At 67.7% G+C, this 42,134-nt stretch carries 33 protein-coding genes and 6 tRNA genes (1 of these 39 running past the window's edge); 29 read left to right on the forward strand and 10 right to left on the reverse strand.

The genetic code is table 11. The annotated features are described in order from the left end of the window. On the forward strand, nt 1-9 hold the end of the coding sequence (locus JR064_RS23010; protein WP_241092844.1) for a hypothetical protein. Its footprint begins 390 nt before the window's first position; only the last 9 of its 399 coding nucleotides appear in the window; the start codon falls outside the window, past its left edge; its stop codon occupies nt 7-9. On the opposite strand, the gene JR064_RS04430 is transcribed toward JR064_RS23010, so the two are convergent. The 3 genes from JR064_RS04430 to JR064_RS04440 form a co-directional block, all read right to left on the reverse strand. Then, nucleotides 10-3,075 (reverse strand): efflux RND transporter permease subunit, encoded by a 3,066-nt coding sequence (locus JR064_RS04430; RefSeq protein ID WP_206228920.1) that lies wholly within the window; start codon nt 3,073-3,075, stop codon nt 10-12. Beyond that, nucleotides 3,072-4,178: an efflux RND transporter periplasmic adaptor subunit gene (locus JR064_RS04435; RefSeq protein ID WP_206228921.1), complete on the reverse strand. Its 1,107-nt coding sequence runs from the start codon at nt 4,176-4,178 to the stop codon at nt 3,072-3,074. The genes JR064_RS04430 and JR064_RS04435 overlap by 4 nt, the downstream gene beginning before the upstream one ends. 75 nt (nt 4,179-4,253) lie before the next feature. Further along, nucleotides 4,254-4,871, reverse strand: a complete 618-nt coding sequence (locus JR064_RS04440) for a TetR/AcrR family transcriptional regulator (protein WP_206228922.1) — start codon at nt 4,869-4,871, stop codon at nt 4,254-4,256. An 86-nt stretch (nt 4,872-4,957) separates the two neighbouring features. Here JR064_RS04440 and JR064_RS04445 point away from each other — a divergent pair, with 86 nt between their 5' ends. The 7 genes from JR064_RS04445 (at nt 4,958) to JR064_RS04475 (ending at nt 16,345) form a co-directional block, all read left to right on the forward strand. Next, nucleotides 4,958-6,424 (forward strand): efflux transporter outer membrane subunit, encoded by a 1,467-nt coding sequence (locus tag JR064_RS04445; protein ID WP_206228923.1) that lies wholly within the window; start codon nt 4,958-4,960, stop codon nt 6,422-6,424. Nucleotides 6,425-6,633: 209 nt separating this feature from the next. Beyond that, nucleotides 6,634-9,561 carry a glycoside hydrolase family 31 protein gene (locus tag JR064_RS04450; RefSeq protein ID WP_338123861.1) on the forward strand — a complete coding sequence of 976 codons (2,928 nt, stop codon included), beginning with the start codon at nt 6,634-6,636 and terminating at the stop codon, nt 9,559-9,561. Between the two features lie 35 nt (nt 9,562-9,596). Beyond that, nucleotides 9,597-10,982: a glycoside hydrolase family 43 protein gene (locus JR064_RS04455; RefSeq protein WP_206228925.1), complete on the forward strand. Its 1,386-nt coding sequence runs from the start codon at nt 9,597-9,599 to the stop codon at nt 10,980-10,982. 270 nt (nt 10,983-11,252) lie between these two features. Next, on the forward strand, nt 11,253-12,374 hold the full coding sequence (locus JR064_RS04460) for a PAS domain-containing sensor histidine kinase (protein ID WP_191824149.1): 1,122 nt from the start codon (nt 11,253-11,255) through the stop codon (nt 12,372-12,374). Beyond that, complete coding sequence (locus tag JR064_RS04465) at nt 12,371-12,730, forward strand: response regulator (RefSeq protein ID WP_206228926.1); 360 nt, start codon at nt 12,371-12,373, stop codon at nt 12,728-12,730. Before JR064_RS04460 ends, JR064_RS04465 begins: the two co-directional genes overlap by 4 nt. A gap of 386 nt (nt 12,731-13,116) precedes the next feature. After that, the gene (locus JR064_RS04470; protein WP_206228927.1) at nt 13,117-14,643 is read left to right on the forward strand and encodes an ATPase domain-containing protein; all 1,527 of its coding nucleotides are present in this window, start codon (nt 13,117-13,119) and stop codon (nt 14,641-14,643) included. Next, the gene (locus JR064_RS04475; RefSeq protein ID WP_179564892.1) at nt 14,630-16,345 is read left to right on the forward strand and encodes an ATP-binding protein; all 1,716 of its coding nucleotides are present in this window, start codon (nt 14,630-14,632) and stop codon (nt 16,343-16,345) included. Before JR064_RS04470 ends, JR064_RS04475 begins: the two co-directional genes overlap by 14 nt. Nucleotides 16,346-16,432: 87 nt before the next feature. Here the strand turns inward: JR064_RS04475 and JR064_RS04480 are convergent, their stop codons facing one another. Next, nucleotides 16,433-17,785, reverse strand: coding sequence for an Nramp family divalent metal transporter (locus tag JR064_RS04480; RefSeq protein WP_241092846.1), 1,353 nt, complete (start codon nt 17,783-17,785; stop codon nt 16,433-16,435). A gap of 148 nt (nt 17,786-17,933) precedes the next feature. Here JR064_RS04480 and mntR point away from each other — a divergent pair, with 148 nt between their 5' ends. The 3 genes from mntR (at nt 17,934) to orn (ending at nt 19,586) form a co-directional block, all read left to right on the forward strand. Continuing rightward, complete coding sequence (gene mntR, locus JR064_RS04485) at nt 17,934-18,398, forward strand: manganese-binding transcriptional regulator MntR (RefSeq protein WP_179564890.1); 465 nt, start codon at nt 17,934-17,936, stop codon at nt 18,396-18,398. Next, nucleotides 18,395-18,892, forward strand: coding sequence for a tRNA adenosine(34) deaminase TadA (gene tadA, locus JR064_RS04490; protein ID WP_179564888.1), 498 nt, complete (start codon nt 18,395-18,397; stop codon nt 18,890-18,892). Before mntR ends, tadA begins: the two co-directional genes overlap by 4 nt. 115 nt (nt 18,893-19,007) lie before the next feature. After that, nucleotides 19,008-19,586, forward strand: coding sequence for an oligoribonuclease (gene orn, locus JR064_RS04495; RefSeq protein ID WP_179564886.1), 579 nt, complete (start codon nt 19,008-19,010; stop codon nt 19,584-19,586). 60 nt (nt 19,587-19,646) lie between these two features. Here orn and JR064_RS04500 read toward each other — a convergent pair whose 3' ends face one another. Both JR064_RS04500 and ppsA read right to left on the reverse strand, forming a co-directional pair. Further along, a complete protein-coding gene (locus JR064_RS04500; protein WP_179564884.1) occupies nt 19,647-20,606 on the reverse strand; it encodes a mechanosensitive ion channel family protein in 960 nt (319 codons plus the stop codon). Beyond that, entirely contained in the window at nt 20,606-22,981 is a 2,376-nt protein-coding gene (ppsA, locus tag JR064_RS04505; protein ID WP_179564882.1) for a phosphoenolpyruvate synthase, read from the reverse strand. Before ppsA ends, JR064_RS04500 begins: the two co-directional genes overlap by 1 nt. Before the next feature lie 146 nt (nt 22,982-23,127). Between ppsA and ppsR the strand changes: the two genes are divergently transcribed. The 3 genes from ppsR (at nt 23,128) to JR064_RS04520 (ending at nt 25,149) form a co-directional block, all read left to right on the forward strand. Beyond that, complete coding sequence (gene ppsR, locus JR064_RS04510) at nt 23,128-23,949, forward strand: posphoenolpyruvate synthetase regulatory kinase/phosphorylase PpsR (RefSeq protein ID WP_206228928.1); 822 nt, start codon at nt 23,128-23,130, stop codon at nt 23,947-23,949. A 147-nt stretch (nt 23,950-24,096) separates the two neighbouring features. Beyond that, nucleotides 24,097-24,603 (forward strand): DUF1249 domain-containing protein, encoded by a 507-nt coding sequence (locus JR064_RS04515; RefSeq protein WP_191824154.1) that lies wholly within the window; start codon nt 24,097-24,099, stop codon nt 24,601-24,603. Nucleotides 24,604-24,660: 57 nt separating this feature from the next. Beyond that, nucleotides 24,661-25,149, forward strand: coding sequence for an NUDIX hydrolase (locus JR064_RS04520; RefSeq protein WP_206228929.1), 489 nt, complete (start codon nt 24,661-24,663; stop codon nt 25,147-25,149). Nucleotides 25,150-25,439: 290 nt separating this feature from the next. On the opposite strand, the gene JR064_RS04525 is transcribed toward JR064_RS04520, so the two are convergent. Further along, the gene (locus JR064_RS04525; protein ID WP_206228930.1) at nt 25,440-26,198 is read right to left on the reverse strand and encodes a 3-hydroxybutyrate dehydrogenase; all 759 of its coding nucleotides are present in this window, start codon (nt 26,196-26,198) and stop codon (nt 25,440-25,442) included. A gap of 144 nt (nt 26,199-26,342) precedes the next feature. Between JR064_RS04525 and JR064_RS04530 the strand changes: the two genes are divergently transcribed. The 6 genes from JR064_RS04530 to JR064_RS04555 are packed head-to-tail and all read left to right on the forward strand — an operon-like array spanning nt 26,343 to nt 30,375. Beyond that, entirely contained in the window at nt 26,343-26,957 is a 615-nt protein-coding gene (locus tag JR064_RS04530) for a CDP-alcohol phosphatidyltransferase family protein (RefSeq protein ID WP_191824156.1), read from the forward strand. Nucleotides 26,958-27,003: 46 nt separating this feature from the next. After that, a complete protein-coding gene (phaE, locus tag JR064_RS04535) occupies nt 27,004-28,194 on the forward strand; it encodes a class III poly(R)-hydroxyalkanoic acid synthase subunit PhaE (protein WP_206228931.1) in 1,191 nt (396 codons plus the stop codon). After that, complete coding sequence (locus JR064_RS04540) at nt 28,191-29,267, forward strand: class III poly(R)-hydroxyalkanoic acid synthase subunit PhaC (RefSeq protein ID WP_206228932.1); 1,077 nt, start codon at nt 28,191-28,193, stop codon at nt 29,265-29,267. Before phaE ends, JR064_RS04540 begins: the two co-directional genes overlap by 4 nt. Before the next feature lie 7 nt (nt 29,268-29,274). Further along, nucleotides 29,275-29,691, forward strand: coding sequence for a DUF5329 family protein (locus JR064_RS04545; protein ID WP_206228954.1), 417 nt, complete (start codon nt 29,275-29,277; stop codon nt 29,689-29,691). A 28-nt stretch (nt 29,692-29,719) separates the two neighbouring features. Then, a complete protein-coding gene (locus JR064_RS04550) occupies nt 29,720-29,923 on the forward strand; it encodes a PspC domain-containing protein (protein WP_179564868.1) in 204 nt (67 codons plus the stop codon). Beyond that, complete coding sequence (locus JR064_RS04555) at nt 29,920-30,375, forward strand: hypothetical protein (protein WP_206228933.1); 456 nt, start codon at nt 29,920-29,922, stop codon at nt 30,373-30,375. The genes JR064_RS04550 and JR064_RS04555 overlap by 4 nt, the downstream gene beginning before the upstream one ends. Nucleotides 30,376-30,378: 3 nt before the next feature. Here the strand turns inward: JR064_RS04555 and JR064_RS04560 are convergent, their stop codons facing one another. Next, nucleotides 30,379-31,590 carry an NAD(P)/FAD-dependent oxidoreductase gene (locus JR064_RS04560; RefSeq protein WP_206228934.1) on the reverse strand — a complete coding sequence of 404 codons (1,212 nt, stop codon included), beginning with the start codon at nt 31,588-31,590 and terminating at the stop codon, nt 30,379-30,381. Between the two features lie 176 nt (nt 31,591-31,766). Here JR064_RS04560 and JR064_RS04565 point away from each other — a divergent pair, with 176 nt between their 5' ends. The 3 genes from JR064_RS04565 (at nt 31,767) to JR064_RS04575 (ending at nt 36,188) form a co-directional block, all read left to right on the forward strand. Then, nucleotides 31,767-31,982: a hypothetical protein gene (locus tag JR064_RS04565; RefSeq protein ID WP_185823128.1), complete on the forward strand. Its 216-nt coding sequence runs from the start codon at nt 31,767-31,769 to the stop codon at nt 31,980-31,982. A gap of 75 nt (nt 31,983-32,057) precedes the next feature. Continuing rightward, on the forward strand, nt 32,058-33,683 hold the full coding sequence (locus JR064_RS04570) for a hybrid sensor histidine kinase/response regulator (protein ID WP_206228935.1): 1,626 nt from the start codon (nt 32,058-32,060) through the stop codon (nt 33,681-33,683). A gap of 126 nt (nt 33,684-33,809) precedes the next feature. Next, a complete protein-coding gene (locus JR064_RS04575) occupies nt 33,810-36,188 on the forward strand; it encodes a Tex family protein (RefSeq protein WP_206228936.1) in 2,379 nt (792 codons plus the stop codon). A gap of 57 nt (nt 36,189-36,245) precedes the next feature. On the opposite strand, the gene JR064_RS04580 is transcribed toward JR064_RS04575, so the two are convergent. Further along, entirely contained in the window at nt 36,246-40,091 is a 3,846-nt protein-coding gene (locus JR064_RS04580; RefSeq protein WP_206228937.1) for a PAS domain-containing protein, read from the reverse strand. Nucleotides 40,092-40,206: 115 nt separating this feature from the next. Continuing rightward, nucleotides 40,207-40,587, reverse strand: a complete 381-nt coding sequence (locus JR064_RS04585; RefSeq protein WP_179564854.1) for a response regulator — start codon at nt 40,585-40,587, stop codon at nt 40,207-40,209. Between the two features lie 134 nt (nt 40,588-40,721). On the opposite strand from JR064_RS04585, the gene JR064_RS04590 reads away from it, so the two are divergent. The 6 genes from JR064_RS04590 to JR064_RS04615 all read left to right on the forward strand — a co-directional run bounded on the left by JR064_RS04590 (nt 40,722) and on the right by JR064_RS04615 (nt 42,028). Next, a tRNA-Leu gene (locus tag JR064_RS04590) sits at nt 40,722-40,808 on the forward strand. A gap of 532 nt (nt 40,809-41,340) precedes the next feature. After that, nucleotides 41,341-41,416, forward strand: a tRNA-Ala gene (locus JR064_RS04595). A 48-nt stretch (nt 41,417-41,464) separates the two neighbouring features. Continuing rightward, a tRNA-Glu gene (locus JR064_RS04600) sits at nt 41,465-41,540 on the forward strand. 106 nt (nt 41,541-41,646) lie between these two features. Next, nucleotides 41,647-41,722: transfer RNA gene (locus JR064_RS04605), tRNA-Ala, on the forward strand. 48 nt (nt 41,723-41,770) lie between these two features. Then, nucleotides 41,771-41,846, forward strand: a tRNA-Glu gene (locus tag JR064_RS04610). Between the two features lie 106 nt (nt 41,847-41,952). After that, a tRNA-Ala gene (locus JR064_RS04615) sits at nt 41,953-42,028 on the forward strand. The last annotated feature ends 106 nt before the right edge of the window (nt 42,029-42,134 follow it).

Below are 42,134 nucleotides of genomic sequence, written 5' to 3' on the forward strand. Positions count from 1 at the left end.
AAGCCTTGATCAGCGCGAAGGTCCCGGCCTGATCCGGAACCAGATGGAATACATCGCCGGCAGGAACACCAGGGTCAGGATCGTCCCGGCGAAGGTGCCGCCGATCAGCGTGTAGGCGAGGGTGCCCCAGAACACCGAGTGGGTCAGCGGGATGAACGCCAGGATCGCGGCCAGGGCGGTCAGGATCACCGGCCGCGCCCGCTGCACGGTGGCTTCGACGACCGCGTCGAACGGGCTTAGCCCTTCGCGTTCGTTGTGGTGGATCTGCCCGATCAGGATCAGCGTGTTGCGCATCAGGATGCCCGACAGCGCGATCAGGCCGACCAGGGCATTGATGCCGAAGGGCTGCTGGAACACGAGCAGCGTCGGCGCGACGCCGATCAGGCCGAGCGGACTGGTGGCGAACACCATGACCATGGCCGCGATCGAGCGCACCTGCAGGATGATGATGAGCAGGGTGAGCGCGACCATGATCGGGAACAGCGGCAGCATCGCCTTGGTGGCCTTGCCGGCCTCCTCGATCGAGCCCGCCTGTTCGATCCGGTAGCCGGGCGGAAGCGCGCCGATGATCGGCTGCAGCTGGGCCAGGATGGCGGTGGAAACGTCCGGGGGCTGCAGGCCTTCGGCGATGTCGCCGCGGACCGTGATGGTCGGCGTGCGATCGCGGCGGCGCAGGATGGGATCCTCCATGCGCACATCGACGGTGCCGGCCTGGGACAGCGGAATGCGCTGTCCCGCCGCTCCGACCAGCGTGAAGCCGGCGATCTTCGCAGGATCGAAACGGATCTCGCCGGCTGCGCGTCCCAGCACCTGCACCGAACGGATGTCCTCGCGCACCTCGGTCAGGGGCACGCCGCTCAACAGGAACTGCAGCTGCGAGGCCACGGCGCTGGAGGTCAGCCCGACGGCCTGGAGCCGGTCCTGGTCGAGGGTGAAGCGCAGCGTGGGGACGCGCGGTCCCCAATCCGTGTTGACCGTGCGCATCATCGGACTGGCATGCATGACATCGGCGACGTCGCCTGCGATCTTGCGCAGCACGTCCGGGTCGGGACCCATGACGCGATACGCCACCGGAAACGGCGAAGGCGGGCCGAACACGATCTGGGTGGCGCGCACCTGCGCCTCCGGCGCCAAGCCGTCGGCCACCGCCCGGCGCAGCCTGAACTTGAGCGCTTCGCGTTCCTTGTCGTCGCCGGCGAGCACCACGATCTTGGCGAACGACGGATCGGGCAGTTCGGGCGACATCGCCAGGAAGAACCGTGGCGCGCCCTGGCCGATGTAGGACGTCACGATCCGCGCTTCCTTCTGTTTCGCCAGCCAGGCTTCGACCTTCGCCGTCGCCGCACTGGTCTGCTCGATCGAGGTGCCGTAGGGCATCTGCACCTCGACCAGCACCTCGGGCCGGTCGGAGGTCGGGAAGAACTGCTTGTTGACCACGCCCATGCCGACGATGGACAGCGCGAACAGCCCGGCCACCGTGCCGGCGACCAGCCATTTGCGCGCGATGACGCGCCCGAGCACTTGCCGGAAGCGGTTGTAGTGGCGGGTGTCGTAGATGGCTGCGTGGCCGCCTTCGATCTTCTTGATGTCCGGCAGCAGCTTCACGCCCAGGTAGGGAGTGAACACCACCGCGACGACCCAGGACGCGATCAGGGCGATGCCGACGATCCAGAACATGTTGCTGGTGTATTCGCCGGCCGTGGAGCGCGCGAATCCGTTGGGCATGAAGCCCACGGCCGTGACCAGCGTGCCGGACAGCATGGGCGCCGCCGTATGGCTCCACGCATAGGCCGAGGCGGCGACGCGGCTGTAGCCTTCCTCCATTTTCACCACCATCATTTCGATGGCGATGATGGCGTCGTCCACCAGCAGGCCCAGCGCCAGGATCAGCGAGCCGAGCGTGATGCGGTCGAAGTTCTTGCCGCTCGCGGCCATGACCACGAACACCGCCGCCAGCGTCAGCGGCACCGCCGCCGCGACCACGAGGCCGACACGCCAGCCCATGCTGACGAAGCACACCACCATCACCACCAGCAGGGCGACGAAGAACTTGACCATGAACTCGTCGACCGCCGAACCGATGTTGACGGCCTGGTCGGTCACCTTGCTCAGCGTCATGCCCAGCGGCAGCCCGGCGTTGACCTTGGTCACTTCCGCCTCCAGCGCCTTGCCCAGATCCAGGCCGTTCCAGTCGTCGCGCATCACCACGCCCAGCAGCAGCGCCGGTTCGCCGTTGTTGCGGACCAGGAAGGTGGCGGGATCCTCGTAGCCACGTTCCACGGTCGCCACATCCGACAGCTTCAGCGTCCGTCCCTGCGCGACGATCGGGGTCTGCCGGATCTTCTCCAGGCTGTCGAATGCACCATCGACGCGCAGGAACACCTGCGGTCCCTTGGTCTCGATGGAGCCGGCGGGGGTCAGCACATTCTGGCTGTTGAGCGCGGCGAAGATGTCCTGCGGCGCGACGCCCAGCGTGGCCAGGCGGTCGTGGGAGAAGGAGACGAAGATGCGCTCGGGCTGCTCGCCGATGATGTTGACCTTCTTCACGCCTGGAACGTGCAGCAATTGCTGGCGCAGCGTCTCGGCGTCGCGCACCAGCAGCCGTTGCGGTTCGCCCTTGGCCTTGAGCGCGAACAGCGCGAAGGTCACGTCCGCGTACTCGTCGTTGAGCATCGGGCCGATGACGCCGGCCGGCAGTTTCCTGGCCTCGTCGCCGAGTTTCTTGCGGGCCTGATAGAACTCCTCCTGCACCTGCGCAGGCGGGGTGCTGTCGAGCAGCGAAATCATGGTGAAGGCCAGGCCGGGGCGCGTATAGGTTTCCGCGCGGTCGTACCAGCGCAGTTCCTGCAGGCGTTTTTCCAGCGGTTCGGCGACCTGATCCTGCATCTCCTGCGCGGTCGCGCCCGGCCAGGCGGTGACCACCGTCATCTGCTTGATCGTGAACGGCGGATCTTCCGCGCGTCCGAGCTGGAAGAACGCGAGAACACCGGCGACGGAGATCAGGAAGATCAGGAACAGCGTGATCGAACGCTCGCGCACCGCCAGCGCCGACAGATTGAAACGTCCCTCGCTCATGGACGCGCTCCGCCGGCCAGCGCCTGGCCCTGGCCGATCGGCCTGACCAGCTGGCCTTCGCGAAGCAGATGTGCGCCCAGCGACACCACCTGGTCGCCAGCCTCGAGATTGCCCTTCACCTGCGCTACCTCGTCGGTCAAGCCAAGCACCTGGACCGAGCGCCAGACAGCCTTGGCAGGCTTGCCCTCGACGGCCCACACGCCCGGGCCCTTGCCCGGATCGAACACGGCGCCGATCGGGACTTGCAGCGAAGCGGCGGCGTCCGTGCCGGTCGGGATCTCGACGGTGACGGTGGCGCCCAGCGGGGCGCGGGCCAACGCGCCGTCGAGCACGTACCTGGCTTCGTAGGTGCGGGTCAGCCGGTCAGCCGCATCGGACAGCTGCCGCAAGGTCGCCGGCATCGCGGTCTGGCGATCGCCGTACAGCCTGGCATGCGCCAGCGAACCCGCAGCCGGCCGCAGCGTCTCGGGCAGTTGCACGATGGCTTCGCGCTGGCCCGCATGCGCCAGGCGCATGACCGGCTGCCCGGCGCCGACCACTTGCCCCGGCTCGGCCAGCGTGTCCACGATCACGCCATCGGCGTCGGCGAGCAGGACGGCGTAGCCCGACGCGTTCCTGGCAACGCCGGCTTGCGCATCGGCCGCCTTGAGTTGCGCCCGCGCCGTGTCGGCGGCGGCCTTGACCTGATCGTAGGCGGACGCCGAGACGGCCCCTTCGGCAACCAGGTCGCGATAGCGCGCCGCCTCGTCGGCGGTCTGTGTGGCGCGCGCCCGGGTTGCGGCGACCGTTTCCTGCTGCGCCTGTGCCTGCAGGCCCAGGTCGATCGGGTCCATGCGCATGAGCGCCTGGCCGCGTTTGACAGTCTGCCCGGTATCGACCAGGCGCTCGAGCACCTTGCCCGGCACGCGAAACGCCAGATCGCTTTGGATTCGAGCCGCGACGACTCCGGTGAACGACCGCGGTGCGTCGGCGCCGCCCTGCACGGCCCCGACTCTGACCAGCGGCGCTTCCGTGCGCGGATCGGCGGCATGTTTGTCGCCGCATGCCGCTAGGACAAGAGGTAATAGGCAAATGGCATACGGGACACACTGGCGCCGAAACATGGGAACCCTTCCTGACGGGATAGGGCATCCATTCTATACTTGTGACTAAAATGGTCAATAGTCACAATGAAGGACTCAGGGCGACAGGCTGCGCAGGATCAGGCTGGACAGCTGGCCCGTCGCCTCGGCGGCGTTGTCCAGGTTGTGCTGCAGCAACAGCGGATTGATGAACGGGCGCATGACCAGATAGATGGCATTGGCTGTCTCGTCCAGCGGGGTCTTGCGCTCGAATTCGCCCGCTTCGCGACCGTCGCGCACGATCTGCAGGACCAGGGCCTTGATGTGCTCTTCGTAGGCGCGGGCGGAGGGCCAGGATTCGGCGGCCGAGGTCCTGGCGATGTCGTAGAGCTTGCGATCGTCGAAGAACAGTTCGCTACTGGACTCCACCAGGGCCTTGAAAACGCGTCTTAAGCGCTCGGGGGCGGAAGGCGCGCCGGCAACGGCCTCGCCAACCGCCGCCATGATCGCGCTGAGGCGATTGGAGCAGATGACCTCGCCGATCGCCTGCTTGGAATCGAAGAACTTGTAGATGTAGGCCTTGGAAAAGCCGATCGCTTTCGCCAAGTCGGAAACGGTCGTCTTGTCGTAGCCGTACAGGCTGAAATATTCGGTCGCCGCCTCGACGATCTGGTCTCGGACATCGTGGTCCGAAGGTCCCCTGGGTTGGGGCGCGGGAGAAGGGGTCTTGGTCATTGTCACAGGGTACCGCGCCGCCCGTGGATTTGACAAAAAGTGACCATTTCGTAATATGGTCACATCAGCCGGCTTTCAGGATCGCCATGCAGTTCCGTCGCTCTCTCGTCATTTTGCTCTGCGCTGGCGTGACGGCCGGCTGCGCGGTCGGCTCCGACTACCGCCGACCCGAGGCGCCGTTGTCCAGCCACTACATCGGGCAGACGCAGGCTGGGCAGGCCAGCGGCCCGTCTGCGGTCGACCTGGCGGCATGGTGGCAAGACTTCGACGATCCGCTGCTGACGCGTCTGGTGGCGTCGGCGCTCGAGCAGAATCTGGACCTGGCGCAGGCGGCCGCGCGCGTCGCCCAGGCACGCGCCGGGCTCGGCGCGGCCAACGCGGCCCTGCTGCCGTCGGCAGCCGTCAGCGGGTCGGCGGCGCGCGCGCGCCAGTCGCTGGAAACCCCGTTGGGGCAGGTGCTCGATGCCGCGCCTGGATACGACAGATTGGGAAGCGCCTACGAGTTGGACCTGGAGGCAGGCTGGGAGGCGGACGTGTTCGGCGGTCTGCGGCGTGGCCGTGAGGCAGCATTGGCCGACTATCAAGCCTCGCAGGCCGGTGCCGGAGCAGTACGGCTGGCGGTAGCTGCGCAGACCGCCGACATCTACATCACCATCCGCGGCCTGCAGACGCGCCTCGCCATCGCCCGGCGCCAGGTCAGGACCCAGCAGGACCTGCTGGCGAAAGTGGGCCTGCTGTACAAAAGGGGATTGGCTGCCGAGTACGAAGTGCGACAGACGGAAGGCACGCTGTCGCAGGTGCAGGCGACGGTTCCCGGCCTGCAGACGGGCCTGGATGCGGCGATGAACGCCTTGGATGTGATGCTGGGTGTCCCGCCCGGAACGCATCGGGACGAACTCGAAGCCGCCGCACCGATTCCGGCGACGCCGGGAATCGCCGGGATGGGTTCCCCCGCCGACCTGCTGCAACGTCGCCCCGACCTCGTCGTCGCAGAACGCCGGCTCGCGGCGGCCAATGCCCGCATCGGCGAGGCGGTCGCGGAGTACTACCCGAAGTTCTCGTTGAGTGGCTTGCTGGGAAGCGCCACCGCGGTATCCAGCGGCAACCTGTTCACCAGCGGCGCGAGCCAGGCGGCAGGCGTGTTGGGACTGCGCTGGCGGCTTTTCGATTTCGGCCGTATCAATGCGCAGATCGATCTGGCCAAGGGTCAGGATGCCGAGGCCTTGGCCGCCTATCGCCAGGCGGTGCTGCGCGCGACCGAGGATGTCGAGAACGCCTTTTCGGCATTGGTCAACCGTCGGGACCAGGCCACGCTGTTGAAGCAGGGCGAGGCATCGCTGACTCGTGCCAGGGGATTGGCGTTTACCGCGTACCAGCGCGGGACCGCAAGCCTGATCGACGTGCTGCATGCCGACGAATCGCTCTTGAAAGCGTCCGACGCGAGAGCGCAGGCGCAGACCGAATCGGCGCGAGCCGCCGTCGCCGCGTTCCGGGCGCTCGGTGGCGGCTGGCAGCCGCTGTCTTCCGACGCGCTGGCGGCTCGTGGATCGTGAGGCACGAATGACTGCTTGACGGTCATGCCGTCGGGGTAGATCGCAGGCATGGCGCCGCCGCAGACCATATGCCGGGCCCGCATGGATGCAGTTGCAACCTTCGGTTGATCGCGCGAGCGCAAGGCGTACACTTTTTTCGGAAAGCGAACGCCATGCGCCCGCGTCGGGCGACGAGGGAGCGGCACATGCGGATGGGGCGACAGAGGGTTGTGGCGGCGGCGTTCCTGGCCTTCGGGCTTTCGGCATCCATTCCGGCATCGTTCGCCGCCGGTACGAAGCAGGCCGCAAGCGCGGCGGAGACCGGCCTGGATGCGCGCGGACACCTGCGTGCTGTCGCGACCGGACGCGGCGAGTCGTTCGCGTACACGCGGCTGCAGCAGGGCGTCCAGGTCCGCATCGGCCAGATCGCCAAGAACGTGATCTTCTACGGGCCGCAGACCGTTCGCGTGAATGCGAACCTGGGAGAGAACTACTGGACCGCCCCCAGCCTGGCGGTGATCGGCACGCCGCAACCCATCGCCTTCGCCACCGGCGAGACCGAGGACACGCTGACGCTCAAAAGCGCCGCACTGCGCGTTGAAATCAGCAAGAGGACCGGCGCGGTGCGTTTCCTCGACGCTGCGGGCAAGCTCTATACGGAAGAGAACAGCGACGCACCGCAGACATTGAAGAAGGTCGTCGTGTCGGGCGCGCCGACGTTCGAGGCGGCCAACAGGTTGACCTTGCGCCCGGACGAAGCGATCTACGGCCTGGGTTTCCTCGGCGAGCAGAGCAGCAATCGGCGCGGCAAGGAACTGCTGCTGGTGCAGACCAACGTGGGCATCGTCATCCCCGTGCTGATGTCCTCGCGCCGCTACGGGATCCTGTGGGACACGTACTCGCAGATGCGGTTCAAGGACGATGCGGACGGCGCATCGATGTGGGCCGAAAGCGCGCCCGGCGGCGTCGATTACTACTTCATGGGCGGCGATACACCGGATGCGGTGGTCGCGGCCTACCGGGCGCTGACCGGGCAGGCGCCGATGTATCCCAAGCAGGCGTTCGGCCTGTTCATGAGCAAGGAACGCTATAAGACCCAGGAGCAGCTGCTCGACGTCGCCCGCAGCTTCCGCAACGACGGATTTCCGCTCGACTACATCGTGCAGGACTGGCAGTACTGGGGATCGGACAAGGACGGCAGCTGGAGCGGCATGACCTGGGATCCGGTCCGCTATCCCGACCCTGCCGGCATGGCGCGCCAGGTGCACGACCTGCACATGAAGCTGATGGTGTCGATCTGGCCCTCGGTCGGCGACGATACCGCGCTGGCCCACGAACTGGACCAGCACCGGTTGCGTTTCGCGCCGCTGCACTGGATCTCCAAGCATGCGCGCGTGTACGACGCCTACAGTCCGCTGGGGCGGCAGATCTACTTCAAGCACATCAAGTCGGGCCTGCTCGACAAGGGCGTGGATGCGCTGTGGATGGACGGCACCGAGATCGAAGTCAGCAGCGCCATGTGGAACGCGCAGGACAATATCCGCGACACCAAGGCGCTGGGCTCCAACGCGCTGGGCGACTTCACGCGGTATCTCAATCCTTACTCGCTGCTCACCACGCAGGGCACGTACGACGGCCAGCGCGCCACCAGCGACAAGCGCGTTTTCACGCTGACCCGCTCGGCGTGGGCGGGCGCGCAGCGCACTGCGGCGGCGTCCTGGAGCGGCGACATCTACGCCAGTTGGAAGACGCTGAAACAGCAGGTCGCCGAAGGCGTCAATGTGACGGTGACCGGCAATCCCTACTGGACCCAGGACACGGGCGGCTTCTTCGTCGCCGATTTCCCCGGCGGCGAAAACAATCCGGCCTGGCGCGAACTCTATGCGCGCTGGCTGCAGTTCTCGGCGTTCAATCCGCTCATGCGGATCCACGGCACCAACGTCGAGCGCGAGCCGTACCGGTTCAAGTCGATGGACCCGGCGGTCTATGCCTCGCTGCTCAAGAGCACGCAGCTGCGCTATCGCATGCTGCCCTACATCTACAGCCTCAGCTGGAAGGTGACCGCGGACGGCTACACGCTGATGCGGCCGCTGATGATGGATTTCCCCGACGATCGCGCCACCGACGCCATCGACGATACCTTCATGTTCGGCAACGCGTTCCTCGTCCATCCGGTGACGCGTGCGATGTACCACGTCGAACCGCCGCCGGCGACCACCATCCCGGGCGAGGTGCTGCGCACGCCGGACGGGAAGCCGGGCCTGGCCGGCCAGTATTTCGAAGGCGAGCATTTCCAGACGCCCAGGAGCCGCTTCGTCGATCCGAAGGTGGACCACACCTGGCCCGATCCGCCGCTGGCCGAGGTGCCGGCCGGCCTTTCCGGCCTGATGCACTTCTCCGCACGTTGGCAGGGCACGCTGACCGCGCCTGAAGAAGGGGAATACGAGATCGGGGTCGAGGGCGACGACGGCTTCCGGCTGATGCTCGACGGCAAGACCGTCGTGCAGGACTGGGACGCCGGCGCTGCGCGGTACAAGGCGACGACGGTCGCGCTGCGCAAGGGCCAGGTCGTCAAGCTCGGACTCGAGTACTACCAGGGCGATGCCGAGCGCATGCTGCGCCTGGCGTGGAGAACGCCGAGCGAGCGGCAGGCGCTCAGCGCGCCGCGCGCCGCCCTCGACGACAACGTCGACACCTATCTGCCCAAGGGCGCGGACTGGTACGACTTCTGGACCAACCAGCGCTTCGATGGCGGCCGCCACGTCGTCCGGCCCGCGCCGCTGGATCTGCTGCCGCTCTACGTGCGGGCCGGATCGATCGTGCCGATGGGGCCGCAGGTGCAATACGCCACGCAGGCGCCGCAGGCGCCCTACGAAGTCCGCGTCTATCCGGGCGCGAACGCGCGCTTCACCCTGTACGAGGACGACAACGAGACCTATGCCTATGAAAAGGGCGCCTATGCCACCTACGATCTGGTCTGGAACGATGCGGCCAGAACGCTGCGCATCGGCCCGCGGCGAGGCGGCTTTCCCGGCATGACCGCGCAGCGCGAGCTCGACGTCGTACTCGTGGATGGCGCCGCCGGCGGCGGCATGGAGCCGGCGCCGATCACCAAGCGTATTTCCTATACCGGAAAAACGGTCACGGTCCGGTTCTGAAATCCCGCGTCGTCGTTGTCCGCAGGAGTACAGCCTTGTCGAAGCCTGCCATTTTCGCCGCGCTGGTCCTCGCCGTCGGCCTGCCGCTCGCTGCAGCGCGCGCCGACAATCCCATCGTGCAGACGCGGTTTACCGCGGATCCGGCGCCGCTGGTCCACGACGGCGTGGTGTATCTCTACACCAGCCACGACGAGGACGATGCCGAAGGCTTCAAGATGCTCGATTGGCGGCTGTACCGGTCCACCGATCTGGTCAACTGGACCGACCGCGGCGTGGTCGCCTCGCTCAAGACCTTTCCCTGGGCGGTGCAGAGCAACGATGCCTGGGCGCCGCAGGTGGTTGCGCGCGGCGGCAGGTTCTATCTCTATGTACCGATCAGCGTGGCCGGTTCGCCCAAGAACGTCATCGCGGTCGCCGTGGCCGACACGCCCGACGGGCCATTCCGCGATGCGCTGGGCAAGCCGCTGATCGCGCCAGCCGAGGGCTTCTTCGACCCGACGGTGTGGATCGACGACGACGGCCAGGCCTACCTGTACTGGGGCAACCCGGACCTGTGGTACGTCAGGCTCAACCCGGACATGGTGTCCTATTCCGGGCCGATCACCAAAGTGCAGAGCAAGCCGGCGGACTACCAGGAGGGGCCGTGGTTCTACAAGCGCGGTGGCCACTACTACATGGCCTACGCATCGACCTGTTGCCCGGAGGGGATCGGCTATGCGATGAGCGACGGCCCGACCGGCCCTTGGGTGCACAAGGGCAAGATCATGGATCCGAACCAGGGCTCCACCGGCAACCATCCCGGTATCGTCGACTACAAGGGCGGCTCCTATCTGTTCGGCTTCAACTACTGGCTCAACTTCGAAACGACGCCGATCCATCACGAACGCCGCTCGGTCACCGTCACCAGGTTCCGGTACCGGCCAGACGGCACCATTCCCAAGCAGCCGTGGTGGGACCGCAAAGGGGTGGTGCAGCTCGGCACCGTCGATCCGTACACGCGGGTGGAGGCCGAGACGATCGCGTGGACGTCACGGCTCAAGCGCGACCGCGACCGGCCGTACGACTGGGCGCCGGGTGTCAGCACCGCCGGCGAGGCGCGCAGCGGCGTATATGTCACCCGCATCGCCGACCGCAGCTACATCAAGGTCGCCGGCGTCGACTTCGGCACGCCGGGCGCCAAGCGCTTTGTCGCCAGCGTGGCCAACGCGGTTGCGCCAGCGTCGATCGAACTGCGGCTCGACGGCGTGGACGGTCCGCTGATCGGCACGCTGCAGGTTGGCGCGAACGATGCCGTGGGTCGGTGGCAGGAACGCACGGCGTCCGTGTCCGGCGCTGTCGGCACGCACGATCTGTACATGCTGTTCAAAGGCGGAGCGGAGCCGTCGCTGTTCGATTTCGACGATTGGCGTTTCGCGCGTTGAAGCCCGCCCAGGGCGGCACCGGCGTTGGACGGTCCGCGGCATTCACTATCCGACTGGACGCGCGCGCAGCAGTCGCAGTCGCCAGCGGCCGCCTGGTGCGGACGTCCGGACCGTGCGTCACCGGAGCCTGGCCGTGTGGGTCGCGCAACGACTGAACCGCGGGCTGCAGTGAGGTGCGCGGCGCCACGCAGCGAGAGGGCCGCGCAATCCACAAAAAACTAACAAATGGCTGGCTATTTTTGGCCGACTTCACCGCCTCACCTGGCTTGAATGCGCACTCCGCTCGCAACCGAAGCAGACCGTCTGCTCCTGCAGAGCGTGACTGACTACGCGATCTACATGCTCGACCCGGAAGGCTTCATCCTCAGCTGGAACACCGGCGGCCGCCACATCAAGGGCTACGAAGAGGCCGAGATCGTCGGCCAGCACTTTTCCAGGTTCTACACGCCGCAGGACGCCGCCGCCGGCTTGCCGCGCAAGGGGCTGGACGCGGCCAGGCGCGAAGGCCGCTACGAGGCCGAAGGCTGGCGGGTGCGGAAGGACGGTTCGCAGTTCCGTGCCAGCGTGGTCATCGATCCGGTCTGGAAGGATGGCGCGCTGGTCGGCTATGCCAAGGTCACCCGCGATGTCACCGAGCAGTTCAATGCCGCGGAAGACCTGCGCAAGGCCGAACGCGCCCTGGCGCAGGCGCAGAAGGTGCAGGCCATCGGCCGCCTGACGCTGGGCATCGCCCACGATTTCAACAATTTGCTGGCGGTCATCGTCGGCAGCTTGGACCTGCTGGCCAAGACCCAACACGACGCGCGCAGCAAACTGCTGATCGGGGCGGCGACCGATGCGGCCGAGCGGGGCAGCAGGTTGTCGCAGCAGATGCTGGCCTTCGCCCGCGGGCAGGACCTGGTCCCCGAACCCAACGACGTCAATGCGCTGATCGTCGGGGCCGCCGAGCTGTACCGGCGCGTGGCCGGCGATGCCATGACCTGCGAGTTCGCGTTCGCCGATGCGCTGCCGCCGGTCGTGGTCGACGCCAGCCAGTTCGAAGCGGCGCTGATGAATCTGGTCGCGAACGCGCGCGATGCGGTACGGCAGGGCCGGATCGTGATCTCCACGCGGCTGTGCCGCTCCGACCTGTCCCTGCACGCGGAAGCCAGGCCCGATCACGACTACGTGTGCGTGGCGGTGCAGGACGACGGCCCGGGCATGTCCGAGGAGGTGCGGCTGCGCGCCATGGAGCCGTTCTTCACCACCAAGGATGTCGGCAATGGCAGCGGCCTGGGATTGAGCCAGGTGTTCGGCTTCGCCGGCCAGTCCGGCGGGTTCGCGACCATCGACAGCGGGCAAGGGCAGGGAACCCTGGTCACCATGTACATTCCGGTTGCGATGACGCCATGACCACGAGAAGGATCCTCTATGTCGAGGACGATGCGCTGCTGCGGATGGTGACGGTCCTCGCCCTGAAGGATGCCGGGTTCGACGCCCTCGAAGCGGTCAACGGCATCCAGGCGCAGGCGGAACTGGCCAGTGGGCGGTTCGACTGTGTGATCAGCGACATCAGCATGCCTGGCGGCGTCAGCGGCATCGAGGTCGTGCGCACCGCGCAGGCGATGAATCCGGCCTGCGTGGCGATCCTGCTGTCCGGCTATGCGCTGTCGCAGTTGCCGCCCTTGCCGCCCACGGCGCGTTTCCTGTCCAAGCCGTATCGCATGCACGAACTGCTGGGGACGCTGGATCCAGAAGGCCACGCATGAGCGCCGCCAGCGCGGGGCCGCGCACGCCGGGCTTTCCGGGTCTTGGCGAACCGCCAACCGGCTCGGGCGGGGCGGTTTCGCGACCCGGCGAGGCGTTCGTGGTATTGGGCCTGGCCGTCGCTCGACGATGTTCGCGACACATTTCTCCGCCCTGCAGGACGCAGGCTGTGCCTACACAACAACATCACTTTGCCGAACGTAGTGTGTTTTGGCGTCACTGAACCGTGAGCGTTGCGGCACGCCCAGGCGAGCGGGCGCCAGTCGCGGCATCCATGCAAGGCGTGCTGGCGAAAGGGAGACTGCTGATGCGAGTTGCTGCGCGCGGTCCTTAGCAAGACAGCTGCAACACATTACGTTCGATCCACACGCAACCTTCAAGGACCCCTATGACCCCCCACCGGCAACCCGATCACGCGCACGGCGACGACCTGCCGCGCATCTCGACCGGCAGTGCGGGCCTGGACAATATCCTCGGCGGTGGCGTCGACCCCAACCGCCTCTATCTCTACGAAGGCCGCCCAGGCACCGGCAAGACCACGATCGCCTTGCAGTTCCTGCTGGAAGGCGCCCGGCATGGCGAGCGGGTGCTGTACATCACCTTGTCCGAGACCCAGCGCGAACTGCATCTGGTGGCTGCCCGCCACGGCTGGAGCATGAACCAGGTCGACGTGTTCGAACTGGTGCCGCCGGAGATCGTGCTGGATCCGGAACGCGAACTCACCGTGTTCCATCCTGCGGAAATGGAGCTGACCGAGACCACCAAGCTGATCTTCGACAAGGTCGAACAGCTCAATCCCACGCGGGTGGTCCTGGACAGTCTCTCCGAACTGCGCCTGCTCGCGCAGAGCCCGCTGCGCTATCGCCGCCAGGTATTGGCGCTGAAGCATTTCTTCGCCAGCCGGCAGTGCACGGTGATCCTGCTCGACGACCTGTCCTCGCAGGAAAACGATCTGCAGTTGCACTCCATCACCCATGGCGTGGTGTTGCTGGAACAGCTGGCCATCGACTACGGCGCCGAACGCCGGCGCCTGCGCGTGGTCAAGATGCGCGGCATCCAGTTCCGCGGCGGCTATCACGACTTCACCATCGAGAGGGGCGGGCTGGAAATCTACCCGCGCCTGATCGCGGGGGAGTACAAGCACCACCATATCGAGGAGGTCGCTCCCAGCGGCAACGCCGAACTGGACCGGTTGCTCGGCGGCGGACTGGAGCGCGGCACCAACGCCTTGCTGTTGGGGGCAGCCGGCGTGGGCAAGTCCTCGCTGGCGTTGACCTATGCCATCGCCGCGGCCGAGCGTGGCGAACACAGCGTGTTCTTCGCCTTCGACGAGGGGCGCAGCACCGTCGAGGCGCGCGCTCGCACGCTGGGCTTGCCGCTCGACGAAAAGCTCGACAACGGCCTGATCCGTTTCCAGCAGATCGATCCGGCGGAGATGTCGCCGGGCCAGTTCGCGGCCAACGTGCGCCGCAGCGTGGAAGTGGACGGCGCACGGGTGATCGTCATCGACAGCCTCAACGGCTATCTCAACGCGATGCCGGACGAACGCTTCCTGATCCTGCAGATGCACGAACTGCTCAGCTATCTGGGCCAGCAGGGCGTGCTGACCATCCTGGTCCTGGCGCAGCACGGACTGGTCGGGCCGATGGAAACCCCGCTGGACCTCAGCTATCTGAGCGATTCGGTGCTGATGCTGCGCTATTTCGAAGTGGACGGCACGGTGCGCCGCGCGCTGTCGGTGGTGAAGAAACGCAGCGGCAGCCACGAGACCACCATCCGCGAGTTCCGGCTCAGCGGCAACGGCCTGGATATCGGCTCGCCGATCAAGCAGTTCAGCGCGATCTTCAGTGGCACGCCGCGCTACGGCGGAAACGATCTGCCGTTCATGGATTCCGCTGCGCATGAGCAGCAGTGACGCCATCGAAAGCCGGGTCCTGGTTTACGCTCCGATCGGGCGCGATGGCAATGCGTCGGTAGAACTGCTGCGGCGTGGCGGCGTGGTGGCATGCAACTGCGCCGACCTGGACAGCGTGGTGCGCGAACTGAACATCGGTGCCGCTGCGGTGTTCATCGCCGAAGAAGGCCTGTTCGGCAAGGATGCGAGCGCGCTGTTCGCCTGGGCCGACGCGCAGCCGCCATGGTCCGATCTGCCGTTCGTGGTGCTGACCAGCCATCAGGAACAACCCTCCGTGGTGACCTGGCGGCGCAAGCTTGTGGCCTCGCTGCGCAACGTCGCCCTGCTCGAGCGGCCGGTGCAGGCGATCACCTTGACCAGCACCATCAAGGCCGCGCTGCGCGCTCGTACCCGTCAATACGAAGTGCGCTCGCTGTTGCGGGAACAGGCGTCGGCGGCGCAGAAGCTGGAGGCGCAGGTGGTGGCGCGCACGCGCGAGCTGGAGCAGGCCAATCGCCTGCTGCGCACGCAGATGGACGAGCGCGCGCGGGTCGAGGAAACCCTGCGCCACGCGCAGAAGATCGAGGCCATCGGGCAATTGACCGGTGGCGTCGCGCACGATTTCAACAATTTGCTGATGGTGATCTCCGGCGGCCTGGCGATGCTCGACACCCAGGCCGATCCGGCCGTGCGCAAGCGGCTGATGGATGGCATGCAGAAGGCCGCGCAGCGCGGCGCCGGGCTGACCCGGCAGTTGCTGGCGTTCTCGCGGCGGCAGGAGCTCAAGCCGGAGCCGGTCGACCTGACCCGGCAGATCGGCGGCATGCGCGAACTGCTGGACCGCAGCCTGCGCGGCGACGTGCACGTGGATTTCGATTTCGCCGACGGCCTGTGGCCGATCGAAGTGGATCCGGGCGAGCTGGAACTGGTGGTGCTCAATCTGGCGGTCAACGCGCGCGATGCGATGCCCAATGGCGGCACGATCGTGGTGCGGGCGCAGAACGTGCCGGGCGCGGGCAAGACCGATCCGGACTTCATCCGCCTGTCGATCGTCGATACCGGCGTCGGCATGGCGCCGGAAGTGAAGGCGCGGGTGTTCGAACCGTTCTACACCACCAAGGACATCGGCAAGGGCTCGGGCCTGGGCCTGGCGCAGGTGCACGGCTTCGTGCAGCAATCCGGCGGCTCGATCCACATCGACAGCGAACCCGGGCAGGGCACCGCGATCCATCTGCTGTTGCCGCGCTCGTTCCGCGCGCCGGCGCCGGACGAACGGCATCTGGTGGACCTGCAACAAGTGGCGCGCCGCGCCCCGGGCGACGCCGGCTACGTGCTGCTGGTCGAGGACGACGACGAAGTCGCCGCCCTGGTCGGCGAAATGCTGCGCCAGCTCGGCTACCAGGTCACCCGCGTGGCCAGCGCCGCTGCCGCGCTGGGTGCGTTGGCCAACGAACGCGTGGTGGACATCGTGTTCTCCGACATCATGATGCCCGGCGGCATGAACGGCCTGGAGCTGGTCCACGAGATCCGCCTGCGGCGCCAGGAATTGCCGATTCTGCTCACCAGCGGCTACGCGGAAGCGGCGAAATCCGCGGCCGAGGCGCAGGGCGTGCAGATCCTGTCCAAGCCCTACCGGCTGGACGAGCTGGCCACCGCGTTGCAGCAGGTGCGGGCCAATCCCGGCGCCCAGGACAAACCGGAAGCGGCGCCCCTGTATTCGTAAGCGCAGGCATCGTTGACCCGGCCAGCGCGCCTGCGCCGAGTCGCCCCGGCCGCCGCGTCAGCGCGGTGCCTGGGTTCTTGCGCCGGCTCAGTGCAGCAGGGTATCGCCGAGCAGCTTCACGTTCAGCGCCACGATCAGCGCGGCGATGATCCACGACAGCCAGATCAGCCAGCGCGGCGCGACCAGCGCGCCCATCTTGCGTTTGTCGGCGACGAAGCGCACCAGCGGGATCACCGCGAACGGCAGCTGCATCGACAGCAGCACCTGGCTCAGCACCAGCAGCTTGGCGGTGCCCTGCTCGCCGTACAGCCAGGTCACCACCACCACCGGCACGATCGCCAGGCCGCGGGTCAGCAGGCGCCGCGCCCAGGCCGGGATGCGCAGGTGCAGGAAGCCTTCCATGACGATCTGCCCGGCCAGCGTCGCGGTCACCGTGGAGTTGATGCCCGAGGCCAGCAGCGCCACCGCGAACAGGGTCGAGGCCACGCCGACGCCGAGCATCGGCGCCAGCAGCTCGTAGGCCTGTTCGATCTCCTCCACGTCGGTACGGCCGTGCGCATGGAACACCGCGGCGGCCAGCACCAGGATCGCGGCGTTGACGAACAGCGCCAGGCTCAACGCGATGGTGCTGTCGGCCAGCGCCCAGCGCAGCGCCGAGCGGCGGCCGTTGTCGCTGCGCTCGTAGGCGCGGGTCTGCACGATCGACGAATGCAGGTACAGGTTGTGCGGCATCACCGTCGCGCCGATGATGCCGATCGCCAGGTACAGCGCGGCCGGGTTGGTCACCACCTCGGCGCGCGGGATGAAGCCGGCCAGCACCTCGTGCAGCGGCGGCGCGGCCATCGCGATCTGCACCACGAAGCAGGCGAAGATCACCAGCAGCAGCGCGATCACGAATGCCTCCAGGGTGCGGAAGCCGCGCCGCATCAGGTACAGCACCAGCAGCGCATCGATCGCGGTGATGATCGCGCCCAGGGTCAGCGGGATGCCGAACAGCAGCTTCAGCGCGATCGCGGTGCCGATCACCTCGGCCAGGTCGCAGGCCACGATCGCCGCCTCGCAGGCCAGCCACAGCAGGAAGTTGACCGGCCGGGAATAGTGCTCGCGGCAGGCCTGCGCCAGGTCGCGGCCGGTGGCGATGCCCAGCCGCGCCGCCAGGCCCTGCAGCACGATCGCCATCAGGTTCGACAGCAGGATCACCGACAGCAACAGGTAGCCGAAGTGCGAGCCGCCGGCGATGTCGGTGGCCCAGTTGCCCGGATCCATGTAGCCCACCGAGACCATGTAACCCGGCCCCAGGAAGGCCAGGAAGCGGCGCCAGCCGAGCCCGCCGCTGGGCACGGCGACGCTGCCGTTCATGCGCCCGAGGCTGCGCCGCGGCGGCTCGCTGGCCTGCGGCCAGGCGGCATTGGAATCGGGCAGGGGCAGGGGATCGGCCATGGCGGAAACGTGCGTGGGAGGAGCGCGATCCAGTATATAGCACTTGCTATTCTGTTTAGCATTGGCGAATCGGATCGCTGCGATAGGTGCGATTTCGGCCAGAATAGGCAGCGGCCGGCGTTCGCCGGCACCGGACAAGGGCGTTGCGATGCAGAAAAGCGGGAAGTTGACGGCACCGGGGGCGGTGCTGCTCGACGCCGAAGTGCAGGTCGAGAGCTTCCGCCAGGTGCGCGAGGCGCACCGCCTGGAGCTGATCGAGGACTATGTGGAGCTGATTTCCGACCTGCTGGCCGACGGCGGCGAGGCGCGGCAGGTGGACATCGCCGCGCGCCTGGGCGTGGCCCAGCCGACCGTGGCGAAGATGCTCAAGCGGCTGGTCAAGGGCGGCTGGGTGATCCAGCGGCCGTATCGCGGCGTGTTCCTGACCCCGGACGGCGAAGCGCTGGCGGCGGCCAGCCGGCAGCGGCACCAGACCGTGGAGCAGTTCCTGCTGGCGCTGGGCATCGACGAGGACATCGCGCGGCGCGATGCCGAGGGCATCGAGCACCATGTCAGCGAAGCCACGCTGGCGGTGTTCGCCGAGTTCGTGCGCAAGCACGCCGCGGCACGATGAACGGCGACAGCGACACCGCCGCGCGCGACGAGCGCTGGATGCTGCACGCGCTGGCCCTGGCCGACCGCGCCGAGCGCGAGTTCGACGAGATTCCGGTCGGCGCGGTGCTGGTCTCGGCGCAGGACGAGGTGCTGGGCGAGGGCTGGAACCTCAACATCGCCGAGCACGATCCCAGCGCGCACGCCGAGATCGTGGCGCTGCGCCAGGCCGGGCGCCGGCTCGGCAACCACCGCCTGGTCGGCAGCACCCTGTACGTGACCCTGGAACCGTGCGCGATGTGCGCGATGGCGGTGGTGCATGCGCGCGTGGCGCAGCTGGTGTTCGCGGCCGCCGATCCGAAGACCGGCGCCTGCGGCAGCGTGTTCGATCTGCTCGCCGATCCGCGCCACAACCACCGCGTGCAGGTGCGCGGCGGCGTGCTGGCAGCGCCGGCCGGGCTGCGCCTGACCAACTATTTCCGCGCCAAACGCGGCAAGCCGCTGCTCGGCGGTTGAGCGCCGCGGTGCGGCGCTGGCGGGACGTGAACCCGCCGGGTCACGCGCGGTATCATGCACGACCGATACGAAACCCCCGCGCCGGCAGCGCCGCCGCGAACGACTGGATGGTGATATGGCGGAACCGCACGTGGACAACGATCGTCTGATCTGGATCGACCTGGAAATGACCGGATTGGACACGGACAAGGATTCGATCATCGAGATCGCCACGGTGGTCACCGACAGCCAGCTCAACGTGCTGGCCGAGGGCCCGGAATTCGCCATCGCGCATCCGCTGCAGACGCTGCAGGCGATGGACGAGTGGAACCGCAACCAGCACCGGCATTCCGGACTGTGGCAGCGCGTGCTCGACAGCCAGGTCACCCTGGGCCAGGCCGAGGCGCAGACCGTTTCGTTCCTGGCGCAGTGGTGCAAGCCGGGCGCGTCGCCGATGTGCGGCAACTCGATCTGCCAGGACCGGCGCTTCCTGCACCGGCAGATGCCGCGGTTGGAGCGCTTCTTCCACTACCGCAACCTGGACGTGTCCACGCTGAAGGAACTGGCGCGGCGCTGGGCGCCGTCGGTCGCGTCGGGATTGAACAAGACCTCCTCGCACACCGCGCTCAGCGACGTGCACGATTCGATCGACGAACTGCGCTACTACCGCCCGTTCATGGGCGCGCTGGGCGGGCAGGGCAACGGCGCGCGCTGAGTCGCGCTGCGCGACACGCAGGCCGCGCCTGCACGGCGCGGCCTTGCGGCAAGGCCAGCGTCACCGGGCCAGCGGCGGCCCTTGCTTGGTCTCGCCGTCGTCGGTCACGCCCTTCAGCAGCAGCTCGGCGATCGGACGCCCATCGGCGTCGTGGTGGTACACGTGCAGATCGCGCTGCGGATAGGGAATGCTGAGCCCGTTCTCCAGCAACTGGTTGCGGATGTTCTCCAGCGTGCTGCTCTTGGCCGCGCCGAAGTCGCCGTTCCTGGCGTAGGCGAACAGCATCAGGTCCACCGTGCTCTCGCCCAGGTTGGTGACCTGCACGAACGGCGCCGGCGTCTCCAGGATGTTCGGATTGTCCTGGGCGATCTGCAGCAGCAACTGCTGCGCCTTCTTCAGATCGTCGCCATAGCCCACGCCCACCGTGATCTCCAGGCGCCGGTTGGGCAGGGTGCTGTAGTTGACGATCGGCGCGGTGGTGATGGTGCTGTTGGGCAGGGTGATCATGCGCTCGTCGAAGCTGCGGATGCGGGTCTGGAAGATCCGGATCTCGTCGACGATGCCTTCCTGGCCCGCCACCACCACGTGGTCGCCATCGCGCATCGGCCGCAGCACGATCAGCATCACCCCCGAGGCGATGTTGGACAGCGAATCCTTCAGCGCCAGGCCGACCGCCAGGCCGGCCGCGCCGAGCACGGCGAACAGCGAGGTCGGCGGCACGCCGATCTTCTGCAGCGCGGTGACGAACACCAGCACCAGCAGCAACGCATAGGCGACGTTGCGCAGGAAGTTGCTGAGCGTGGTCTCCACCCGGGCGCGGACCAGCGCGCGCTGCAGCCACAGGCTCAGGCGCTTGGCGATCCACATCCCGAGTACCAGGATGATCAGCGCCACGCCCCAGTTGAGCGCGTACTGCGCCCAATCCAGGTCTCTCCAGTTGAACGGCTGCTGTGTCCGCGCCGCCGGTGCGGCGGAGGCCGCCGTCGCGACCGCCGCCAGCAACGTCGTTGCCGTGCCCATCAGCCGGCGGCTTTCAGCTTGGCCAGGCGCAGCCAGGTGTCGACCACGGTGTCAGGATTCAGCGACACCGACTCGATGCCTTCCTGCATCAGCCATTCGGCCAGGTCCGGATGGTCCGACGGCCCCTGGCCGCAGATGCCGACGTACTTGCCCTTGGCGCGCGCGGCCTTGATCGCCATCGACAGCAGCTTCTTGACCGCCGCGTTGCGCTCGTCGAACAGGTGCGCCACGATCGACGAATCGCGGTCCAGGCCCAGGGTCAGCTGGGTCAGGTCGTTGGAGCCGATCGAGAAGCCGTCGAAGATCTCCAGGAACTCGTCGGCCAGCAGCGCGTTGGACGGCAGCTCGCACATCATGATGATCTTCAGGCCGTTCTCGCCCTGCTTGAGCCCGTTCTTCTCCAGCACCTCGATGACCTTGCGGCCTTCTTCCAGGGTGCGCACGAACGGGATCATCACCCACATGTTGTCCAGGCCCATCTCGTTGCGGACCTTGAGCACGGCCTTGCACTCCAGCGCGAACGCGGCCGAGAAGCTCGGATCGACGTAGCGGCTGGCGCCGCGGAAGCCGATCATCGGGTTCTCTTCGTGCGGCTCGTAGTTGCTGCCGCCGATCAGGTTGGCGTATTCGTTGGACTTGAAGTCGGACAGGCGCACGATCACCGGGTTCGGCGCCACCGACGCGGTCAGCGTGGCGATGCCTTCGGCCAGGCGGTTGACGTAGAAGCTGACCGGATCGGCATAACCGGCGATCTTCTCGTCGATCTTCTTCCTGGTCGCCGCGTCCTGCTTGGCGTATTCCAGCAGCGCGTTGGGATGGATGCCGATGTGCGCGGCGATGATCATCTCCAGCCGCGCCAGGCCGATGCCGGCGTTGGGCAGCTGGCCGAAGTCGAACGCGCGCTCCGGGTTGGCCACGTTCATCATGATCTTCAGCGGCGCCGGCGGCATGTTGCCCAGATCGGTGGTGGTGCGGTCGAACGGCAGCAGGTCGGCGTAGATGAAGCCGGTGTCGCCTTCGGCGCAACTCACCGTCACCTCGCGGCCGTCCTCGATCAGCTCCATCGCGTTGCCGGTGCCGACCACCGCCGGCACGCCCAGCTCGCGGGCGATGATCGCCGCGTGGCAGGTGCGGCCGCCGCGGTTGGTGACGATCGCCGAGGCGCGCTTCATCACCGGCTCCCAATCCGGATCGGTCATGTCCGCGACCAGCACGTCGCCGGGCTGCACCCGGCTCATGTCGTCCAGGCTGCGCACCACGCGGGCGACGCCGGCGCCGATCTTCTGGCCGATGGCGCGGCCTTCGGCGATCACCGTGCCGCGCTGCTCCAGCGCGAAACGCTCGATCTGGGTGGCGTGGCCGCGCGATTTCACCGTCTCCGGGCGCGCCTGCACGATGAACAGCTTGCCGCTGACGCCGTCCTTCGCCCATTCGATGTCCATCGGCCGCTGGTAGTGCTTCTCGATCACCAGCGCCTGCTTGGACAGTTCCTGCACGTCCTCGTCGCTGATCGAGAAGGTGTTGCGCAGCTCGGCGGGGGTGTCTTCGATACGCACGCGCTCGCCGGGCACGTCCGAATACACCATGCGGATCATCTTGCTGCCCAGCGAACGGCGCAGGATCGCCGGCTTGCCGGCGGCGAGGGTGGGCTTGTAGACGTAGAACTCGTCGGGATTGACCGCGCCCTGCACGACCATTTCGCCGAGGCCGAAGCTCGAGGTAACGAACACCACGTCGCGGAAACCGGATTCGGTGTCGAGCGTGAACAGCACGCCGGCGGCACCGACGCCCGAGCGCACCATCAGCTGCACGCCGGCCGACAGGAACACGTCCTCGTGCTTGAAGCCGTGGTGCACGCGATAGGCGATGGCGCGGTCGTTGTACAGGCTGGCGAAGACTTCCTTGACCTTGTGCAGCACGTCGTCGGCGCCGGTCACGTTGAGGAAGGTCTCCTGCTGGCCGGCGAAGCTGGCGTCGGGCAGGTCTTCGGCGGTGGCCGAGGAGCGCACCGCCACCGCGACGTCGCCGCCGCCGTTCTCGGCGCACAACTGCGCGTAGGCCTCGCGGATCGCCTGGTCCAGCTCCGGCTGCAGCGGCGCATCGGTGACCCAGCCGCGGATTTCCTTGCCGGCCAGGGTCAGCGCGCCGACGTCTTCCACGTCCAGCGTCGCCAGCTTGTCGAAGATGCGCTGATAGAGATTGTTGTGGGCGACGAACGCCTTGAACGCTTCGGCGGTGGTGGCGAAGCCGCCGGGTACCGAGACTCCCAAACCCGCCAGGTTGCCGATCATTTCGCCGAGGGAGGAGTTTTTGCCACCGACGCGGGCCAGGTCGGTCAGGCGCAACTCGTGCAACCAAAGGATGTTCTCGTTCAAGCGCGATGCTCCGTAGGGCCATCGCCCGAGGCGGGCAGAGTGGCCGCGTCCGTGGGGGAAGAAGCCGATATCATGCAGTGCGCACCCGAGTCGGCACAAGCTCGGCGGGGTGCATCCGTTGGGTTTCAGCAAGGAGAATCCAGGCAATGTCGACGATCCGACCGGTGTTCTACGTGTCCGATGGAACCGGTATCACCGCTGAAACCATTGGGCATAGCCTGCTCACCCAGTTCAGCGGTTTCAGCTTCGTCACCGACCGCATGTCGTTCGTAGACGATCCGGAAAAAGCGCGCGAGGCGGCGCAGCGCATCCATGCCGCGGGCGAGCGCTATCAGGTGCGGCCGATCGTGGTCAACTCCTGCGTCGATCCGCAGCTGAGCATGCTGCTGTCGGAAAGCGGGGCCTTGATGCTCGACGTGTTCGCGCCGTTCATCGAGCCGCTGGAGCGCGAATTGAACGCGCCGCGGCATTCGCGGGTGGGGCAGGCGCACGGCCTGGTCGATTTCGAGACCTACCACCGCCGCATCAACGCGATGAATTTCGCGCTGACCCACGACGACGGCATCGCGATCAACTACGACGAGGCCGACCTGATCCTGGTCGCCGTCTCGCGCGCCGGCAAGACGCCGACCTGCATCTACCTGGCGCTGCACTACGGCGTGCGTGCGGCCAACTATCCGCTGACCGAGGAGGATCTGGAGCACGACCGGCTGCCGCCGCGGCTGCGACCGTATCGCAGCAAGCTGTTCGGGCTGACCATCGATCCGGATCGGCTGCAGCAGATCCGCCAGGAGCGGCGGCCGAATTCGCGCTATTCCAACCCGGAGACGTGCCGGCGCGAGGTGTCCGCGGCCGAGACCATGTTCAGGATGGAACGGATCCCGACCCTGAGCACCACGCATACCTCGATCGAGGAGATTTCCAGCAAGGTGCTGGCGACGCTGGGGCTGCAGCGCGAGATGTTCTGAAACGCCGCGGGGCGGAGCGGGCCGCCTGCGTGGAATCGGCAGAACGGCGGGGCGGTCGCACCGCCGCGCCGAGACTTCCAAGGTAGGCCGGCGCGGGCGATCCGTCAATGCTGCCGCGCCGGCGTTGCAACGTGTAGCATCGGCTCCATGCAGCACGCCCTGACCCGCAGCGAACGCATCCCCCGGCTGAGCCGATTCGGCTGGCTGATGGGGCTGTACGCCGAGAACTTCGTGCACCTGAACCGGCTGTTCGTGCCGTCCGACCTGGCCGTGGGCAGCTACCTGTCCTCCATCGGCGATGGCCTGGACCTGCGCCTGGACGTGATCGAGCACCACCGCTACACGGTGGAGCTGCGCCTCACCTACGACCTGTGCGACCCGCTCACCGGCGAGCCGGATCCGTCGGCCTACGTGCGCCTGTACCGCGACGCGCGCCAGGCCGAGACCACGCATTGCTACGTCGGCCGCCGCTGGCAGGACGTGATGGGGCTGTATCCGCCGCCGGCGGAACTGATCAGCCACCGCATGCGCATGAACACCTTCCTCAGCAAGTGGCTGGAATACCTGGCCGAGCGCGGCCACGGCGTGGCCACGCTGAAGCCGGCCGGCCCGCTGCGGCGCCCGGCCGAGAACGCGACGCCAGCTGCACCCTGACCGTTGGCCGCGGCGGATGCGGCATACTGCGCGCCCGCCGACTCGCCCGCCCGCCGCATGCCCTACACCCCGATCGTCGCCACGCTGGGCTACGTGCTGTCGCCCGACCGCTCCAAGGTACTGCTGATCCATCGTAATGCGCGGCCCGGCGACCACCACCTTGGCAAGTACAACGGCCTGGGCGGCAAGGTCGAGGCGGACGAGGACGTGCTGGACGGCATGCGCCGCGAAATCCGCGAAGAAGCCGGCATCGAATGCGACGCGCTGCAACTGCGCGGCACGATCAGCTGGCCCGGCTTCGGCAAGCATGGCGAGGACTGGCTGGGCTTCCTGTTCCTGATCGACGCCTACAGCGGCGAACCGTTCACCGAGAACGCCGAGGGCACGTTGGCCTGGGTGCCGGTGGCGGACATGGAAGCGCTGCCGCTGTGGGAGGGCGACCGCCACTTCCTGCCGCTGGTGTTCGACGGCGATCCGCGCCCGTTCCACGGGGTGATGCCATACCGCGACGGGCGCATGCTGTCGTGGCGCTATTCGCGGGTCTGAGCGCGCTCGCGCCTGCGCCTGGCTTGTCCACAGCGGCTGTGGATCGATCCTGCACAAGCCTGTGGGCAAGCACGGCAAGTCGCTGAAACTGCTGCTGCATTTTGCCGGCTGGCGAAAATTTCACCATTGCCGCCATGCTTCTCCACAGCGGGTGTGGATGGAACCGGCCGAACGCTGTGCATAAGGCCGCGATCGCGTTGCAGTGCAACGCCTGTCGCCATGCTGGCGAAAATTTCGCCAGCATCGAGCGCCGTCCCGAGCGGCGTCCATCTCGCCGAACGCGCCGCGCGCTACTGCGCGGTCCAGCCGCCGTCGATGGCGATGGTCTGCGCGGTGATGTTGCGTGCCGCCGGCGAGGCCAGGAACGCGACGCAGCCGGCCAGTTCGTCGTAGTCGATGAACACGCCCTTGGGCATCGGCCTGAGCATCACCTGCGCGATCACGTCGGCTTCGGAAATGCCGCGGGTGCGCGCCTGATCGGCGATCTGCTTGTCCACCAGCGGGGTTTTCACGTAGCTGGGGCACAGCGTATTGATGGTGATGTCGGTGTCGGCGGTTTCCAGCGCCAGGGCCTTGGAGAACCCGACCAGGCCGTGCTTGGCGGCGACGTAGGCGCTCTTGTACGGGCTGGCCACCAGCGAGTGGATGCTGCCGATGTTGACGATGCGGCCGAAGCCGCGCTCACGCATGCCCGGCAGCACCGCCTGGGTCAGGCGCGCCACGCCGGTCAGCATCACCTCGATCAGCAGGCTCCATCTGGCCATCGGGAAGTCCTGCAGCGGCGCCACGTGCTGCAGCCCTGCGTTGTTGACCAGCACGTCCACGGGCCGCGAGATCGCCGCCAGCGCCGCGCCGATGCTGGCCTCGCTGGCCACGTCCAGCGCCACCGCCTCGGCCGAGCCGCCGGCTTCGCGCAGCTGTGCGGCCACGGCGGCGGCCGCGTCCGCATCCAGGTCGCTGACGACGAGATGGCGGCCGCCGGCGGCCAGTTCGCGGGCGATGCCGGCGCCGATGCCGCTGGCGGCACCGGTGATCAGGACGGTCTGCATGGGAAGCACCTGTCGGGAGGGAAGGTGCGCAGCGTAGCAGCGCGGGGCGAGGGCGCCACGGCACCGGTCCTCGCCAGTGCGGTGGCGCCACGCTACCCTGTGCCGGTCGCACCCTTCTCACGCCGGATCCGCCACGCTATGCCGATGAAACGCCACTTTTCGATGCTGCGCGAATTCCAGTTGGCCGACTGGTTCACCCTGGCCAATGCCTTCTGCGGCACCGGCGCGGTGTTCGCATCGATGCGCTTCCTGCAGGAGGGCCGGCGCAGCGACCTGCTGATCGGCATGGCGCTGATCCCGCTGGCGTTCGTGTTCGATGCGCTGGACGGGCGCGTGGCGCGCTGGCGCAAGTCCTCGTCCACGCTCGGGCGCGAACTGGATTCGCTGGCCGACGTGATTTCCTTCGGCGTCGCCCCGGCGGCGCTGGCCTACGCCTGCGGCATGCAGGGCGGCTGGGACTGGCTGGTGCTGAGTTTCTTCGTGTGCTGCGGGGTCAGCCGCCTGGCGCGCTACAACGTCACCGCCGAGCAACTGGCCGGCGACGGCGACAAGGTGCCGTATTTCGAGGGCACGCCGATCCCGAGCAGCCTGGCGCTGGTGATCGTGCTCGCGGTCGCCGCGCACCTGGGCCATCTCGGCGATGCGCTGTGGTGGGGCGAATGGCGGCTGGGACCGTGGCTGCTGCACCCGCTGGTGCTGCTGTTCGCGCTGTCCGGTTCGCTGATGATCAGCAAGACCCTGCGCATTCCCAAGCCTTGAGCGGCGGCAGGTTGCTATCATCCCCGCCTGACCTGGGAGGGTGGCGATGAAGGCTAGCGGCGGCAGCGGTGCCGGCGATTTCGAAGCGTTGGCGCGGCAGTACTGGGGCGCGTGGAGCGATGCGTTGCGCCAGAGCGGCGCTGCGGCCGCGCAACAGCCCGCCGATGGTGCCGGCCACGGGTCGTGGCGCGAGGCGATCGACACCTGGGCGCAGTGGTTGCCGCGCGGCACCGGGACGCAGGCCGAGGACGCGGTGTCGCAGTTGCAGCAGCAGGCCGGCGAGTGGTTCGGCGCGATGCAGCAGGTGGCCGCGCAGTTCGCCGGGCGCGATGCCAGCAGTGCCGACGTGGCCGAGGCCTGGAAGCAGCAGGTGCAGGGCCAGCGCGAGCAGATGCTGCAATGGCTGCTCGGCACCGCGCGCGGCGCCGGCCAGGCCGGCGTGGATCCCTGGCTGCAGCAGGCGGCGCAATGGCTGCAGGGCTGGCAGCGCGACAGCGGGCCGTGGCTGCAGATGCCGGGCTTCGGTCCGGGCCGCAACCACCATGCGCGCTGGCGCGCGCTGGCCAAGGCGCAGCAGGACTACCAGGCGCAGTTGCAGGCGTACATGGGCCAGTTGCAGGGCGCGATCGATCGCGCCTTCGGCGTGTTCGAGGCCAAGCTGCGCGAGCACGAGGATCCGGGCCGCCAGCTGACCAACGCGCGGGCGATGTTCGACCTGTGGATCGACGCCGCCGAAGAGGCCTACGCTGCGTCCGCGTTGTCGGAAGAATTCCGCGAGGTCTACGCCGGCTTCGCCAATGCGCAGATGCGCCTGCGTGCGCTGTTGCAACGCGAGACCGAGCAGCTGTGCGAGCAGTTGGGCCTGCCCACCCGCACCGAGCTGGATGCCGCGCATCGGCATATCGCCGATCTGGAGCGGCGGCTGCGCCGGCTGGAGCGGGGCGCTGCGCCGGCCGCCGCGGCGGCGCCATCGGAACGAACCGTGAGCGGTAAGGCAGCGTCGCGTCCGCCGTTGCGATCCAAGCCTGTGCCCGCTGCGCCGTCCAAGGCGGCTGGCACGAGGACCAGAGCCGCTGCCAAGCCCTCCGTTGCGCGCGCCGCTTCAACGTCCAAGCCACCGGCCAAGTCCAAGCCCGTTGCGAAGCCGAAGTCCAGGCCCGCCGCGAAACCCAAACCCGCTGCGCCCAAGCCGGCACGCGGCAAGGCGGGCGCCGCGCCGCGCCGGAGCCGCGCATGAAAGGGCCGTTGAGCTTCAGCAGCGACGACCTGCTGCAGGAAACCCTGGAGCTGCAGCGCAAGCTGATGGAAGGGCTGCGCGTGCTGCCGGGGCTGGACGACGTGCAGTACGGCGTCACCGAGCGGCAGGAGGTGTGGCGCGACGGCAAGGTGGTGCTGTACCGCTTCGTCGGCGAGCGGCCGCCCACCGCGAAAGTGCCGCTGCTGATCGTGTATGCGCTGGTCAACCGTCCGTACATGGTCGACCTGCAGGCCGACCGCTCGCTGGTCAAGGGCCTGCTGGCGCTGGGCGAGGACGTCTACGTGCTGGACTGGGGCTATCCCGACCGTTCCGAGCGCTACCTGACCCTGGAAGACTATCTGCTGCGCTACATCGACGGCGCGGTCGATCACCTGCGCGAGGCCGCTGCCGGTGCGCCGGTCAACGTGCTCGGCATCTGCCAGGGCGGCACCTTCTCGCTGTGCTACGCGGCGCTGCAGCCGCACAAGGTCCGCAACCTGGTGACGATGGTGACGCCGGTGGATTTCCACACCCGGGACAACATGCTGTCCAACTGGGCACGGCAGGTGGACGTGGACCTGTTCGTGGACACGCTGGGAAACGTGCCGGCGGACCTGATGAACGCCAGCTACCTGATGCTCAAGCCGTTCCGGCTGAACCTGCAGAAATACGTGGGGCTGCTGGACATCCTCGACGATCCGCGCGCGCTGGAGGATTTCCTGCGCATGGAGAAATGGATCTTCGATTCGCCCGACCTGGCCGGCGAGACCTTCCGCGAGTTCGTCAAGCAGTTCTACCAGGACAACGCGCTGGTGCACGGCCGCGCGCGCATCGGCGAGCACGCGGTGGACCTGGCCAAGGTCGCCATGCCGGTGCTCAACATCTACGCCGAACAGGACCACCTGGTGCCGCCGGACGCCTCGCGCGCGCTGCGCGGCCTGGTCGGCAGCGACGACTATGCCGAACTCAGTTTCCGCGGCGGCCACATCGGCATCTACGTGTCCGGCCGCGCGCAGCGCGAAGTGCCGGCGGCGCTGCATCGCTGGCTGGCCGAGCGCGATGGCGGCGAGTGAAGGCGTGATGCGCCGCGCCGCGCCATGTCCGCGTCGGCTCGGTGCGCGCCTGCTGGCGTTCGGCCTGGCCTGCGTCTGCACGTTCGCCGCGGCCGCGCCGTCGCCGGTCGCCGAACGCGAAATCGACGCGCTGCTGGCCGCTTTGCAGGCCTCGCCATGCCGGTTCCAGCGCAACGGCAGCTGGTATCCGGCGGCGGAGGCCAAGGCGCATCTGCAGCGCAAGTACGACTACCTGCGCAAGCGCGACCTGGCCGCCAGCGCGGAGCAGTTCATCGAGCGCGGCGCGAGCCGCAGCAGCAGCAGCGGCAAGGCCTACCGGGTGGCCTGTCCGGGCCAGCCGGAGCAGGACGCGGCGAACTGGTTCGCACAGCAGTTGGCCGCGCTGCGCCGTCACGCCGCATCCGCGCCGCCGCGCCCAGACTGAGCGCGCATTCGTCGCAGGAGCCGCCGCCATGTCCCAGTCCACCCCAACCCTGTCGCGCTCGCTCAACGACCGCATGCTCGCCGGCGTGATCGGCGGCATCGCGCACCGCTTCGGCTGGAGCGCTACGCTGCTGCGCGTGGTCTACGTGGTCGGTTCGATCGCCTCGGCCGCGTTCCCCGGCATCCTGGTGTATCTGATCCTGTGGCTGCTGATTCCCAACGAAGCCGATTGACGCGGCAGGCGCTGGCCGCGCTGCGCCTGGCCGGTTTCGCGCTCGGCGCGCTGTGGACCTCGCCCAATACGCTGCTCGGCCTGGTCGCCGGCGTCGCCGGCATGCCGTTCGGCGCGCGCGCGCGGATCAGCCGGCGCGAGCTGGCGCTGGTGTTCGACCGCTTCCCCTGGGGACCGCGCGGCGCGTTGACGCTCGGCACCGTGATCCTGGTCAGCGCCGACGACCTGGACGTGGCGTGCGCCACCTACGAACATGCCGCCGGCCGCTGCCAGCATCCCAATGTGCGGCTGGGCGACCACGAGCGTGCCCACGTGCTGCAATACCTGCTGCTCGGCCCCTTGTTCCTGCCGGTGTACTTCGTTTGCGGCGGGGTCGACGTGCGCAATCCGTTGGAGCGCGCCGCCGACCGCTATGCCTTGCACGGCCACGGCTGGTGGCCGTGGCGGCGCTGACGCTCAGTCCAGTCGCGCGAAACCGAACAGTTGCTTCAATGGATGCGCGCGGCGCTCGATCTGCGTGCGCAGCAGGCCGGCGCCGAGCATGCTGTAGGTGATGCCGTTGCCGCCGTAGGCCATCGCGAACTGCATGCGCGGCCCGTGCTGCGGGTGCGGGCCGAAGAACGGCAGGCCGTCGGCGGTCTCGGCGAAGGTGCCGGCCCAGGCGAAGGTCGGCTGCAACTGCAGGCCCGGCATCGCCTTGGCGATCTTGCGGCATAGCTTGCGCGCCTTGCTGTCCACGCGCGCGTCGCGGCGCATCGGGATGTCGACGCTGTCGTCCTCGCCGCCGGCGACGATGCGGCCGTTGCCGGTGCTGCGCAGGTACAGATAGGGGCGCGCGCTTTCCCACACCATGGTGTCCTTCAGCACGCCGAGCTGGGCGTCGTCCAGCGGATCGCTGACGAAGGCGTAGCTGCTGCGGTTCCTGGCCACGCGCTGATCCAGCCAGCCCTGGCTGGCATAGCCGGCCGCCATCACCACATGGCCGGCGCGTACCTGCACGCCCTGATCGGTGCGCAGGGTGGCACCGCGGCCGTTCACCTGGATGTCGGTGATGCGGGTGCGGTCGTAGACGCCGGCGCCGCGCTTGTGCGCGCGGCCGAGCAGGCGGTAGGTGAGGCGATACGGATCGACCCGCGCGGCTTGGTGGCTGAGGATCGCGCCGTGCGCTTCGACGCCATACCCGGCGCGCAACGCCTGCGCGTCCAGCCATTCCACGTCCAGGCCGTGGCGCGCGCGCAGCTGCAGTTCCTGCTGCAGCACGCGCACGTGACGACGGCGGCTGGCGTAGTACAGGCTGTCGTTCCAGCCGAAGTCGACGTCGCGCAGCGGCCGTGCCAGCGCACGCAACTGCTCCAGCGCCTGCGCGCAGGAGCGGTAGGCGAGGGCGGCGGCGTCTTCGCCATAGCGCTTGGCCAGGTCGAGCATGTGCGTGTCGATCTCGTACTGGAGCAGTGCGGTGCTGGCCGCGGTGCTGCCCCAGCCGATGTCGCGTTGCTCCAGCACCGCGACATCATGGCCATGCGCGACCAGTTCGTCGGCGATCAAAGCCGCGGTGATGCCGCCGCCGACGATCGCCACGTCGCAGCGCAGGTCGCTATGCAACTGCGGAAAGCTCTGCATCAGGCCATTGCGCACCGACCAGAAGGGGTAGCCGCTCTTGAGATCCATACATGCCGGTCGCCGTGGAGGTGCGCGACTAATGCCTAGATCCGGTTAAGCCGGCGTGAGGCAGGCGTAAGTCATTTGCGGGCAAACAGCCGCGATTAACCTGCGTGGAGAGCGCCCTCACGACCCGCTGTGTAGGCTGCGCGCCAGTTCCACGAATTCCCAGCAGAGGAAGCGTCATGTCGGTCGTTCTGTATATCGGTGGCAGCAAGGATGGCCAGAAGGGCGTGATGCCCTATGGCTTCAGCAAATCGATGAAAGAGACCGACCAGGGGCCGGAGATCTACGTCGAGCGCGTGCTCGCGCTGAGCGATCGCCGGGTCCGGATCATGGCGCTGGAATCGCTGCAGGACGAGATCGTCGTGGAACGCTTGCACCAGTATTATTCGCGTTGACACCGGCATGCGAACCCCGGTGTGGTCGCCCGCCTAGCCGGGCCAGCAGCGGTTCGCATCGATCTCTCATCGACCATGCCCGCACCCGACTCCAGCAATTCGCGCGTCACCGTCCACGAAAGCACCACCGCCGATCTGTCCGAGCACCGCAGCGATATCTTCTTCGCCGCGGTGGAAACCACGCGGATGCCGATGATCGTCACCGATCCGCGGCAGGCGGACAATCCGATCGTGTTCGTCAACCGCGCGTTCCTGGAAATGACCGGCTACAGCAGCGAAGAGCTGCTCGGCAACAACTGCCGCTTCCTGCAGGGACCGGACACCGATCGCGACACCGTGAACAGCGTGCGCGAGGCGATCGCCGCGCGCAACGAAGTGGCGGTGGAGATCCTCAACTATCGCAAGGACGGTTCCAGCTTCTGGAACGCGTTGTTCATCTCGCCGGTCTACAACGAGCACGGCGAGCTGGTCTATTACTTCGGCTCGCAGCTGGACGTCAGCCGCCGCCGCGATACCGAGGACGCATTGCGCCAGGCGCAGAAGATGGAGGCGCTGGGCCAGCTGACCGGCGGCATCGCGCACGACTTCAACAACCTGCTGCAGGTGATGTCCGGCTACCTGGAACTGATCGAGCATGGCCTGGAACGCGAGCCGCTGGATCCGGCGCGGCTGCGCAAGAGCGTGGAGCGCGCGCGCGACGCGTCCGGGCAGGCCGCGCGGCTGACCCAGCAACTGCTGGCCTTCGCGCGCAAGCAGAAGCTGGAAGGGCGCGTGCTCAACCTCAACACGCTGGTCGCCGGCATGAGCGACGTGGCCGAGCGCACCTTGGGCGACGGCATCGTGTTCTCGCTGGACCTGGCGCCGGACCTGCGCAACTGCCGGATCGATCCGACCCAGGCCGAAGTGGCGCTGCTGAACATCCTGATCAACGCGCGCGATGCGATGGCCGAGCAGCCCGCACGGCGCCTGGTGATCCAGACCCGCAACGTCTCGATCCGCGCCGACGAACCCACCACCTACGACAATTTGCTGCCCGGCCACTATGTCTGCGTGTCGGTCACCGACAACGGCAGCGGCATGTCCGCGGACGTGCTGGCGCACGTGCTGGATCCGTTCTTCACCACCAAGGAAGAGGGCAAGGGCACCGGCCTGGGCCTGTCGATGGTCTACGGTTTCGCCAAGCAGTCCGGCGGCGCGGTGCGGCTGTATTCGGAAGAAGGCCACGGCACCACGGTGCGGCTGTACTTCCCGATCGACGACAACGTCGAGAACCCGGCGCCGCGCGACTCGCGCGCGCGCCGCGCCTCCGACCGGCAGGGCAGCGAGACGATCCTGATCGTGGAGGACCGGCCGGACATCGCCGAGCTGGCGCGGCTGTTCCTGGAGGACCAGGGCTATGCCACCCACGTCGTGCACAACGCGCGCGAAGCGCTGGAACTGCTCGACAAGGGCGTGCAGGTGGACCTGCTGTATTCGGACCTGATCATGCCCGGCGGCCTCAACGGGGTGATGCTGGCGCGCGAAGTACGGCGGCGCCGGCCGAAGATCAAGGTGCTGCTGACCACCGGCTATGCCGAGACCTCGATCGAACGTACCGACGCCGGCGGCACCGAATTCGATGTGCTGTCCAAGCCCTACAACCGCCAGGAGCTGGTCCGCAAGGTGCGCATCGTGCTGGACGGCCCCACTGGCGTGAGCTGATGCCGACAAGTCGGCCTGCGGCGTGAGCCGATGCCGACAGGTCGGCGCGCCCGTGTCAACGGGTTCCCGGACGGCGCCGGCGCTGCGAAAATGGGGTTTTCCGCAAGGCGGCTTCGGCCGGATGCAATGCACGACACTCAGCTCGCCCAGCAGATCGCCAATACCATCGCCGCCGAGATCGGCGCGCAGCCGGCCCAGGCTCGCGCCGCCATCGCCCTGCTCGACGAAGGCGCCAGCGTTCCGTTCATCGCGCGCTACCGCAAGGAAGTCACCGGCGGCCTCGACGACACCCAGCTGCGCAACCTGGAAACCCGCCTGACCTATCTGCGCGAGCTGGAAGACCGCCGCGCCGCGGTGCTGGTCAGCATCGACGAGCAGGGCAAGCTCAGCGCCGAATTGCGCGCGGAGATCGTCGCCGCCGATACCAAGTCGCGGCTGGAAGATCTGTACCTGCCGTACAAGCCCAAGCGCCGCACCCGCGCGCAGATCGCGCGCGAAGCCGGCCTGGAGCCGCTGGCCGACGGCCTGCTGGCCGATCCGTCGCTGACGCCGGACAGTGTCGCTGCCGGCTTCGTCGACGCCGACAAGGGCGTGGCCGACGTCAAGGCGGCGCTGGAAGGCGCGCGCGCGATCCTGATGGAACGCTGGGGCGAGGACGCCGCGCTGGTCGGCGAACTGCGTGGCTGGCTCGCCGACGTCGGCGTGATCCGCGCGCGCGTGGCCGAAGGCAAGGAGCAGGAAGGCGCCAAGTACCGCGACTACTTCGACCACACCGAGGCGCTGGCGAAAATTCCCTCGCACCGGCTGCTGGCGCTGTTCCGCGCGCGCCGCGAGGAAATCGTGTACTTGGAGCTGGACCCGGGCAGCGATGCCGAGGCCGGCCACCAATACGCCGAAGGCCGCGTCGCCGTGCGCGCCGGCATCGCCAACCAGGGCCGTCCCGGCGACCGCTGGCTGCTCGACGCGTGCCGCCTGACCTGGCGCGCCAAGCTGCACATGCACCTGCTGCTGGACCTGTTCAACCAGGCGCGCGAGAAGGCCGAGGCCGAGGCGATCGCGGTGTTCGGCGACAACCTGCAGGACCTGATGCTGGCCGCGCCGGCCGGCGCGCGGGTGACCCTGGGCCTGGATCCGGGCATCCGTACCGGCTGCAAGATCGCGGTGGTCGATGCCACCGGCAAGCTGCTCGCCACCGATACCATCTATCCGCATGAGCCGCGCAAGCAGTGGGACCAGTCGCTGCACACGCTCCGGCAGCTGTGCACGCAGCATGGCGTGGAATTGATCGCGATCGGCAACGGCACCGCCAGCCGTGAGACCGACAAGCTCGCCGCCGACCTGATCAAGCAGAATCCGCAGCTGACGCTGGAGAAGATCGTGGTCAGCGAGGCCGGCGCGTCGGTGTACTCGGCGTCCGAATTCGCGGCCAAGGAATTCCCGCAGCTGGACGTGTCGCTGCGCGGCGCGGTGTCGATCGCGCGGCGCCTGCAGGATCCGCTGGCCGAACTGGTCAAGATCGAGCCCAAGGCGATCGGCGTGGGCCAGTACCAGCACGACGTGGACCAGTACCGCCTGGCGCGGGCGCTGGATGCGCGGGTGGAGGACTGCGTCAACGCGGTCGGCGTGCACGTCAACACCGCCTCGGCGGCGCTGCTGTCGCGCGTGTCCGGGCTGTCGGCCAGCGTGGCCGAGAACATCGTCCGCCACCGCGACGACAACGGCCCGTTCAAGCGCCGCAAGGACCTGCTGAAGGTGCCGCGGCTGGGCGACAAGACCTTCGAGCAATGCGCCGGCTTCCTGCGCATCGCCGATGGCGACGAACCGCTGGATGCGTCCTCGGTGCACCCGGAAGCGTATCCGGTGGTGGAGCGCATCGTCGGCGCCACCGGCAAGCCGATCAAGGCGCTGATCGGCGACGGCGGGTTCCTGCGCGCGCTCAAGCCGGACCAGTTCACCGACGAAAAGTTCGGCGTGCCGACCGTGCGCGACATCCTCAAGGAACTGGAGAAGCCGGGCCGCGATCCGCGCCCGGAGTTCAAGGCCGCGCGCTTCGCCGACGGCGTTGAGGACATCAAGGATCTCAAGCCGGGCATGGTGCTCGAAGGCGTGGTCAGCAACGTGGCCGCGTTCGGCGCCTTCGTCGATATCGGCGTGCACCAGGACGGCCTGGTGCACATCTCCGCGTTGTCCGACAGTTACGTCAAGGATCCGCGCGATGTGGTCAAGGCCGGCGATATCGTCAAGGTCAAGGTGCTGGAAGTGGATGTGGCGCGTAAGCGCATCGCGCTGACCCGGCGCCTGGACGATGCGCCTGCACCGGCATCGGCGCGTAGCGGAGAGCGCGACAGCGGCGCGCGTCCGGCGCCGGGCGCGCCGCGGCGCGAGCGCGATGCGCGCGGCGGCAATGGTGGCGGTGGCGGTGGCAACGGCAAGCCACGTGCACCCGCTGCGCCGCCATTGAACAGTGCCTTGGCCGACGCGTTCGCCCGCGCCAAACGCAACTGAGCGGCCGCGTGCCGCGGCGGCCGCGGCACGCGTTCGGCGCCGCGGTGCCGCGCCGGCTCAGGCCGGTTCGGCTTGCGCGTTCGGGTCCTGTTCGGTGGCGCTGTGCGGCTGCGCCAGCGAGGCGGCCAGCGCGATCAGTTTGACCGGATCCACCGGCTTGCCCAGATGCGCGTTGAAGCCGGCCTCCAGCGCCAGCGAACGATCCTCGCCGCGCACGTATGCGGTCAGCGCGATCGCCGGAATGCGGCTGACCGCGCCGGCGCCGCGCGCGCGCACGCTGCGGATCAGGCTGTGGCCGTCGCGGCGCGGCATGCCCACGTCGCTGACCAACAGGTCGTACGGACGCTCGCGCAGCAGCGACTCGGCGTCGTCGGCGGATACCGCGGCGTCGACCACCGCACCGGCCTCCTGCAGAAAACGCTGGGTGACGCCGCGCGAGTCCATGTCGTCGTCGACCACCAGCACGCGCATGCCGTTCAAGCGGATCCCGCCGCGCTGCAACGCCGCGGCGGCGTTCGTCGCGCCATCGCTGCGTCGCGCCGGATGGCGGCTCTGCGGATCGTTGCGCGGCAGCAGCAGGGTGAAGGTGGCGCCCAGGCCGACGCCTTCGCTGCTCACCGACAGCTGGCCGTGGTGCATTTCGGTCAATTGCTTGGCGATCGCCAGGCCCAGGCCCAGGCCACCGGCGCTGCGCGTGCTGCTGGCGTCGGCCTGGCGGAAGCGGTCGAACACATGCGGCAGAAACAGCGGATCGATGCCGACGCCGCTGTCGCTGACGCTGATGCGCAGGTGGGTGGCGCTGTTGTCGAGCGTCACCGCGATCTTGCCCGTGCTGGGGGTGAACTTGATCGCATTGCCGATCAGGTTGGTCAGCACCTGCTGCAGGCGCACCGCATCGCCGAGATAGGGCAGGACCGGGGCGTCGCTGCACGGGGTGAGGGCGATGTCGATGCCTTTGCTCTCGGCGCCGGGCCGCGCCGCATCGATCGCCTCGCCGACCAGCGCGCACAGATCCAGTTCGGTGGCTTCCAGCCGCACCTTGCCGGACAGGATGGCGCTCATGTCCAGCAGGTCGTCGATGATCTGCGCCTGCGCATGGGCGCTGCGCTCGATCACTTCCAGGCCTCTGCTTAAGTCCTTTTCGCGCACCGCCTCGCCCTGCATCAGCCGCGACCAGCCCAGGATGGCGTTGAGCGGGGTTCGCAGTTCGTGGCTCAGCGTGGCCAGGAATTCGTCCTTCATGCGGCTGGCGCGTTCTGCCTCGCCGCGCGCGCTCTGCTCGGCGGCGAGCAACTGTTGCAGGCGCTGATCGGTTTCGCGGCGTTCGATGATGATGCCGGCCAGGTGCGAGGCCGAGCGCGCCAGGTCCTGCTCGTGCACGGTGGGGTAGTGCACGAACGGGTGGTACAGCGCGACCACTCCCAGCACCTGGCCGTCGCTGGCCAGGATCGGCGTGGAGCAGCAGGCTACGATGTCGGCTTCGGTGGCCGCGACCAGATACTCCTGCCAGTTCGCGTCCACGCGCACGTCGCTGCACAGCACCTGCCGGCGCAGGAACGCGGCGCGCCCGCAACAGCCGCTGCGCTCGCCGATCGGCAGGCGGTGGACCATCTTGCGGAACGCCGCGGGCATGCTCGGCGCGGCGCCTTCCAGCAGGCACTGGCGGTGTTCGTCGACCAGCATGATGGTGCAGCGCAGGCCCGCGTCGCTCTGCGCCTCGATGCCGCGCGCGATCGATTCGAGCACCGCGCTCAGCGGCTTGCCGGTGGTGATCATCTCCAGCGCCGCACGCTCTGCGGCGGTGGCGTTCTCGATGCGCTTGCGCTCGGCGATGTCCAGCAGCGAGCCGATGAAGCCGAGGAACTGGCCCGACGAGCTGAAGCGCGGCGAGGCGGTATCCACGCACCAACGGTACTCGCCGTCGTGGCGGCGCAGCCGGTATTCGATGCTGAAGGCGCGGCGATCGGCGGCGGCGCGGGCCAGCGTGCGCCCGACCGCCGCGGCATCGTCGGGGTGGATCTTCTCCATCCAGCCCGAGCCCATCGCCTCCTGTTCGGTCTGTCCGGTGAACAGGTACCACTGGCGGCTGACGTATTCGCAATCGCCATCGGCGTTGGCCATCCAGATCAGCACCGGCGCGTTGTCGCACAGGTTGCGGAAGCGCAGTTCGCTTTCCTGCAGGCGCTGCTCGACCACGCGACGATCGTGGATGTCGGTATTGGTGCCGATCCAGCGCACGATCCGGCCGCCCTCGTCGCGGATCGGAAGCGCGCGGCCCAGGTGCCAGCGATAGCTGCCGTCGTGGCGGCGCAGCGGGTATTCGATTTCGTAGGGCTGGCCGCTGCGCACGGCGTCCGGCCAGGCCTGCATCGCTCGCGCCAGGCCATCCTCGGTATGCACCTTGCGCCAGCTGTCGTAGCTGGCTTCGCCGACCGGCAGGCCGGTGTATTCGTACCAGCGCCGGTTGAAATAGTCGACGTCGCCGTCGGGCGTGGCGGTGAACACGATCTGCGGCATCGCATCGGCCAACTCGCGCAGGCGCGCCTCGCTGCGCGCCAGGTCCGACTGCGCGCTGGCGCGCTCCATCGATTCCCAGCACCGCGCCGCGACCAGCCGCACCAGTTCGATTTCCGCCGAGGTCCAGACCCGCGGCCGCAATTGGTGCACGCCGACCACGGCGACCAGGCGCCCGGCCTTGTGCAGGGGCGCGCTCAGCAACGCGCGCATGCCCAGGCGCCGGTAGCCGGCATTGTCGAAGTGCGGCGGCGGCGAATAGGTTTCGCTGTCCTGCACCACCCAGGGCCGGTTCTCGCGCATGCATTCCAGCAGGTCGCTGCCGAAATCGCTGAGGCGCGAGCGCCCGGTCAGATGCGCGGTGCCGTCGGCATAGTCGGCGCGTACGTCGAAGGTATCTTCGTCGGCATCGACGATCGCGTACGCGCAGCGGTTCGCCTGCAGGTGCCGGCCGAGCAGCGCGGCGCCGGTCTCGCAGATGGCCTCGGCGCTGTCGAGGTTCTGCAGCGCGTCCTCGAGCATCAACAGGAAGCTGTCGTGGGCCTGCGCGCGCGTCTGCTCGGTGCGGTCGATGCCGTGGACCAGCACCCCGGTGACCTTGCCTTCGGCGTCGCGCATCGGCTGGTACACGCATTCCAGCGTGGTTTCCGAGACCGTCTCGTGCGGCGTGCGGCGCAGGTTGAAGGTCATCGACTCGCCGGTGAAGGGCAGGCCGCTGGCGCGCACGTTGTCGAGCAGGCGGATGAAGCCCTGCTGCTGGATCTCCGGGATCGCCTCGGCCAGCGGCTTGCCGACCACCTCGCGCGGCCCGACCAGTTGCTGGTAGCGGCGGTTGACGCTTTCGACCACATAGTCCGGGCCGCGCAGGATCGCCAGCGCCGCCGGCGACTGCTCGAACGCGTCGGCCATCTGCATGCGCTGCGCATCCAATGCCTTCAGCAAGGCATCGCGCTCGCGTTCCAGCTTGATCCGGGCGGTGTCCTCGGTGCACACGCACAGCACCCCACCGATGCCGCCGTGGTCGTCGAACAGCGGACTGTAGGAAAAGGTGAAATACACTTCTTCGCTGTAGCCGTTGCGCATCATCACGAACGGGACGTGCTCGTTCCAGGTCGACTCGCCGGTGGCCATCACCTGTTCGGCCTGCGCGCCCACCGTCGGCCACACGTCAGTCCATACCTCGGCCGCCGCGCGCCCGAAGGCGAAGGGATGGCGCATCCCCAGGATCGGGATATAGGCGTCGTTGTAGAGATTGATCATCCGCGTGCCCCAGCGGATCACCATCGGGAAGCGCGAGCTCAGGCAGATCGACAGCGCCGAACGCAGACTCTGCGGCCATTCGTGCAGCGGTCCCAACTCGTGGCCGGACCAATCGATGGCGCGCAGCAACTCTCCCGTGACGCTGTTGGCGGGCAGCCAGACAGGAGGGGGCGATCGGTCATGAGCGTTGATGGCGATATCCCTCGAATCGATCCCTGCAGGGCAGGCTCCTGATCCGGGATTCTCAAGGGCGAGCGGTCATTTTCGCGTGAGCATCGCCCAGCGCCTTGATCAGCTGTTCGGACAGATACGGCTTGGTCAGCACCACTCCGGCGGCGAAACCGGCAGGAAGCGATTCGGCCGCGACGCCGGTGGCCAGCACATACGGGATCGCACGCTCGGTCAGCATCCGTGCGACCGCCTCGCTGGTCTCGCCGGCGGCCAGGCGGAAGTCGAGCACCGCCCGATCCGGCCGTTCCTGGTCGATCAGCAAAAGCGCTTCCCGCACCGACTCGGCCGGGCCGATGACGTCTGCCCCGGCCTGGGCAAGCTGCAATTCCAGCAGCGTGGCGTTCATTTCGTCGTTCTCGACCACCAGGATACGCAGGCCCCGCAATGCCGACATCGCTTGCTCGTTAAGGTTTGGGAACGGAAATTATAGCGGCAGCCGCGATGGCGCTGGTTGGATCGCGATCCCAACGAAGATGAAGGGTTTACCCCTGTCGCAGGCCGTTGCGGTCGGCTATACTTCGCGGCCGCGCCGAAGTGGCGGAATCGGTAGACGCAGCGGACTCAAAATCCGCCGCCCTTAAAAGCGTGTGGGTTCGAGTCCCACCTTCGGCACCAGAAACCTACGGCAGCTTCGGCTGCCGTTTGTTTTTTGCGCGATGGGTCGTGGGAGCTCTGCACCGACCTGCGCTTGTGCCGATGGCGCTGGTCCGCGACGAGCGCATCGACACCATGGCTTCTGGAAAGGGGGCGCCGGCCGTTTGCGTTTGCGGAGGCGAGCGGGGCATCTGTCCGCTCCTCACCGGGGCGGACCCTGGATCCGGATTGCCACCAGCGCCTCGACCCATGCCGCGGACGCGAACTCCCGCGGGACGCCGATACGAAGTTCGTCTACACATCTCTAGGTGTGCGATGGACGAAGCAGTGCTTCGCTGTCGGCCCGACTGTCTGGTCATGCACACCGATATCGCATGGCTGCTGGCGATCGAATGCGATCGAAGGGCAGTGCATCGAGCCGATGGACGCATGCGGTCGGCGCTTGCGCCAGCCGATCGCCTAAATCGCGCGCTCCGCCGCGTTAAAAAAACTTCAAAAAACGCTTGCGCAGGCAGGACGCCGTCGCTAATATTCCGCTCCTCGCAGCACACGTGGGGCCATAGCTCAGCTGGGAGAGCGCTTGCATGGCATGCAAGAGGTCGCCGGTTCGATCCCGGCTGGCTCCACCAACTTTTTCGGGCACTAGGCCTGTCCGCAGAAGCTACATCGTTATCAGCGTCCCCATCGTCTAGAGGCCTAGGACATCACCCTTTCACGGTGGCGACCGGGGTTCGAATCCCCGTGGGGACGCCATTTTTATTTGCAAGAAACCTGAAGTCCGGCGATGCCGGACTTTTTTTGTGCGGGGTTTGTACATGCCGCCGGAATCGAGTAAGATTCCGCTTCTGCCAGTACACGTGGGGCCATAGCTCAGCTGGGAGAGCGCTTGCATGGCATGCAAGAGGTCGCCGGTTCGATCCCGGCTGGCTCCACCAACTTTTTCGGGCACTAGGCCTGTCCGCAGAAGCTACATCGTTATCAGCGTCCCCATCGTCTAGAGGCCTAGGACATCACCCTTTCACGGTGGCGACCGGGGTTCGAATCCCCGTGGGGACGCCATTTTTATTTGCAAGAAACCTGAAGTCCGGCGATGCCGGACTTTTTTTGTGCGGGGTTTGTACATGCCGCCGGAATCGAGTAAGATTCCGCTTCTGCCAGTACACGTGGGGCCATAGCTCAGCTGGGAGAGCGCTTGCATGGCATGCAAGAGGTCGCCGGTTCGATCCCGGCTGGCTCCACCAACTTTTTCGGGCATTAGGCCTGTCCGCAAAAGCTACATCGTTATCAGCGTCCCCATCGTCTAGAGGCCTAGGACATCACCCTTTCACGGTGGCGACCGGGGTTCGA

Source organism: Xanthomonas bonasiae, from assembly GCF_017163705.1.
In the GTDB taxonomy this organism is placed as follows: domain Bacteria; phylum Pseudomonadota; class Gammaproteobacteria; order Xanthomonadales; family Xanthomonadaceae; genus Xanthomonas_A; species Xanthomonas_A bonasiae.

Excerpts from the sequence above, each read along its gene's own strand:
- JR064_RS04430 (WP_206228920.1), bottom strand. The coding sequence starts at position 3,075 with ATGAGCGAGGGACGTTTCAATCTGTCGGCGCTGGCGGTGCGCGAGCGT.
- JR064_RS04435 (WP_206228921.1), bottom strand. The coding sequence starts at position 4,178 with ATGTTTCGGCGCCAGTGTGTCCCGTATGCCATTTGCCTATTACCTCTT.
- JR064_RS04440 (WP_206228922.1), bottom strand. The coding sequence starts at position 4,871 with ATGACCAAGACCCCTTCTCCCGCGCCCCAACCCAGGGGACCTTCGGAC.
- JR064_RS04445 (WP_206228923.1), top strand. The coding sequence starts at position 4,958 with ATGCAGTTCCGTCGCTCTCTCGTCATTTTGCTCTGCGCTGGCGTGACG.
- JR064_RS04460 (WP_191824149.1), top strand. The coding sequence starts at position 11,253 with ATGCGCACTCCGCTCGCAACCGAAGCAGACCGTCTGCTCCTGCAGAGC.
- JR064_RS04465 (WP_206228926.1), top strand. The coding sequence starts at position 12,371 with ATGACCACGAGAAGGATCCTCTATGTCGAGGACGATGCGCTGCTGCGG.
- JR064_RS04470 (WP_206228927.1), top strand. The coding sequence starts at position 13,117 with ATGACCCCCCACCGGCAACCCGATCACGCGCACGGCGACGACCTGCCG.
- JR064_RS04475 (WP_179564892.1), top strand. The coding sequence starts at position 14,630 with ATGAGCAGCAGTGACGCCATCGAAAGCCGGGTCCTGGTTTACGCTCCG.
- JR064_RS04480 (WP_241092846.1), bottom strand. The coding sequence starts at position 17,785 with ATGGCCGATCCCCTGCCCCTGCCCGATTCCAATGCCGCCTGGCCGCAG.
- mntR (WP_179564890.1), top strand. The coding sequence starts at position 17,934 with ATGCAGAAAAGCGGGAAGTTGACGGCACCGGGGGCGGTGCTGCTCGAC.
- tadA (WP_179564888.1), top strand. The coding sequence starts at position 18,395 with ATGAACGGCGACAGCGACACCGCCGCGCGCGACGAGCGCTGGATGCTG.
- orn (WP_179564886.1), top strand. The coding sequence starts at position 19,008 with ATGGCGGAACCGCACGTGGACAACGATCGTCTGATCTGGATCGACCTG.
- JR064_RS04500 (WP_179564884.1), bottom strand. The coding sequence starts at position 20,606 with ATGGGCACGGCAACGACGTTGCTGGCGGCGGTCGCGACGGCGGCCTCC.
- ppsR (WP_206228928.1), top strand. The coding sequence starts at position 23,128 with ATGTCGACGATCCGACCGGTGTTCTACGTGTCCGATGGAACCGGTATC.
- JR064_RS04515 (WP_191824154.1), top strand. The coding sequence starts at position 24,097 with ATGCAGCACGCCCTGACCCGCAGCGAACGCATCCCCCGGCTGAGCCGA.
- JR064_RS04520 (WP_206228929.1), top strand. The coding sequence starts at position 24,661 with ATGCCCTACACCCCGATCGTCGCCACGCTGGGCTACGTGCTGTCGCCC.
- JR064_RS04525 (WP_206228930.1), bottom strand. The coding sequence starts at position 26,198 with ATGCAGACCGTCCTGATCACCGGTGCCGCCAGCGGCATCGGCGCCGGC.
- JR064_RS04530 (WP_191824156.1), top strand. The coding sequence starts at position 26,343 with ATGAAACGCCACTTTTCGATGCTGCGCGAATTCCAGTTGGCCGACTGG.
- phaE (WP_206228931.1), top strand. The coding sequence starts at position 27,004 with ATGAAGGCTAGCGGCGGCAGCGGTGCCGGCGATTTCGAAGCGTTGGCG.
- JR064_RS04540 (WP_206228932.1), top strand. The coding sequence starts at position 28,191 with ATGAAAGGGCCGTTGAGCTTCAGCAGCGACGACCTGCTGCAGGAAACC.
- JR064_RS04545 (WP_206228954.1), top strand. The coding sequence starts at position 29,275 with ATGCGCCGCGCCGCGCCATGTCCGCGTCGGCTCGGTGCGCGCCTGCTG.
- JR064_RS04550 (WP_179564868.1), top strand. The coding sequence starts at position 29,720 with ATGTCCCAGTCCACCCCAACCCTGTCGCGCTCGCTCAACGACCGCATG.
- JR064_RS04560 (WP_206228934.1), bottom strand. The coding sequence starts at position 31,590 with ATGGATCTCAAGAGCGGCTACCCCTTCTGGTCGGTGCGCAATGGCCTG.
- JR064_RS04565 (WP_185823128.1), top strand. The coding sequence starts at position 31,767 with ATGTCGGTCGTTCTGTATATCGGTGGCAGCAAGGATGGCCAGAAGGGC.
- JR064_RS04570 (WP_206228935.1), top strand. The coding sequence starts at position 32,058 with ATGCCCGCACCCGACTCCAGCAATTCGCGCGTCACCGTCCACGAAAGC.
- JR064_RS04575 (WP_206228936.1), top strand. The coding sequence starts at position 33,810 with ATGCACGACACTCAGCTCGCCCAGCAGATCGCCAATACCATCGCCGCC.
- JR064_RS04585 (WP_179564854.1), bottom strand. The coding sequence starts at position 40,587 with ATGTCGGCATTGCGGGGCCTGCGTATCCTGGTGGTCGAGAACGACGAA.